This is a genomic window from Psychrobacter sp. CMS30, assembly GCF_904846565.1.
GTDB classification, from domain to species: Bacteria; Pseudomonadota; Gammaproteobacteria; order Pseudomonadales; family Moraxellaceae; genus Psychrobacter; species Psychrobacter maritimus.
Map to the genome: position 1 here is coordinate 1 of NZ_CAJHBF010000013.1, position 57671 is coordinate 57671.

General features: G+C 43.5%; 38 protein-coding genes and 1 pseudogene (1 of these 39 running past the window's edge). 18 read left to right on the forward strand and 21 right to left on the reverse strand.

Annotated features, from left to right (window positions below):
- Positions 1-1514, forward strand: a 1514-nt coding sequence (gene ilvD, locus JMX94_RS08190; protein ID WP_201564894.1) for a dihydroxy-acid dehydratase, incomplete at its 5' end; no start/stop codon positions are given.
- A gap of 232 nt (positions 1515-1746) precedes the next feature.
- A complete protein-coding gene (locus JMX94_RS08195) occupies positions 1747-2997 on the forward strand; it encodes a sodium:proton antiporter (protein WP_201564895.1) in 1251 nt (416 codons plus the stop codon).
- Between the two features lie 45 nt (positions 2998-3042).
- Here JMX94_RS08195 and JMX94_RS08200 read toward each other — a convergent pair whose 3' ends face one another.
- From JMX94_RS08200 to JMX94_RS08215, 4 genes are all read right to left on the reverse strand, one after another.
- The gene (locus JMX94_RS08200) at positions 3043-4545 is read right to left on the reverse strand and encodes a serine hydrolase (RefSeq protein WP_201564896.1); all 1503 of its coding nucleotides are present in this window, start codon (positions 4543-4545) and stop codon (positions 3043-3045) included.
- 153 nt (positions 4546-4698) lie between these two features.
- Positions 4699-5268, reverse strand: coding sequence for a beta-lactamase hydrolase domain-containing protein (locus tag JMX94_RS08205; RefSeq protein WP_201564897.1), 570 nt, complete (start codon positions 5266-5268; stop codon positions 4699-4701).
- Positions 5269-5317: 49 nt separating this feature from the next.
- Positions 5318-6232: a MaoC/PaaZ C-terminal domain-containing protein gene (locus tag JMX94_RS08210; RefSeq protein ID WP_201564898.1), complete on the reverse strand. Its 915-nt coding sequence runs from the start codon at positions 6230-6232 to the stop codon at positions 5318-5320.
- Between the two features lie 458 nt (positions 6233-6690).
- Positions 6691-8091, reverse strand: a complete 1401-nt coding sequence (locus JMX94_RS08215) for a 3-oxoacyl-ACP reductase (protein WP_201564899.1) — start codon at positions 8089-8091, stop codon at positions 6691-6693.
- A gap of 663 nt (positions 8092-8754) precedes the next feature.
- Here JMX94_RS08215 and JMX94_RS08220 point away from each other — a divergent pair.
- Together JMX94_RS08220 and ppk2 are read left to right on the forward strand one after the other, a co-directional pair.
- Entirely contained in the window at positions 8755-10323 is a 1569-nt protein-coding gene (locus JMX94_RS08220; protein WP_201564900.1) for an acetyl-CoA C-acetyltransferase, read from the forward strand.
- A gap of 253 nt (positions 10324-10576) precedes the next feature.
- Complete coding sequence (gene ppk2, locus JMX94_RS08225; protein WP_265088408.1) at positions 10577-11590, forward strand: polyphosphate kinase 2; 1014 nt, start codon at positions 10577-10579, stop codon at positions 11588-11590.
- Positions 11591-11734: 144 nt separating this feature from the next.
- Here ppk2 and JMX94_RS08230 read toward each other — a convergent pair whose 3' ends face one another.
- The 10 genes from JMX94_RS08230 to rsmG form a co-directional block, all read right to left on the reverse strand.
- The gene (locus JMX94_RS08230; protein WP_183617741.1) at positions 11735-12082 is read right to left on the reverse strand and encodes a PilZ domain-containing protein; all 348 of its coding nucleotides are present in this window, start codon (positions 12080-12082) and stop codon (positions 11735-11737) included.
- A 40-nt stretch (positions 12083-12122) separates the two neighbouring features.
- Entirely contained in the window at positions 12123-13241 is a 1119-nt protein-coding gene (locus JMX94_RS08235; RefSeq protein WP_227673569.1) for a DNA polymerase III subunit delta', read from the reverse strand.
- A 182-nt stretch (positions 13242-13423) separates the two neighbouring features.
- Positions 13424-14242, reverse strand: a complete 819-nt coding sequence (kdsB, locus tag JMX94_RS08240; RefSeq protein WP_201564902.1) for a 3-deoxy-manno-octulosonate cytidylyltransferase — start codon at positions 14240-14242, stop codon at positions 13424-13426.
- Positions 14243-14304: 62 nt separating this feature from the next.
- Positions 14305-15417 carry a tetraacyldisaccharide 4'-kinase gene (gene lpxK / locus JMX94_RS08245; protein WP_201564903.1) on the reverse strand — a complete coding sequence of 371 codons (1113 nt, stop codon included), beginning with the start codon at positions 15415-15417 and terminating at the stop codon, positions 14305-14307.
- A 48-nt stretch (positions 15418-15465) separates the two neighbouring features.
- Positions 15466-17253 (reverse strand): lipid A export permease/ATP-binding protein MsbA, encoded by a 1788-nt coding sequence (msbA, locus tag JMX94_RS08250; RefSeq protein WP_201564904.1) that lies wholly within the window; start codon positions 17251-17253, stop codon positions 15466-15468.
- Between the two features lie 144 nt (positions 17254-17397).
- Positions 17398-17841 carry a biopolymer transporter ExbD gene (locus tag JMX94_RS08255; RefSeq protein WP_201564905.1) on the reverse strand — a complete coding sequence of 148 codons (444 nt, stop codon included), beginning with the start codon at positions 17839-17841 and terminating at the stop codon, positions 17398-17400.
- A 144-nt stretch (positions 17842-17985) separates the two neighbouring features.
- Entirely contained in the window at positions 17986-18726 is a 741-nt protein-coding gene (locus tag JMX94_RS08260) for a MotA/TolQ/ExbB proton channel family protein (RefSeq protein WP_201564906.1), read from the reverse strand.
- 80 nt (positions 18727-18806) lie between these two features.
- The gene (locus JMX94_RS08265; RefSeq protein WP_201564907.1) at positions 18807-19967 is read right to left on the reverse strand and encodes a ParB/RepB/Spo0J family partition protein; all 1161 of its coding nucleotides are present in this window, start codon (positions 19965-19967) and stop codon (positions 18807-18809) included.
- A 140-nt stretch (positions 19968-20107) separates the two neighbouring features.
- The gene (locus JMX94_RS08270) at positions 20108-20887 is read right to left on the reverse strand and encodes a ParA family protein (RefSeq protein WP_201564908.1); all 780 of its coding nucleotides are present in this window, start codon (positions 20885-20887) and stop codon (positions 20108-20110) included.
- A gap of 192 nt (positions 20888-21079) precedes the next feature.
- Positions 21080-21796 carry a 16S rRNA (guanine(527)-N(7))-methyltransferase RsmG gene (gene rsmG / locus JMX94_RS08275; RefSeq protein ID WP_201564909.1) on the reverse strand — a complete coding sequence of 239 codons (717 nt, stop codon included), beginning with the start codon at positions 21794-21796 and terminating at the stop codon, positions 21080-21082.
- Between the two features lie 404 nt (positions 21797-22200).
- On the opposite strand from rsmG, the gene JMX94_RS08280 reads away from it, so the two are divergent.
- The 3 genes from JMX94_RS08280 (at position 22201) to JMX94_RS08290 (ending at position 27198) form a co-directional block, all read left to right on the forward strand.
- Positions 22201-25146, forward strand: a complete 2946-nt coding sequence (locus JMX94_RS08280) for an ATP-binding protein (protein ID WP_201564910.1) — start codon at positions 22201-22203, stop codon at positions 25144-25146.
- A 113-nt stretch (positions 25147-25259) separates the two neighbouring features.
- The gene (locus JMX94_RS08285) at positions 25260-26414 is read left to right on the forward strand and encodes a YafY family protein (RefSeq protein WP_201564911.1); all 1155 of its coding nucleotides are present in this window, start codon (positions 25260-25262) and stop codon (positions 26412-26414) included.
- A gap of 124 nt (positions 26415-26538) precedes the next feature.
- Complete coding sequence (locus tag JMX94_RS08290; protein WP_201564912.1) at positions 26539-27198, forward strand: TerD family protein; 660 nt, start codon at positions 26539-26541, stop codon at positions 27196-27198.
- A gap of 171 nt (positions 27199-27369) precedes the next feature.
- Here the strand turns inward: JMX94_RS08290 and JMX94_RS08295 are convergent, their stop codons facing one another.
- Positions 27370-28350, reverse strand: a complete 981-nt coding sequence (locus JMX94_RS08295; RefSeq protein WP_201564913.1) for an ion transporter — start codon at positions 28348-28350, stop codon at positions 27370-27372.
- 659 nt (positions 28351-29009) lie between these two features.
- Here JMX94_RS08295 and JMX94_RS08300 point away from each other — a divergent pair.
- On the forward strand, positions 29010-29645 hold the full coding sequence (locus JMX94_RS08300) for an OmpW family protein (protein ID WP_201564914.1): 636 nt from the start codon (positions 29010-29012) through the stop codon (positions 29643-29645).
- Positions 29646-29808: 163 nt separating this feature from the next.
- Here JMX94_RS08300 and JMX94_RS08305 read toward each other — a convergent pair.
- Together JMX94_RS08305 and aceE are read right to left on the reverse strand one after the other, a co-directional pair.
- A pseudogene (locus JMX94_RS08305) lies at positions 29809-31568 on the reverse strand (2-oxo acid dehydrogenase subunit E2).
- A gap of 39 nt (positions 31569-31607) precedes the next feature.
- Positions 31608-34421: a pyruvate dehydrogenase (acetyl-transferring), homodimeric type gene (gene aceE / locus JMX94_RS08310; protein ID WP_201564915.1), complete on the reverse strand. Its 2814-nt coding sequence runs from the start codon at positions 34419-34421 to the stop codon at positions 31608-31610.
- A gap of 668 nt (positions 34422-35089) precedes the next feature.
- Between aceE and JMX94_RS08315 the strand changes: the two genes are divergently transcribed.
- The 6 genes from JMX94_RS08315 (at position 35090) to JMX94_RS08340 (ending at position 47376) form a co-directional block, all read left to right on the forward strand.
- Positions 35090-35482: a hypothetical protein gene (locus JMX94_RS08315; RefSeq protein ID WP_201564916.1), complete on the forward strand. Its 393-nt coding sequence runs from the start codon at positions 35090-35092 to the stop codon at positions 35480-35482.
- Entirely contained in the window at positions 35479-38136 is a 2658-nt protein-coding gene (locus JMX94_RS08320; RefSeq protein WP_201564917.1) for a hypothetical protein, read from the forward strand. The genes JMX94_RS08315 and JMX94_RS08320 overlap by 4 nt, the downstream gene beginning before the upstream one ends.
- A gap of 261 nt (positions 38137-38397) precedes the next feature.
- Positions 38398-38862, forward strand: coding sequence for a hypothetical protein (locus JMX94_RS08325; protein WP_201564918.1), 465 nt, complete (start codon positions 38398-38400; stop codon positions 38860-38862).
- 82 nt (positions 38863-38944) lie between these two features.
- Positions 38945-41008 (forward strand): hypothetical protein, encoded by a 2064-nt coding sequence (locus JMX94_RS08330; RefSeq protein WP_201564919.1) that lies wholly within the window; start codon positions 38945-38947, stop codon positions 41006-41008.
- Between the two features lie 150 nt (positions 41009-41158).
- Positions 41159-46432 (forward strand): SdrD B-like domain-containing protein, encoded by a 5274-nt coding sequence (locus JMX94_RS08335; RefSeq protein WP_201564920.1) that lies wholly within the window; start codon positions 41159-41161, stop codon positions 46430-46432.
- A 152-nt stretch (positions 46433-46584) separates the two neighbouring features.
- Entirely contained in the window at positions 46585-47376 is a 792-nt protein-coding gene (locus JMX94_RS08340; protein ID WP_201564921.1) for a hypothetical protein, read from the forward strand.
- 171 nt (positions 47377-47547) lie between these two features.
- On the opposite strand, the gene JMX94_RS08345 is transcribed toward JMX94_RS08340, so the two are convergent.
- The 4 genes from JMX94_RS08345 to glpK form a co-directional block, all read right to left on the reverse strand.
- On the reverse strand, positions 47548-48240 hold the full coding sequence (locus JMX94_RS08345) for a TetR/AcrR family transcriptional regulator (RefSeq protein ID WP_201564922.1): 693 nt from the start codon (positions 48238-48240) through the stop codon (positions 47548-47550).
- A 213-nt stretch (positions 48241-48453) separates the two neighbouring features.
- Positions 48454-49482 (reverse strand): endonuclease/exonuclease/phosphatase family protein, encoded by a 1029-nt coding sequence (locus JMX94_RS08350; protein WP_201564923.1) that lies wholly within the window; start codon positions 49480-49482, stop codon positions 48454-48456.
- Positions 49483-49844: 362 nt separating this feature from the next.
- On the reverse strand, positions 49845-50315 hold the full coding sequence (locus JMX94_RS08355; protein ID WP_201564951.1) for a hypothetical protein: 471 nt from the start codon (positions 50313-50315) through the stop codon (positions 49845-49847).
- A gap of 599 nt (positions 50316-50914) precedes the next feature.
- Entirely contained in the window at positions 50915-52507 is a 1593-nt protein-coding gene (gene glpK / locus JMX94_RS08360; protein WP_201564924.1) for a glycerol kinase GlpK, read from the reverse strand.
- A 330-nt stretch (positions 52508-52837) separates the two neighbouring features.
- Between glpK and JMX94_RS08365 the strand changes: the two genes are divergently transcribed.
- The 4 genes from JMX94_RS08365 to JMX94_RS08380 form a co-directional block, all read left to right on the forward strand.
- Complete coding sequence (locus JMX94_RS08365; RefSeq protein ID WP_201564925.1) at positions 52838-54508, forward strand: TolC family protein; 1671 nt, start codon at positions 52838-52840, stop codon at positions 54506-54508.
- Positions 54509-54614: 106 nt separating this feature from the next.
- Positions 54615-55895 (forward strand): HlyD family secretion protein, encoded by a 1281-nt coding sequence (locus JMX94_RS08370; RefSeq protein WP_201564926.1) that lies wholly within the window; start codon positions 54615-54617, stop codon positions 55893-55895.
- Between the two features lie 3 nt (positions 55896-55898).
- A complete protein-coding gene (locus JMX94_RS08375) occupies positions 55899-57248 on the forward strand; it encodes an ABC transporter permease (RefSeq protein ID WP_201564927.1) in 1350 nt (449 codons plus the stop codon).
- Positions 57248-57671 carry the start of an ABC transporter permease gene (locus JMX94_RS08380; protein WP_201564928.1) on the forward strand. 803 nt of this gene lie beyond the right edge of the window, so only the first 424 of its 1227 coding nucleotides appear in the window; its start codon is at positions 57248-57250; its stop codon lies beyond the right edge, outside the window. Before JMX94_RS08375 ends, JMX94_RS08380 begins: the two co-directional genes overlap by 1 nt.

The following is a 57671-nucleotide window of genomic DNA, read 5'->3' on the forward strand; positions in this document are numbered from 1 at the left end:
TGCGCCTTAATATTCCAGTGGTGTTTATTTCAGGCGGCCCGATGGAAGCGGGTAAAGTGATTGCCAGCACCGTAGCTCACAGCCATAACAACGATGGCGGTAGCGACGTCCATACCACTGACAGTAAAGGCAATGCGATTCGTAAGCTTGATTTAGTCGATGCGATGATGGATGCCGCTGATGATAGCATCAGTGATGAAGACGTCTTAGCCATTGAAAGCTCAGCGTGTCCGACCTGTGGTTCGTGCTCCGGCATGTTTACTGCCAACTCTATGAACTGCTTGACCGAAGCTTTAGGTTTGGCATTACCGGGTAATGGCTCTCTATTAGCCACTCATTCGCTGCGCCGCGAGTTATTTTTAGAAGCTGGGCGCACGATTGTGTCATTGGCCAAGCGCCGCTACGAGCAAGATGATGATTCTGTATTGCCGCGCTCTATCGCCACCAAAGCCGCCTTTGAAAACGCGATGACTCTAGATATCGCCATGGGCGGCTCAACCAATACTATTTTGCATCTGCTAGCTGCCGCCAATGAAGCCGAAGTCGATTTTAAAATGCATGATATCGATCGTTTAAGTCGCGGTGTGCCTTGCCTAGCAAAAGTTGCTCCTGCATCGCAAAAATACCATATGGAAGATGTGCACCGTGCTGGTGGTGTATTTGCGCTGTTGGCCGAGCTTGATCGTGCGGGCTTGCTCCATACTGACTTGCCAACCATTCATAGCGCCACGATGAAAGAAGCCATCGATAAATGGGACATCATGAACCCTGACAATCTTGAGGCGCGTGCACGTTATATCGCTGCTCCTGGTGGCGTCCGTACCACTGAGGCCTTTTCGCAGTCAAAAGAATGGCCGAACCTCGACGTCAACCGTGAGTCAGGCTGTATTCGTAGTGCTCAGCATGCTTATTCAACCGATGGCGGCTTAGCAGTACTATACGGCAACATCGCTGAACGTGGCTGCGTGGTCAAAACCGCTGGCGTCGATGAAAGCATCTTAGTCTTTACCGGACGCGCACGCATTTTTGAATCACAAGACGATGCCGTAGCAGCTGTGCTTGCTGATCAAATCGTAGCCGGTGATGTGGTCATCATTCGCTATGAGGGTCCAAAGGGTGGCCCTGGCATGCAAGAGATGCTGTATCCAACGACTTACCTAAAGTCTAAAGGTCTAGGCAAAGAGTGTGCGCTGTTAACTGACGGTCGTTTCTCTGGTGGTACTTCAGGTTTATCAATTGGTCATGCCAGCCCTGAAGCGGCTGAAGGCGGCGCGATTGGCTTGGTAGAAGAAGGCGATACCATTCATATCGACATCCCTAACCGCACCATCAATATGCAGGTCAGTGATGAAGAGTTGGCAGCTCGCCGTGAAGCCATGGAAGCCCGCGGTCGCGATGCATGGAAGCCTGTGAGTCGTGAGCGTCACGTCTCTCCTGCTCTACGTGCTTATGCGGCTATGACGACCAGTGCCGATACTGGTGCCGTCCGTGATGTGAGCCAAGTTGAGCGTTAAGCAAAAAACTTTGCTTATAAGTTTTTAAAACTACAGTCTTAAAGCAATACTCTTATAGAATTATCCAAAGCCTGCGCTATGCAGGCTTTTTTTTCACCAAAAAACAACGTAGCCGCCATTCTGATAACGTTTTTTTGCGGTATTAAAAAGCGTTTAGCCTCATTATTAAGAGCTAATAAACACCATCTAATATCGCATCTCTAAATCCTATAAAACAGCGTGCGGCAAACTTATGATTGAAAATTATAATTTATTCTTATTGGTCTGCGGCATTGCCTTTTTATTTGGGGCGCTGTTTCCTATTATTTTTAAGCGCACGCCCATTTCATTACCCATGTTACAGGTGAGCTTTGGTTTACTGATGGGTTATTGGTGGACGAGTTTATCTTTTTTAAACCCGATTGATAATGGTCTTATTATCGAAAAACTGACCGAGATTGTGGTATTAGTTTCATTAGTCGGTGCGGGTATTAAGATTGATACTGAGCTATCGTGGCACTTATGGCGACCGACTGTGCGCTTATTGCTTATCACCATGCCGATTGGTATTTTTGCAATGGCCGTCTTAGGCTATTATGCTTTTGGTTTGACGCTGGGCGCTGCCATCTTGCTCGGCGCTGTACTGGCCCCGACCGACCCCGTACTAGCCTCTAGCATTCAAGTAGGCCCGCCTAACACCGGCGGCGAAGATGCACCGCGCTTTACTTTAACCTCAGAAGCGGGGCTAAATGACGGTCTCGCATTTCCTTTTGTCTATCTCGCGATTAAGATAGCGGAAGCTTATAGCGGAGGTCAGCAGTTCACGGGTGAGATGCTGTGGTCTTGGTTCACCCATGATGTGCTGTGGAAAATTGGCGCAGGCCTGATAGTTGGCATTGTGGTTGGTAAAGTTTTGGCAAAGCTGGTGTTTTCAAAATACAGCCACAACACCACTATTTCACAAGGGTATGTGGTGATTGCCATCACATTGCTCGCCTATGGACTGGCAGAATATGTACATAGCTATGGGTTTATTGCCGTATTTGTTGCAGCCTTTGCCTTTCGGCGCTCAGAACGTGAACACAGCTATCATCACAAATTGCACGATTTTGCTGAGCAATCAGAAGGTTTGCTGATGTCTTTAGTGCTTGTCATCTTTGGTATGTTCTTAGGTCAAGGCTTGCAAGCGGGGGTTGAGCTGACGTGGCGCGTCTATATCGTCAGCTTTACCTTTTTATTACTGATTCGTCCTATTGGTGGCTTTATCGCTTTATCAGGATTAAACCTTCCGCGTACCGAAAAATACGCTATTTCTGCCCTCGGTATTCGCGGTATTGGGACTTTATATTATTTATCTTATGCCCTCAATCAAGGATTCTTTAATAATGAAGATGCCCTTAAACTTTGGATAGTGTGCTCCATTGTGATTTTAACTTCTATCTTTATCCATGGTTTAAGTGCCACAAGGCTGCTTAAAATGACGCCGAATAAAACGTACGAATAGCATTTTTCATCCATAAAACAGATATTCATAAAGCATTAATGCTCATTAAATCTCAGCATCTATCAGACCCAATAGCGCTTCCGTCAACGCAAACTGACGAATATCATTGAGCATCGTTACATCAAAATTATGGATAAAGGCCAATGACAGTTGCCGCGTAGGGTCACACCAAGCAACCGAGCCGTTATAACCCATATGACCAAAGCCTTGCACCCTATCATTACTCGCTTTGCTGTCACAAAGACTAAAACGGCGATGATAGCCCAAACGCCAATTCATTTTTGCAGGCATCACCGCATCCATGCCGGTAACTTGCGGGGTTGATAGCTGCTGAAAGGTTTGCTCATCAATGAGTGTCTGCCCCTGCCATGTACCGCCATTGGCTAGCATGGCATAAATAGTCGCTAATGCTTGCGCTGAAGCCACGCCATTGGCAGCAGGGATAACAGCCTGTAATGTGCGTTTATCATAATAATCAATAGCTTGCTTATTGGCTAACATAAGAGCGGATTTATAATTTTTTAAATTAAGCTGGCTATTATTAAAGTATAAACGATTAATTTTTGCCGTATCTAGACTGGGTAGCTCACCTACCGTTGTACTTTCGTTTATACTTCCATTTTTACCATCACTTGCGCTTGCTTGATTGGTTAGCGCTCTTTTTTGCCAACAAGCATAGCTTGGTAGACTGGTGTAAATATGCAAAGTATTGGCAGAGTCCGCCCTTAACACTGGTTTACTACGGCGAGGACGCGCTTGCCCGCTTTGTTGACTGCTTTCTTGGTTTGTTCCTAAATCGTCTTTTTGCTCTGCTACCTGCTCTGCTGTCTCAAAATACTTAACTAGATGCGCAACGTCATTCACCTTGTTCTCTGGTACGCCAAAATAACAGCTATCTGCAATTCCAAGAGGCTCGGTCAAATAATGAAGCAATGCCTCAGCTAATGGCATATCAGTAACGGCTTCTATCACGCCGCCTAACACCCAGCCATAAACCAGCGCGCTATAAGCGCTATCATATAACTCACTCTGTTCGGGAGCGGTTATCGGCATGGCAGCAACTTTCTCTAGCATCATATTCCAATCAAGCACGGTTTCATTATCGACATCGATACTTTGAATGGAAAATAAATTGCCCTGATGCGACATCACGCGACGTAGCGTAATCTGCTCTTTGCCCTGCGCCGCAAAAGCTGGCCAATAATCTGCAATCGGTTGGTCATAATCAAGTAATTGCTGCGATACCAATACATGTACTAAGGTCGCCAAAATACCCTTACCCGTCGAAAAATTAAGCGATAACGTATCAGGACTCCATGACAAATCCGCGCGTGCCATGCCCACACTGGCTTGAGCGATGCATTGTCCCGCCTGATAAACGACTAATGCCCCACCGGCTGGCGCATCATCAAGCTGTAAGTCCGTTAGCAGTTGTTGTAATCGTTGCTGAAGATCAAGGTTAATGGTTACAGTTGAATTAATCGCTTCATTAGGTCTACTTGATTCATGGACGTTGTTATTATTTGCTTGTTCATTATTTTTTATCATTATTTACTCGCTTTATTTTTAATCTGAGTTATAAAAGACCGTTATTACACTTAAAAAACTACCTGCTGATAAAATTTTCTCGTAAAAAAGGCAACCTATTGGTCGCCTTTTTATTGAGCCCTGCTAATCAGTTTAAATGACATCGACGATAGCTTAGCGTGGCACTAATAAACGATTATGAACCTCTTCTGCAAGCTTCGTCAAACCATGACTACGCCCACGTTCCATCGCCGTATCCATTTTACGCCCACGTAGCCAGCCAGCACGCAGTGCGATTGCTGCGCCAGCACGATTGCCAGAGCCACAATGCATAACGGTTTTTTTGCCATGATGCTGACGTAGGATGTTATCAAACGCCAATATCTTTAGCTGTCTTAAATCATTCGCACCGCTTATAGGTAGCTGCTCATAAGCCATGCCAGCACCCTCGACCGCCGCTCGTTCATCAAAACTTAACTCGTCATCAGGCTGCAGGTTAATCACCAACTCAACGCCAGCGGCCGCCAAAGCGGCTACTTTTGCTTCATCGAGTGCACCGCAGACAATGGTATTTGCCTCCGGACGAAAATAAGGCTCAAATATACTTGCTAAATTGATACCGTTATCTATAGCGCTTGCAGCATTTTGTTCGTTAGCATCGTTTTGCTCATTAGCAGCGCTTTGGTCTATCACCGCTGAACTATCAGGCTCAGCTGCGCTTATTGCATTTTCATGTAAAGTCATAATTAGTGATGTGTTCGTGAAATATGAATGTTAAAAAATATGGCCTATTTTACTGGTTGTCAGCTTGCAATTTAATCACACCTGCAAGATGCGGCTTGTCATTCTTAGCGCTATATAAGCCAAACTCACAGCTATCTTCTGCATTTTTAAGCTGTGCGACTGGTTCCGCGATAAGCTCTACTTCAGCGGGCAAAAAGATAGGCAGTTTAAATGACACTTCAACCGTGCAAGCATCTGGCAGCTCATCCATTAAAGCCAAACATTTGGCTTTTGACCACATACCATGAGCAATGGCTTTTGGGAAACCAAACGCGCGTGCTGATAGCGGGTGCAGATGGATAAGGTTAAAGTCACCTGAAACAAACGCATAACGACGACCGATATCTTCTGGTACTTCAAAGATGCTGTGCACACCGTCTTCATTGACTGCTGGCTTCACGGTTACTGGGCGCGGCGTGCTTTTTTTATCTTTGCTGCCTGATTTTTTGCCGCGTGATAAATAAGTAGAGGTCCCTTCCCAAATGACTTCATCGTTTGATTTTACCGTGGTGACAAAATCAAACTGCTGACCTTGGGCATGGTCACGCAAGTTATCAAATTTTACCGCCATGGCAACCGTTTCACGCTCACCGATAGGACGATACTGAGTGACGCTATTATCCACGTGTACCAAACCTAGCATGGCAAATGGAAACGGCTCTTTGACCATCATATTCATCTGCAACGTCTGTGATAAGACCGAAAAATACGTCACAGGCACTTTGCCATTATCAGCGAAACCACAAATCTTACGATAGTCATCAAGATTGCTTTGATCGATGTGCAAGTCATCTACATAATAGGTCGCTTGTGGCAATTGATCGCGACTGATTTTACCGCTATTACCAATAGGCAATAAGCTCTTAACAATATTAGCATAAGTGGTATGCGCTTTTGGCAACGCATCATAATGTTTGTCTGACATAATAAATCCTAAGTGGGGCTTGAGCAAATTTTCTAGCTAGATGTAAAATGCGATGCATTCGTTTATTAGTAAGTGCTTTGACTGATACTTACTTTGATTAATATTTACTTTGATTAATACTTGCTTTAAGTAATATTGACACTTATTCTGATTAATATAGGTTTTGATTAAAAGGTAATTTCGCCCAACAAAGAGGGTCACTCCCTTTACCCAATCCAGCTATTTATCATTATAGTAATAACCCGCCGCCAACATAAAAAACCTGGCAAGTTATTATTACTGTGTTTTTATCATAAAAAAGCCACCCTAGGGCAGCTTTATTACAATTTATCAGCAATTTTTTCGTAAGCATATGTGAGGTAAATCTAAAACCTTACTGGATATCATATACTTAGTGCAAGCTTAATTGAGATTAATCATCTATGTTATTAAGCAAAATTTTGCCTGCATTATATTTACTAAGCACCTAATAAGCTTTGACCACACACACGTACGATGTTGCCATTTAGGCCGCCAGAAGCTGGTGAAGCAAACCATGCAATGGTTTCAGCTACGTCTACTGGCAAGCCGCCTTGGCTCATTGAGTTCATACGGCGACCGGCTTCACGAATGGCAAATGGAATCGCTTCTGTCATTTGCGTTTCGATAAATCCTGGGGCAACAGCGTTAATCGTCATACCTTTCGCATTGTCTTCTAACTGTTTAGCAGTGGCATTGACCAAACCAATGACGCCTGCTTTCGAGGTTGCATAGTTACTTTGACCTAAGTTACCGGCGATACCTGAGATTGATGAGACGCAAACAATACGCGCATTTTCTTTTAGCACATCATTATCAAGCAAATAGCGGTTTAGCTTGGCAATACTGCCCAAGTTGATATTGATGACCATATCCCATTTTTGCTCGTCCATGTTGGCAAGCGTTTTATCACGCGTGATACCAGCATTATGAATCACCGAATCTAAACCGCCACGTTTTTGCGCGGCTTCAGCGATTTCTTTGCCCGCATCTTCACTGGTGATGTCGACTGTTAAGACTGAACCACTGATTTCGCTTGCCACTTTTTGTAAGTCAGCTTGCTGCTGTGGTACATCAAGACAAATAACGTGAGCGCCTTCGCGTGCTAAAACACGAGCAATGGCTTCACCAATACCGCGACTTGCGCCAGTCACTAGCATGGTTTTGCCGCCCAAAGGCTGTGCCCAATCAACGTCAACGTTAGCGCCGTTACTGACACGTACCACTTGTCCTGAAACATAGGCTGAACGTGCTGAGGTGAAAAAGCGTAATGTTGAGTCTAAGTTTTGCTCAGCGCCTTCGGCAACATAGATAAGCTGGGCTGTGATACCACGCTTAAACTCTTTACCGACCGACTTCACAAAACCTTCAAGCGCGCGCTGAGCCAATGCCGCTTCAATATCCGTGATGTCTTCTGGTGGACGACCGATAACAATAACGCGACCTGACTTTTCGACGCGGCGCGCAACGGCATGAAAGAATTCATACACTTGCTTTAGCTCATCAGCATTACTGATATTACCGGCATCAAATAATAGGACTTTAAATTTATCATCGCTGCCCGTATTGGCCTTGGCTTTAACGCCGGCATCAGACAGCGCATCTTTCACATTATCACTGCTATTTACAAACACGTCAGCGTGCAGCTCTGACAAAATACGGGCTACTGACTCACTGATGGCGGTATTATCACCATTAGCACGACCAACCAATACGCTACCACGTACCGCAGGCTGGCCACTATCAAAACGATCAAGCTCTACTGGCATAGGCAAGCCTAAGTTTTTTGCTACTTTTTTACCAATAGAAGACTGAACAAAATCACCATAACGGTCTGACATAATATAATCCTATAATTAACGAGTAAGATAAAAATTAACGGGTAAATAATAGTAAACAAAAATGCAATGCGCCTATTATAAAGACTCACCAGCACTATCATTGATAAAAATTATTAGCATTTAGTAAATGAGCTTAAAACTGCCTCAACTATACACTTCCATGCGAAACAAGTCCAAAAGCCACTAATGTCTATAACAATCTGTAGACAAGCCAGTATACAAGATGGCCACTTTTTCTCGGGTCAAAAACACCAAACTTATGCTAAAATCTAACGTATAAGTTATGGCAAACGCATTTATAGATAACAATATATTATCAAAAGCTCTGTTATGCAATGCAAATAATCAACACTAGCCAGTCGAAATGGCTGTTGTTAACTGACGTGAAGCGTTATTAACCCTTGCGATAGCTTAAACATAGTGTCACATCATTTGCCAAAGGCATACAGTAAGGCCGTAAAAAACGCCTTATGATAAGCCACTGCATTTTACCATTGTTATGTAATATAATCGCTGTCATTAGACAGCAATCATTCAGTAATAGTATCTGTATACGATTTTTTCAACGTTTTAAGACTTTTTATTAAGCACTTTTTTACTGCTTTTTTTCATTAATACGTTCTTCCCTTTTTTCTTCTACCCATACTTTTTAAGGATAATATTATGAGTAATAAAAACAATCACCCTGATAGCCCTGTTGTTGAAAGCACCGTTGTAAAAGCTAGCGATACAAAAAATACCGAATCAGCTGCAAAAGCGACTGAGTCGAAAAAAGCAGATACTAAAGCCAACGACACTAAAGCTACTGATACAAAAACAGCCAGCCCTAAAAAAGACAGCGCTGCTAAAGATGACAACAAAGCCAAAGAAGCTGATAAAAAAGCGGATACGACTAGCGCTAACAAAACCACTACTACTGCTAAAAAAGCCAGCCCAACCAAGCTTAGCTCAGGTCAACATCGTGTGGCTATCTTAGGCGGCAACCGTATTCCTTTTGCTCGCTCAAACGGTACTTATGCAGATGTCAGCAACAGTGACATGTTAACCGCAGCGTTAGATGGTTTGGTTGAGCGTTTTAACTTACAAGACAAAAAAGTCGGTGAAGTGGTTGCTGGTGCAGTCATGAAACTGAGCCGCGATATCAACTTAACGCGTGAAGCAACACTAAGCACGGCATTGAACCCACATACCCCAACCTATGATATCTCACAAGCTTGTGGTACTGGCTTGCAAGCAACGTTTGCTTCTGCCAATAAAATCGCCCTTGGTATTATCGATTCGGCCATTACTGGCGGTGTTGATACGACTTCTGACGCGCCTATCGCAGTTGGCGATGGCTTACGTAAAGTGTTAATTAAATTGGGCGCTGCTAAAGACAACAAACAACGTCTAAAAGCGCTAATGGGTTTAAATCCAAAAGACTTGCTTGATACCCCGCAAAATGGCGAGCCCCGTACTGGTTTATCAATGGGCGACCATCAAGCGATTACCACACTTGAGTGGAACATCAGCCGTGAAGCACAAGATGAGCTTGCTTTTACTAGCCATCAAAACCTAGCGCGCGCTTATGATGAAGGTTTCTTTGATGACCTAATCACCCCATATAAAGGCCTGACGCGCGACAACAACTTGCGCCCAGATACTACTTTAGAGAAATTAGCTAAATTAAAGCCTGTATTTGGTAAAAAGAACGCCAACCCAACCATGACAGCGGCTAACTCTACACCGCTAACTGATGGTGCTTCTTGTATACTACTAGGTACTGATGAGTGGGCTGCAGCAAATGGCCTGAAGCCATTGGCTTATATCGTTCATCAAGAAACCGCTGCTGTTGACTTCATCGGTAAGTCTGGCGATAAAGAAGGCTTACTGATGGCGCCAGCTTATGCCGTACCGCGTATGCTTGAGCGTGCTGGTCTGACCTTGCAAGATTTTGATTTTTATGAGATTCATGAAGCATTTGCCTCACAAGTACTATCAACCCTTGCGGCTTGGGAAGATGAGAAGTTCTGTTCAGAGCGTCTAGGTCTTGATGCGCCATTAGGTTCTATCGATCGTAGCAAGCTAAACGTTAATGGTTCATCACTTGCCGCCGGTCACCCATTTGCTGCAACGGGTGGTCGTATCCTAGCTACTGCTGCTAAATTACTGGATCAAAAAGGTTCAGGTCGCGCGCTTATCTCTATCTGCGCCGCTGGTGGTCAAGGCGTAACTTGCATCTTAGAAAAATAATTACTCTAAGATGTCCTTAGACAGTCAATAGCGTTAAGCTTTTAAAACACCCTTTAATCCAATGATTAGAGGGTGTTTTTTTGTCTAAATAAAAGTGTTATAAAGCGAATGCAACAAGCAAACACTGCTCACTCATAGCTGCATCATTAGATATGTTAAAATAGCTTTATAAAGGGCATTCATATAAAAGGTTGTCATATAAAGAGCTGTCATCATAAAAGGCAGTCATAAAAATAGGTATTAGGAGCTTACTATGAGCAAGGATCCCTCGTCGATTGATCAGCAAACCTTAACCACGACCAAGCGGCGTGAGCTATCAGCGCTTGAACAAGGCAGCTTCATTACCCGAATGGATAAAGAGGTGTTTGGCGATGAGCTGCGCCGAAAAATGCATCAAGACTTGATAGATAGCTATGATGAAGAGCTTGAAAATGAGATAGACGATTACGTACGCGACTTTCGTTTTGATGGGCGCGAGATGAGTGAGCAAGAAAAGCTTGATCGCCGTACCTATTTTCAAGAATTACTGCGGCTGCAACGAGAGCTTATTAAGCTGCAAGATTGGGTGGTTGAATATGGTGAGCGTATCGTCGTGATATTTGAAGGGCGTGATTCTGCTGGTAAAGGCGGCGCTATCAAGCGTATTACTCAGCGCTTAAACCCACGTGTTTGCCGAGTGGCTGCCCTACCGGCTCCAACAGAACGTGAGCAATCGCAGTGGTATTTCCAGCGCTATGTGGCGCATCTGCCTGCTGCTGGTGAAATTGTCTTATTTGATCGCAGCTGGTATAACCGTGTGGGCGTCGAGCGCGTCATGGGATTTTGTACCGATGCCCAGTACGAAGAGTTTTTCCAATCAGTACCTGAATTTGAGCGCATGCTGGTACGTTCAGGTATTCGCTTGGTCAAGTATTGGTTTTCGATTACCGATGATGAGCAACATTCACGTTTTATGAGCCGTATTCATGACCCTCTTAAACAGTGGAAACTGTCGGCGATGGATTTGCAATCACGCCGCCGCTGGGAGGATTATACCAAGGCTAAAGAGACCATGTTTGAGCGCACGCATATTCCTGAAGCGCCGTGGTGGGTGGTCGAAGGTAATAATAAAAAACGCGCACGGCTAAACTGTATTGCCCATTTACTTGAGCAAATCCCTTATCAAGAAGTACCGCGTGATGAGGTCGAGCTGCCTGAACGCAAGCGCGATGACGAATATTACCGCGAGCCGATTCCTGATGATATGTATGTGCCACCACGTTATTAAATAAACAAATTTATACACGTATTATTCAATAAAATATGACGCATGAAAAAGCAGCCTTATATATTTATAAGGCTGCTTTTTTTATATTATTTCGCTAGTATTTATATTAATCATAGCGAATACGATTTCTGATCTGTAGGAACACTACATGGTATAAGTCGACTGTAAACTATCAATCTTACCGGCCAATAAACGCTCGACCTCATTTTTAATTCTTAGCCCAGCGATATCTGTACCTATCTGCACCGCAAAGCCTGCTGGACGGCCACTTTGGCTTTTAGAATTAATCCAAACCACCTTACCGTTCATAGGCAAGCGTTCGCTAGAATTGGGCAAAGTCACGGCAATAAACACCTCATCGCCCAGTTTTTGTATTCTATCAGACGGCACAAACAACGCGCCATTGGTCACAAAGGATAAATAGCTTGCGTATAACGTTTCCATATCTTCAATATGACAGGTTAAAATCCCGCCACGTCCTGGCATTGCCATAGTTAGCTTCCTTTATGAGTGAGGTTTACTTTATTTTAATTTATAAATACGCCAATTCTTGCATCAGCTTATCATAAGCGAATTTTTCTTGCACATTTTGTTGTAGGGCGATTTTTGTTTGTTGTAGACTGTTTATAAACGCCTCAAAGCTACTTTCAGCAGGTTTATAATTGCTGAAAGAGGCGGATAAATCAATGTCCTTTTGCAGCGCATCGAGACCCAAACATACGCGGCGCATATCGACCAGCATCAGCTCCGACAGTTGAATAAACTCGCTCATACTCAGCTGAGTTTGCCAATAATCGCTTGCCGCAATGCTACTGCGTTTACCACTACGTAACGCTTGCCACGTTGTCAGCCATAACGCGCGCTTACTATACCAAGGCGCTTGTGCAAGGGCCACCGCTGCTAAAGGTGCGCCATTTGCCAATTGTATCAGCTGCTCAATGGCCGCCGTGCCGACCGCCTCACGGTTGACCGTACTGCCTAAAGCATGAGTGACATAATCGACTGAAACAGCAGGATCAATCGTTTGCAATGCCAGCTGCTGAACGCGGCTTTTTATGGTTGGCAGTAACTGCGCCGGAGTATCGCTGATGAGGAATAAATGCACTTGCGCTTGTGGCTCTTCCAAAGTTTTAAGCAGCGCATTAGCCGCAGCAATGGTCATTTGCTCTGCATAATCTAGCACACAAATCCGCATACCCTGCCCGCCTTGATAAATAAATGGCTGTAGAGCACGGATATCATCGACTTTTATTTTCAATGCGGCGTTACTAGCAGCTTTGGCAGATTTTTTGTCTTTTGCGGTGCTAGTTGCTGCTTCTTTAGCATGAGCATTATCGGCACTGACTGGCATACTAATCATTGGCAAGACTTGTAAGCTTGGATGCGTCCCTGATCTAAGCCATTGACAGCTCTCACAAACGCCGCAAGCGCCGAGCGGATGGCTATCGCGCTCGCGGCATAATAACCATGCTACCAAGCGCCAGACAAAAGCACGCTTACCCATCCCTTGCATACCGGCCGCTAAGAGCGCGTGCGGTAAGGATTGCTGCGGCATTAACACCCGCTTGGTCAGCTGCGACCATAACTCATTTTGCCACGGTAGTAACGGTGCAAAATAAATACTATCTGTCAAAGGCACTGTGCTGGTCATTGCAGTTATCTCACTTATGGTCATCGCTCAATGCTTTTAATGCGTTCACTACCTTTAACACGCTGAACACCTTTAATATGTTCAATCTGCTAATACACTTAAAACCTTTAAAGACCGAATAAACCAATTATTTTTAATCAAAAATATTAGTTTTTTACTTAGGCTATTATTAATTATCTACATTAGCAGTTTTGAAAATCTATTAAACTCATGGCATTTAGACGATCCAAATCTTCTTGGGTATCGACGCCTGCTGGCAGATGACAGGCGGCTGGGGCAATAGCAATATGGCCACCATTTTCTAATACCCGTAACTGCTCTAAGCTTTCCAGTGTTTCGAGTGGCGTTTGCGGCCAGTGTACAAACTGCTGTAACAAGCTGACGCGGTAGGCGTATAACCCTAAGTGGCGATAAGCATTTTTTGGCGCTTGCTGCTGTGTAGCGCTGTCCTTTGCCAACACAACATCACGGTCGCACGGAATCGGCGCACGGCTAAAATACAGTGCGCGGTGTCGATGGTTCGAGGTCTGGCTGACGACTTTAACGACCGATGGACGCATAAACGTCTCATAATCTTCGATAGGTTCACATAAAGTCGCCATCACGCTATCTGCATCTTGTACTAACAACGCTTTAACTTGCTCTAATAATAACGGTGGTACTAAAGGCTCATCACCTTGCATATTGACCACGATATCATGCTCAGCCCAGCCTTTAATAGCAGCGACCTCAGCCAAGCGGTCAGTGCCTGAGGCATGCGCGCTACTCGTCATCACCACATCAAAGCCTGCCTCTCTACAAACTTTGGCAATTGCTTCGTCATCCGTGGCAATACACATATCATCAGCAAAATCAGCCAACTGTGCCTTTTCAGCTACCCACAGTATCATCGGTTTGCCATGGATAGTTAATAATGGCTTGCCGGGTAAACGGGTACTTTTAAAGCGCGCAGGAATAACAATATGCGTTTTGGCTGGCATTGTTTTAGTTGCTGAGGACATGATTTATTCCTATAAAAATTATTTAAGCTTTTAGGCTTTTAGGCTTTTAGGCTTTTAGGCTTTTAGCCATTATTGATATCAATATTTAAAGCTTTTAATTGCTGCTGTAAGCTGTCATAACAACTGTTCGATAACACCGCAGTCACTGGCAATACCCATAGTCGACTCACAAGCTCTTGATACTCTTTACTAAGTGGCTGGTGGCTAATCGCATCCAATAGCAGCGCCTTGATTTTGACCGCGTCTTTACTGGTGACAATGATAGGCTGCTCGGTATATTGTAAAAGCTCATGCAGGCTAAAATCATAATGATCCGGATAAGCATGGCCAATGACATCGAAACCGAGCGATAGTAAGGTATCAAAAAAACGCTGTGGATAGCCGATACCGCTTACCGCATGTACCCGACTGTTTGGCATAGGTGGCATAGGCATTTTTTCTTCTGTGACATTTGAGTCATCTATCTCAGCAGAAGAAGACCACAAAAGCTGTAATTTATCAGCTTGTAGATGCATGGTTAAACGCTTAGCTTGAGCTTGATTATTATCCGTCGCTACCATCTCTGCTTTTTCATGGTAGACCACATTTGCACCTTGTAAGCGCGACATAGGCTCACGTAAAAAACCGGTTGGTAGCAGCTGCTGATTACCAAAGCCGCGTAACGCATCAACCACTATCCATTCGATATCACGTTGCAGCGCATAATGCTGCAAGCCATCATCAGCAATAATCAGTTGTAAATCAGGGTAAGCGTTTAATAAGGTTGTAATCGCTTGTTTACGATTGGGGCATACTGCCATAGCAGCGCCTGTCGTATTAACAATTAAAGAGGGCTCATCACCTACGATGCTTGGCAAACTATCAGCATGCACCAAAGCTGGCATCTGGCTACTATCACCGCCATAACCACGGCTGATAACACCTACCTTTATGCCTTGCTTTTGTAGGTAAGTGACTAATTCAATAATTAACGGTGTCTTACCGCTGCCACCTACCGTAATATTACCGATAACCATTACTGGAATAGGCGCACGATAACTTGAAAGCAGGCCTATTTTATAAGCCTGCCGACGTAGCATCGTAATGAATCCATACAACCAGCTCACAGGCAACAGTAGCCAGAGCCAAGCGGCCTGACGTTGCCATGCACGCGTCATTGTGGTTTCAATACTCATGATGATTTGTTACTTATCCTATTTATACAGCAAGTTTATTCAGTACATTTACTCAAAGTCACGCGCATACATTTGCGCATAATGACCCTGCAATTGCATCAGCTCAGCATGCGTGCCTAGCTCAACAATCTGACCACCATCTAAAACAGCAATACGGTCAGCGGACTCAATCGTCGTTAAACGATGCGCAATCACTAGCGTGGTACGGTCTTTCATAACATTATCAAGTGCTTGCTGAATGTAATATTCTGACTCATTATCTAAAGCACTGGTGGCTTCATCTAAAATCAAAATCGGCGCATCTTTTAGTAATGCTCGAGCAATAGAGAGGCGCTGGCGTTGACCACCAGACAGCTGCAAACCTTCAGCGCCAATTTCACTTTGATAGCCATTTGGCATTTTCATAATAAAATCATGGGCAAAAGCGTCTTTTGCAGCCCGCTCGACCTCAGCTTGAGTTTTATCAGCCAAACTTCCATAGGCAATATTATTAAACACCGTAGTATTAAACAGCACTACTTGCTGATTGACCATCGCAATCTGCGCACGCAAGCTTTCAAGTTTTATATCTTCAATCGGCATACCATCAAGGGTAATTTGCCCAGAAGAAGTATTTAAGGTACGGGTAAGCAAGTTGACTAAAGAAGATTTACCAGCGCCGCTACGTCCAACCAATGCCACGGTCTCGCCTGCACGCACATCCAAAGTAAAGTCACGCAGCGCCACAGTTGAATCAGGATAAACCAAACTGACATTATCCAGTTTAATTTCACCTGCCAAAGTAGGACTAAGTACACCGGTATCTGCTTCTTCTGGCTCATCTAGTAAAGCAAATATTGACTCACCGGCCGCGAGCCCTCTTTGCAACTGTTGATTGACATCTGTCAATGAACGCACAGGCTTACTTAGTAATCCTGCGGCAGCAATATAGGAGATAAACTCACCTGCTGAGATATTATCTATCACCGCAGGGCGCAGGGCGAGCCATACCACCACCGCCATGGCTATCGCCATCAACAGCTGTACAGCAGGAGTATTAATGCTATTGGTGACAACGACCTTCATCCCTTGGCGCAGGTTTTTCTTCGACGTTGTATCAAAGCGCTTAGATTCATAGGCTTGTCCGCCATAATTTTTCACCACTTGATAGCCATTAATCACTTCATTAGTAATATGGCTGACATCGCCCATGGTTTCTTGAATACCCTTTGAAAGCTTTAAATAACGCTTTGAGGCTACCCTTATGAGCCATAAAATCGGTGGCAGCACGACAAACAAAATCAAGGTCAAACGCCAGTTGCTATAAAGCAAGAAACCTATCAAAGCCACGACTGTCAAGCCATCGCGTAATAGAGTCTTCATCGAATCGGTGCTGGCTGCAGTTACCTGCTCAACATCAAAAATAAGCTTGGATGAAATCGTCCCTGCTGGATTCGCTAAATAAAACGAGCTTGGCAAACGCAGTAACTTATTAAAAACCTGCACACGTAGCTCATACACAAGATTGCGCGAGACTAACGCCGTATAGTAGTTACCTAAAAAGCTTCCTACGCCGCGAACGAAAAACAACAGGACAATAATAAACGGAAATAAATCTTGCTTGCTTTGATCATTTTGATTGATGGCATCAGTGATATATTGTAATAATTTGGCAATCCAAATCTCTGTCGCCGCATTAATAGCAAAGCCTATTATGACTAATATTAGCGCCCACCAATACGGTTTAAGGTAGCTTAATAGACGTAATAAGGTCTTATGTTTAGGCGTACTTGATGGCGCTGCTGATAGCTTTTTAGCAGAAGTTTTTTTAGAGTCAGGTTGATTAGCTTGGCTCATAAAAGCCTCAATTTAGGTATAAAGAAGGAATAAATGACACGGATGCAGCAGTAGCGCTTGGTTATAAGATAAAGCATTAAAGGCTTTTAGAATAATAGTGGTAATGCTTAATACGCTTTACCACCTTATCAAATATCATAAAAATTATTGTGCTGATGATTGCGGTAAAGGCTGACCAAGTGGCACAACCGTACTGATATTTAAATTTAAAAAACCCAATTTACCAGCGATATCCATAACGCGTACCACGGATTGATGCGTGGCATTCGCATCGGCAGCAATTACAAATAGCATATCACGATTACTTCCCGTCTCTTGCTGTAGCATGCTGGTCAATTCAGCCTCGTTACTACTAGCAAGGGTAATTCCGTTGACTAAATAACTGCCATCTTCTTGCACGGCAACTTCAATACTGTTTTTCTCTTCTGTCAGCGCCACACCTTCAGCTTCGGGAAGAATGATATTTAAACGACTGAAATGATTAAAAGAGGTCGCCAAAAGTAAAAATACAATTAAAAATAATAAGCAATCAATCATGGGCGTGAGATTGATTTCAAGCGGCTCAACGGTTGGTTTTCTAAAGCGCATATCAGTCTCTTTAATGTGCTTAAAGGTATATATTTAATAAGCAGTGATTCATACTATTATTTTTATCATTAATTAGGGCGTGTCCTCATTTTTATCACCATTTTTAAAATGAGGACACGCCCTACCATAATACAAACAATAGAGTTAAGTCGCTGCCGCCGTATGATTTAAATCTGAGGTGTCAATCGAAAGCTCATTACTTACATGACTCGATTTATCATCTACTGCTGCATGAGTAATCGACTGAGACATAGCAGAACTGTTGATATTATCTAACAATTGATAGTCATATAACTCTTGAATCATCAGTCCCGCTTGCGTTTCAAACTGCGCATTGATATCGATAATACGGCGCTGAAAATAACGATAAGCAACCAAAGCTGGGATAGCCACAATCATACCAGCAGCAGTGGTAATCAAAGCCTGTGACACGCCAGCCGCCAACATCGTTGGGTCTTGCATCGCGCCATCCGTAATCGCCAAAAACGACGAGATAATACCTAATACCGTACCCAACAAACCAAGCAATGGCGCAATCGCCCCAATGGTGCCAAGCATATTGATATTTTTCTCTAATTGATGCACTTGCACACTGGCACGGTTTTGCATATGCATTGTCATCGAGTCTAAGCCGTATTGGCGGTAAAGCAGACCGGTCGCTAGAATATCACCCAAAGGGGTTTTTTCTTTGACATTCATCAACTGCGTACGACCGATATCACCGTTTTCACGTAGGCGGTTTATCAGCTGTTCGCGCAATCTATTGGGCGCAATCTTATTAAATTGTAAAGTATGACTACGCTCGATAATAATAACCAATGCCAATATTGAGCACACCACGATAGGTGTCATCAGCCAACCACCTGCTTTTACCAGCTCCCACATACGGACTCTCTTCTATATTTTTATTAATTATTAAAAGATGTTTTAATATTTGTATGGTTAGTACAAAACACTCAAATAAGCTAAGCCTGAGCTTCTATATGCTTAATTAAGGCTGCTAGCTGATCTTGGCTATGGAAGAATATCTCAACACTACCCTGCCCGTCTTTTTTGTGTTTGAGCTTTACTTCCGCGCCTAACATATCGGTTAAACGCTGGGTTAAGCGCTCAACATCGCGAGACTGTACTTGCTCAGGGCGACTGGCTTTTGGCGCTGGTTGTAAAATGGATTTGACTAACTTTTCAGCTTCGCGCACCGTCATACCAGCATCGATGATTTTTTGCGCAATGATAGGCTGCTGTTCTGATGATAACGCCAATAATGTACGGGCATGCCCCATATCTAAAGCACTGTTTGCCAAATGGTCTTTGACCGTATCATGGAGCTGATTTAGACGTAACAAGTTTGAAACCGTGGTACGCGCCTTACCAACGACTTCGGCAATCATGGCATGACTCATACCAAATTCCGTATGGAAACGCTGTAAAGCAGCCGCCTGCTCAATCACCGATAAGTCTTCGCGCTGGATATTTTCAATCAAGGCCAGCGCAATTGCCAGCTCATCGGATAACGCACGCTCAATCGCTGGTATAACCGATTTACCCGCCATTTTTGCCGCACGCCAGCGGCGCTCACCAGCGATAATTTCATGCGTAACCAAGGCCTCACTTTTGTCTTCATTCGCCAGTAATGGACGAATAACAATCGGCTGCATGACGCCATGTTGTTCAATAGAAGAAGCCAATTCTGCCAGCGCCGTTTCACTCATATCACGGCGCGGTTGATATTTCCCTGCTTGCAGACGCGTAACATCGATTTGCACCAAGCTTATCTGGTCTTCAGAGGCGCTATTGTCTATCGCATTGGTACGAGTTTTATTAGCAGGGCTTTTCTTCATCGTCCGCGCTTTACGATTATGACTGTCAGTAGACTGCTCTGTCACTGGCGAGGCAGAAGGCTTTTTAGTCGCTTGTGTATCAGCAGCTGTGCCTACCACACTGGCATCCTGTTCTTGTTTTTTAGCTTCTGATATGTCAGTTTCTAGCATTGCAGCTGACGCAGTAGGCTCGCGCACCACCGTATCATCTTGTAAGGCAGAGGCGGCAATTTGTTTTTCTTTTTTGATTGACCCTAATAAGGCATCTAAGCCTCTATTGGCAGCCAACCCTCTTTTCTTTGCCATGATTACCTATCCTCTAACGCTAAAATAAAAAGCCCAATGCTTACTACTGCCGGCTTACTGATAAATATAATTTGCTGTTTTTAATGTTTACACTAAACAAGCTAAATGATGACTAACGACTTTTGACTAAGAACTTATGATTAAAGACTTTGCTTCATCACTTCAGCGGCCAGCTTTTGATACGCGCGCGCACCTTTTGACCATCTTTCATACGCGATAACTGGTAAACCATGTGCCGGCGCTTCTGCTAGACGAATATTTCTTGGAATATGAGTCTTGTACATAATCTCGCCAAAGTGCGCCTCTAATTCAGCAGACACATCACGCGCCAAGGTATTACGCGCATCAAATAAGGTTCTGACCACGCCGCGAATATACAGCTTAGGGTTAAGTTCAGTGAGACGCTCAATCGTCTGTGACAAGTCCGCCAAGCCTTCTAGCGCATAATATTCACATTGCATCGGAATGATAACGCTGTCGGTGGCAACCAAGGCATTAATCGTCAGCAAGTTTAAGCTCGGTGCACAATCGATAATCACATAATCATAAGCAGGTTTATTGGCGGCGATTTGATCATTGACCAACTGCGCCATTGCCGTTTTAAACAACTCATGGCTGTTGGTCCTACTCATTAAGGTGATGTCCAAACCTGCCAAATCACGATTGGCACCGATGACATCAAAGCCAGCTGGACTATTCACAATCGCCTCAGACAGCGACACACCATCGAGCAGTACGTCAGCGATGGTCAGCTCTAATTGGTTCTTATCCACGCCCGTGCCACTGGTGGCATTACCCTGTGGGTCTAAGTCAATCAGCAGTACGTGCTTGCGCTTGGCCGCTAAGCTGGCGGTCAAATTCACTGCCGTCGTGGTTTTACCCACGCCGCCTTTTTGATTCGCAATTGCTATGATTTCCATACACTCACTCAATTTAATTAGGATCTGTTACTGATTTTTACTGAAGCATTTTTGCTGCTTTTACTTATTATATTACTCAAATACCTGACGCTTACCTATAAGGGTGTTTAAACACCTGCGTACAAATGAGAAGACCACTTACTCATTACTATAGAACAATTGTTGCCTTATGGTGCGTTGCGTGCTCATAGCTTAGACATTTTTATAAGATAATTCAATTAAATGACGACTATCTTGTAAACGCGGCACATTTAACGGAATCGTCTTTATCTGCCAAGCGTCATTTAGCGCTTGCAGCTCTTCGTCGCTCGGCGCTTTACCCTTCATCGCGCATAAATAACCATTATCGGCCAAGCGTGGCTGAGCGACTTCGACAAAATCAATCAGACTGGCAAAAGCTCTCGACGTTACCACCTCATAGCTGGCTTCATGCGCTTCAATACGCGAGGCGATTGGGTGCATGTTACTCAAACCAAGCTCGCTACTGATTTGCTTAATAAAACGAATTTTTTTCTGATTGCTATCAAGGGCGGTACATTGGCGCTCAGGCTGACAGATAGCGATAATCACCGCTGGCAAGCCCGCTCCCGTGCCAATATCTAGCAGCGACCCTGACGGTAAATGCGTTATAATAGCCAAACAATCGATGATATGTTTGATAAGTGCTTCGATTGGATCGGTAATAGCGGTCAGATTATACGCTTTATTCCATAATAAAAGCTGGTCTAAATACAATAATAACGTGCGCTGCTGCGTCGCGCTTAATGCAAGACCCAGCTCATCTATTGATTGCGCTAAGATATTTGCAAGTGTTGGCAATTGCGCACCGAGCTTTACAAAACCTGTGGGGTCAATATGAATTTTACCCGTGCTAGCAGATGATGAAGAGGTTTTAGTAGAATCTGACATACGGGTTATCCAGTTTTGACATGTGAACCGTCTATTTTATCATGCAGGCTGCCCATTGAATAGTTGCAGATTGCGCCAATGTACGCCATCTTATACTATCTACACCTATATTGAAGGCTTATCTTCTTGGACCGTCAGCAATTTAACGTAGCAAAATGAATATTGCCTCAACCTAATTAGTAAAAACCCCCATCTCTCTATGATACAAAACTGCGCCTAATGTCTTATCTAAAACGCGCCTATATCTTGTAAGATGTCCTGATACATTATTAAAAAGATTCATTATTAAAAATGATTGATTGTTAAAAATGATTGATTGTTAGAAGCGCATCCTTACACTTAGCGCTCAAACAACAAAAGCTCAATAACCATTCCGCCCTCTTAAAACGACTTACTATATAACTATGACCGAACCGCAAAACACACCTATGAATAAAGACCCAAAAGATACCAATCCTATGGTAAGCCCTGTCAATAAAACAGCAGAGACAAAATCATTAGCAACGAATCTGCCTAAAAAAAGGCCATCTAAAACAAAGCTACCCAAAAAAGAGCTGGCACGCAAAAAGCCGTCAGAAAAAGCTCAGCCAGATAGCACAGTAGATGTGCCTAACACGCCTCATCCGGTATTTATTGATGTTAATGAGCGCTGCCTTATCGGTGCCGAGCAGCTTAAGCGTTATACTGATCTGGATGAGCTACCGAGCGATACCCGCACTGCCCCCGATTTAGATGTCGGCTTTGGACAACAGCGCGCCCTTAAAGCGTTGCATACAGCACTGGATATTCATGCCAGTGGCTATCACGTATTTGCCGCGGGCGAAAATGGCTTAGGTAAACGCACCATTATAAGTCGTTTATTGCAACGAATTGCCGCCGATGCGCCAACGCCCGATGATTGGGTTTATGTGTATAATTTTGCCGATCCACGTACACCGCAAGCATTACGTCTACCTTCTGGGCAGGCGACCATACTACAACAGCAGGTCAATCAATTATGGCAGCAAGCCAAAAAACGACTTAGCCAACGCTTTCGTAGCGACCAGTATCAAAGCAAAATCGAAGCCATCAAAAATGATACCCATCAAAAAGAAAGTCAGGCTTACGACGACCTAAATACCGAAGGCAAACAATACGATTTAGCACTGACGTTTCGCGCATTTGACAATAAAGCCGTATTTGTACATCCCAGCCAGCTACCAAAAGAAGAGAGCGATAGTGAGGTTAAAGATGACAAAATCTCTAATAGCCAGAAAAACAAGTCAATAAAAGAGGAAAGTCAAAGAGCCAGTATTCCTAATGACAATATTCCTAATGACAATATTTCTAGTTCCAGTATTTCTAGTGCTGATGATAGCGTGAGCAAAGATGCTAACCACGACTACGGCAAGAGCGAATATGAAGCTGAGCTGAATAATTTTGCACAAAAAAACCATATGCAAAAGCGCTTAAGTCAGCTGACCATCGCCTTAGAGCAATTAGAAGACGAAGCCAATGATGCCATTGAAGCCCTGCATCGCAATATTGCACGCCGAGCGCTACAGCCTTTATTTGCGCCTATTTATGAGCAGTTTACTGATCATCCATTGGTTGTCGAGTATCTAAAAACCGTATTTGCCGATATGGTTACGCATGTCGAGCGTATCGTCAATGGCGATGATGAGGAGTTTGTGACGGCAGTGCTTGCCACAACGCCGAGCCGCTATGCAGTCAATGTCATCGTCAGTCACGCGCCCGATAGTGGCGCACCGGTCATCTTTGAAGATTTGCCAACACATTTAAACCTATTGGGTCATGTCGAGCAAATCACCCAATTGGGCACAGTGACCACCGATGTCAGTATGATTCGAGCAGGCGCCCTGCACCGTGCCAATGGCGGCTATCTGTTGTTAGAAGCCAGTCATCTACTTGAGCATCCTTACGCATGGCAAGGTCTTAAGCGCGCCTTGCAATCTCGCAGAATCAAACTCTCAAGCCTTGAGCAGATGCTGACCTTAACGGGTAGCTTATCGCTCGCGCCCGCACCCATTGACCTTGATATCAAAGTCATCTTGCTTGGCGAAGCAGATTTATATTACGAACTACTAGAGCTGGAGCCGGAGTTTGATGCAGTATTTAAAGTACGTGCCGATTTTCACGACGATGTAACTCGTAGCCCTGAGCACGAATTGGCGTTGGTAGCAAAAATGGCAGATATCATTGATTATGCCAACCTTTATCCTTTTGATAGTAGCGCGCAGGCCGCTCTACTTGAGCATTTAAGCTTACAAGCAGAAGACCAAGACCGCTTGAGTTTGCATAGTGATTTATTGATTAAGCTCTTACATGAATCTAACCGCCATGCACGTTTGAGCGGTAAAAATATTGTTAGCGCCATTCACGTCACCCACGCTATTGACGATATGGACGAGCGCTCAGGATACTTGCGCGACCTTTATTGGGATGAGCTAAAAAATGGCCAACAGCTTATTCAGACCCAAGGCGATGCTGTCGGACAAGTAAATGCGCTCACCGTCGTCAGTTACGCCGATAGCGAGTTTGGTATGCCCGCTCGTCTGACCGCAGTCATTCAGCCAAATATTGGCGCGGGCGAAATCCTCGATATCGAGCGCGATGTGGATTTGGGCGGCAGCTTACACGCCAAAGGCATGCTGATTATGACCAGCTATTTGCGCGCCTTATTTAGTCAGCATCATGCGCTAAACTTTAGTGCCTCACTCGCTTTTGAGCAAAGTTACGCCCATATCGATGGTGATAGTGCGACGGTCAGTGAAGGCTGTGCGCTACTCTCCGCCCTAGCAAACGTTCCTATCAATCAATCTTTTGCGATTACCGGCTCGATGAATCAGTTAGGCGAAGTCCAAGCAGTTGGCGGTATCAATTCTAAAATCGCTGGTTTCTTTGACGCTTGCCGCGAGCAAGAGCTGACGGGACAACAAGGCGTGGTTATCCCAATGGCCAACGTCAAACAATTAATGCTACGTGACGACATCATTGCCGCCGTTCAAGCAGGGCAATTTCATATTTATGGCGTACATACCTTAAGTGAAGCTTTGACCTTAATGACCGGCTTACCTGTCGACACCATGAATAAAAAAGGTCGCTACCGTAAAGAAACCTTATTTGGCAAAGTACTAAGCCGTTTGATGCTTTGGGATGAGAATCAGAATACTGATGACGAAGTCGATGATAAAAAGTCGAAAAAGAAAGCTAAGAAGAAGCGCCAAGCCAAACGTCATAAAAAACAAGATAAACAAAAAAAAGCCAAGAAAGAGAAAGGTGACATAGATACAAGCCCAGACGTAAACCCAGATGCAAATATAGAGGTAAATACAGAAGTGCATCGCTAGACGTTGTCATGCTTTTCTGCGATGATTGGCTTTTTATGATGCGCTATGTTAATTAATAAAATGCTAATAAACAGCTAGCAACCAAACCCGTGACTGAATAAAGGTTATCTTTAATGACTGCACATTCTACTGACGCCGATAGTATTCAAGCTCAAGCAGCTGTTGATGAGTCAGCAACTGCGCTAGTGACTAAAGAAGTTACTGAGCAAAATGAAGAAGTTACTACAGATAATAAAGCGTCTGAGGAAGCAGCAGATAATCGTCATGGGGCAGCGACGACAGCGCGGCAATGGCAAGTGTTGTCGCAGTTGCAGCGAAATCGCTGGGTAGGGACAACTCATGTTTACGAGCAGCTTATATTGGCAGGCTTTGATATCAGCTTGCGTACGGTGCAACGCGATTTAAACGCCCTTGCCAAACGCTTTCCTATCGAAAAAAACAATGCCAATCCACAAGGCTGGCGCTGGAAAGATGATGCGCCGCTGCAAAGCTTACCGCATATGAACTTATCACAAGCGGTTGCATTTAATATGGTCGAAGCCAATCTAAGCCAACTGCTACCGCCGGTTATTTTAGATGAGCTATTTCCTTGGTTTGACTTAGCACGCAGGCAACTCAAAAACAGTAAAGTCACGCATTCATGGATTGACAGAGTGCGTATCGAGCCTGCAACTCAGCCCTTGATTGCGCCGCACATTGATTTAGAAAGCAAAGACAACATTTATCATGCGTTATTTTATCAATTACAAATACAAGCCAGCTATACCCGCAGTGATAAATCACAAGCTAGCGAATATACCTTAAACCCTATTGCTATCGTCCAGCGTGGGGTAATTATTTACCTATTGGCAACGCGCACTGATGATCCAGAAGTGATTATTCGTACCTTTGCTTTGCATCGCTTTACCAGCGTTGAGATATTAGAAAGCGCGGCTAAAACCCCAGACAATTTCCAACTGGATACCTATCTAGATGCAGGTGGCATGGGCTTTAGCCATCCTTTATTTAGCCAGTTACCTGATCATGGCAAACATACTGCGGTTGAGCTACAATTTACCAAACAAGCGGGCAAAAGCTTAACGGAAAGTAAGCTTAGTGACGACCAAACTGTGACCATCAATAGCGATGAAACCCTGACCATACAAGCGACCGTTAACTTAACCTCGCAGCTGGTTTGGTGGTTACGTGGTTTTGGTAGCGGTTTATTAGACGCCAAACCCGCGCTACTGTATCAAGCCGTATTAGACAAGCCAATAAATGATGAATAGCGACAATAAAGAAAAACAGCTCATTATTAATGATGATAAAAATCTAATAGCCATACTCAAACGCACCAATGCTTATACTATTTAAAATAACCATTGAAAAAATTAAAAATCCAAAAGGAATATTATGTCGACCACTATCCCATCACCACTACTTTCAGACAGTTTAAGAGGGCTGGGTTTAGATACGGGGACGTTATTCTTTGCGCTAAATTATGAATTTACCAAGATTGAGCAAAAAGGACTATTTAAAAATTTAAAGAAGCGCTTCAAAAAAAATGAAGGCGCGATTGATATCGATTTGGCCTGCGTGCTGTATGACGATAACTGTACCATCAGCGATATTGTTTGGTTTAAGCAGTTACGTGATAAAGCAGAATCGATCAAACATCAAGGCGATAGCCTCAATGGCAAAGACCGCGGTGAGCAAGCCATGTATCTTGCGCCCCTTGACCAAGAGCAAATCCGGCTTTATTTGGATAAAATCCCCGCGCACATCACGCATATCGCTTTGATTGCCAATTCTTATCATGGGCAGCCTTTTAGCAGAGTCAAAAAAGGGGAGATTCATTTAAGCGATGATGAAGGTAATCGCTCTTTTGAAGTTAATTTAAAGCAGCTGCCGCGTGACTGCGTTACACTTTGGGTCGCACACTTGCGCCGAGAGGTGGACGATTGGCATCTGACTTTACAAAATCTGCCACTGCCAGCGACAGATTTATCGACAGCGGCACAAGAAGTGGCGCATGAATTGGCACGCGCCCTGCCCGTTCCGCAAGGTATTTAACGTTAATATAGAAAGCTAAGATTGGTTTTTACCTATAAATAAAAAGGGTGAGACGCTATTTAATAACGTCTCACCCTTTTTTTACACTAAAAACTTTTGATTTAAGAGCTTCCTTTAAAAACTGCTCTTAAGAACGACCTTTAAGAATCATCTTTAAGAAAAATGCCAGCTTTACTCTAACGGCTCACCGCAATGCGGGCAAAAATTCTTTTGCCGCACTTCCCTTTCACGGCGTTCTAGCTCTTGCTCACGCAATACTTGCAGCACAATCTCTTGTGCTTGCTCCTTATCCAATCCAAGCTCGCGGCGTATTTTCTCAATCATCATCTGATTCTGTACCAAATCAAAATCGCTATCGACCAATTGCCCGCGAAAGTCTTGCTCAAGCTCTTCACGGCGCTGACTGAGCTCATTTGCCAAACCCGTCGCCAAAATACCGGCCGGTAATGCAGCCAGACCGACGCCCAATATGGTGATGATTGCCCCCAATATTTTACCGGCATTGGTGATAGGCGTTACATCACCATAACCGACCGTCGTCAGCGTAACCACCGCCCACCACATGGCTTTGGGTATCGACTCAAACTCCTCTGGCTGCGCGTGGTTTTCGACCAAATAAATACCACTTGATGCGGTGACAATCATAATAATTAAGATAAAAAGAACCGCTTGAAATGAGCCCTTCTCCTTACTGATAACCACCAATAAAATACGTAATGAGGCAAAATAACGGGTAAGTTTAAGAATGCGAAATAAACGTAAAATACGTAAGAAGCGCAAATCGATACTGACAAAGAAATTCAAAAATGCGGGCGCAATCGCAATGATATCAATCAAAGCCGACGGACTTTTTAGCCAATCCCAGCGCTGACGCCAAGTGGTATTGTCAGGCTGCGCTTCAGCGACACTCCATAATCTGAGCAAATACTCGATAGAAAATATGATAATCGAGAAATTTTCAAACCAAGTAAAATACTCTTGATACGGATAATACCAGTTATCTACAGACTCAGCGATGACCGCCGTGACGTTCGCCATGATTAGGAAAATGAGAAAGTAGTCAACACAGCGACTAAAGAGCGTATCATGCTCATCGTTTTGTAGAATGTTATAGACGAAAAGACGCAAGCGCCGTATAGATTGGAGTAGCATGGCGTCCCTATATGCGGTGCGATGTAACACCGGTCTTATATTAATAAACAGTCTTTTAAAAAGCGCTTATGCCTAAATTCAGACCAACAAAGTTGATGGGCATATTTAGTTTATGCATCAGTAATAATGATTATACAAAATTTAGGTAATAAATGTAGGTCACTGCCAATAATATCACGGCAATCGCCAAGAAAACGAAGCGTAAAAATTGCTCATCAGCCCGTAATTGATTGCTTAAGTTTTGCGCCGGTAATAAGAACAAGCCACATTTAGGGCAACAAGAATCTATTTGGTTTAAGAGCTTGATGGAACGGGCGTTTTCACAACGAAGCGGAGAATTACTACAATAACCGAGCATAATGTCTGACCGTCCCCTTTGATAAATAGCAGCAAAAACCGCTGAAAATTGCGAATTAAAATAACAAGCGTAATTAAAAAATTATTCCTAATTTAGTCTATCTATTCAAGTAGATGGGTAACTTAAGATATAAACATTACCGCTTTCTATTTAAAACCTTACTTTTATTAGGGTTTTTGTATTATAATAGAGAGATAATGTTACAAGTTAACCATAACCATAACATTGTGTAATCAGTCACTACTGTCATCCCTCATTAGCGACTGACCAATAATCATCTATTATGTTGAGGAATCAAACGATGAAACTACAATCCCTAGTTTTAGCTGCTGCCACTGCACTTACTATGACCACTGCTTTTGCTGTACCTGCTGGTACTTGGTCTGTGGCTGCTGGTGCTCACTATGTTGATCCAAAAAGTGACAACGGTAACGTCACTATAGGCAATACAAATTACGCTGTAGATGTTGATGGCGATGTACGTCCAACCATCAGTGGTGAATATTTTATCGCTAATAACGTTGGTGTTGAGCTACTTGCAGCCATTCCATTTCATCATGATTTCACTTTGACTGATGCAAATGGTGGTGAAATCACAGGTAGAACTCAACATTTACCACCTACTCTTTCTCTACAATACCACTTCGACGGCTACAACCTGCCTATGAACGTGAAACCTTTTGTTGGTGTTGGTGTGAACTACACTACTTTCTTTAAAGAGAAAGCAAATGTTGCAGGTACTGAACTAAAACTTGACGATAGCGTAGGTGTTGCTGGTCATATCGGTCTTGATATTCCATTCGCGCCTACTGAGTCTTTCCGTATCGATGCTCGTTATATGGACATCAAAACTGATGCTACGTTAAACGGTACTGATATTGGTGAAATTGATATCAGCCCTTGGGTATATGGTGTCGCTTTTGTAAAACAGTTCTAATATAGCCCATTGCTATAAACTGAACACCATAAATAAAAGAAGCCAGCTTAATAGCTGGCTTCTTTGTGTCTATGAATAGATATTTTTGTAATAAAGGATATAAAAAAGACCATCCGTAGATAGTCTTTTCTATTAACCATGCTATTTTTACTTAACCCTAAAACTATAGCAAAATACGGCGTGGATCAGCCAATAAAGTTGCGATATAACGGGTAAATACCGCGGCATCAGCGCCATTAATCACACGATGATCATAAGATAGCGATAACGGCAGCATCAAACGCGGCTCAAAGGTTTGCTTACTAGCATTCCAACGAGGCTGCATACTGGCTTCTGATACCCCTAAGATACCCACTTGTGGCCAATTTACCAGTGGCGTAAATGCGGTACCACCTAGATTGCCTTGGCTAGATATCGTAAAGCTTGCGCCTTGCAATTCTTTAGTCGTCAGCTTCTTATCACGCGCTTTAACCGCAAGCTCACCAATCTCAATAGCAATCTGCTTAAGCCCTTTATCTTGCACATTTTTGATAACAGGTACAATGAGGCCGTCATCAGTCGCTACCGCAATACCCATATTGACGCTCTTACGTAAAATAACTTGGGTATTATCGTCGCTCAAATGACTGTTAAAACGCGGATGCTGGGTTAACGCATAAGCGGTCGCTTTGACTACAAAGGCTAAAATAGTGAAGCCGATACCTTCCGCTTTCATAGCGCCTTTGAGCTCACCACGTAACTTTTCAGTTTCTGTGATGTCAGACAAGTCAAACTGCGTCACTTGCGGCAACAAGGTATTATAATTAAGCTGCGGTATTGAGACTTTTTGTAGGCGGCTTAAATCTTGTACTTCGGTCTCACCCCATATTTTTCGGTATTGCTCATATCAGGTAAGCTTGGCAAGCTTGAGCTGACCCCATTACCACTAGCAGGTGCGGCTTTTTGAGTATTCAACTTGCCTTTTACATGGGCAAATAAATCTTCTTTTAAGATACGCTCATTAAGCGCTGAACCCGTCACTTGAGAGATATCAACCCCTAGCTGACGCGCAAGCTTACGCACGGCAGGACCAGCATAGATATCGACCATTTTTTCGTTGACTTGTGCTTCGGTCAGCTTGGCATTTGTAGCCTTAGTATTAGTCGTAGAACTAGCGGCTTGTTTAGGCTCGTCTGTTGGTTGCGACTTGTCAGACTGCTCAGCTGATTCCGTTTTGCTAGTTGATTCAGCTGGCTTTGATGATTGCGATTCAGAACTATCACCCTTAGACTCACTAGCATTATTGCTGGCGCTATCTGAACCCTCACCAATAATGACAATAAAGTCTTGACCATTGGCGACCATATCGCCCGCTTGCACCAATATTTTTTCGACCTTGCCCGCTTCTGGCGCCGGCACTTCAACCGACGCTTTATCAGATTCAATCAGCAAAATAGATTGATCAGCAGTAACCATATCACCGACACTGACCATAATTTCAGACACTTGCGCTTCATCGACTCCTAGGTCTGGCAAAGCATGAGTGGTTGCTTTACCTGCTTGTTTGGCAGGCTGAGAAGTATTTTCCTCAGCTGCGTTAGTATCGCTTTGCTTCTCTGCTTGCTGATTATCCTGCGGCTCATTTTTTTTGTCAGCGCCAGGTTCTGTTTTGTTTTCTGTGTCAGCGCTTTGACTATCATTTTGACTGTCAGCATCGGCATCGCTATCAAGCTCAATAAGCACCATACCTTCGCTCACTTGGTCGCCGACTGCCACGCTTATTTTAGTTACTTTGCCGGCAGCCGAGCTTGGTACTTCTACTGACGCCTTGTCAGATTCTAATAAAATGATATTGTCGTCTTTTGCAATAACGTCGCCAACTTCGACCATAATCTCACTGACTTCGGCGCTATCGACACCCAAATCGGGGGCTTTAATGTCCATCCGTAATTCTCCTTCTATTATGATTGCCTTGTCTTTTGGCTATTCTTTGACGTCATCATCATTGAGTAAGGCGGCGTCAGCTGGGTCTTCTGCGCGACCTTCGCTACTTATTTCATCATCATCTTCATCGACAAACTCTGGTACAGGGCTCGGATTAACATTATCAGGGGCTGGCGCGTCTGGGAAATGATCATAATGAGGCTGTTGTTGCCATGCAGGCGGTTGATCCGCTTCTATACCAAAGCTTGAAATCGCATCTTTTACCAGACGCATCTCAACTTCACCTTCATCGGCTAAGCGTTTAAGCGTGGCGACCACGATGTGCGCGGCATCAACATGGAAGAAGCTACGTAGATTCTCACGGGTATCCGAGCGACCATAACCGTCGGTGCCTAAAGTCGTATAAGGACGGTTGTCCGGTAACCATGCGCGGATTTGCTCTGAGTAGTTACGCATATAATCTGTTGCAGCAACTACGATACCTTCGTGCGGAGCCAACTGCTCAGTAACCCAAGGTACTATTTCTTCTTCCATCGGATGCAGGCGGTTATAATCATCACAAGCCATACCATCGCGAGTCAGCTCGTTAAAGCTGGTCACGCTCCAGACGTTGGAGCTGATGTTAAACTCGTCGTGTAATATTTGTGCCGCTTTTTGTACTTCGCGTAAAATAACACCTGAACCCAGCAGCTGAACTTGGCTTGAGCCATTGTCTTCTAGTAAGTACATGCCGCGCTTAATGCCTTCTTCCACGCCTTCTGGCATGGCAGGTTGTTCGTAGTTTTCATTCATTAAAGTTAAGTAATAATAAACGCGCTCGCCCTCTCCATACATGCGGCGCAGACCATCATGCATAATCACTGCCAGCTCATAACCAAAGCAAGGATCATAAGTCACACAGTTAGGTACGACGTTAAATAGAATTTGTGAATGACCATCTTGATGCTGCAAGCCTTCGCCATTGAGCGTAGTACGACCCGCTGTTGCGCCAAGTAAGAAGCCTTGCGCCTGACAATCACCTGCCGCCCATGCAAGGTCACCAATACGTTGGAAACCAAACATCGAGTAGTAAATATACATCGGAATCATCGGTAACGCGTTGACAGAATAACTGGTTGCCAGTGCAATCCAAGTACTCATCGCGCCCGCTTCGTTAATCCCTTCCTCTAACATGTGACCATCGATGGCTTCTTTATAACCCATCAATGCTTCACTGTCCTCAGGCGTATATTTTTGCCCAGAAGCTGAGTAAATACCCAATTGACGGAACATACCTTCTAAACCAAAAGTACGCGATTCATCAGGAACGATAGGCACAACGCGGTCTTGAATGTCTTTATTTTTTAGCATGGCTGATAGCAGGCGTACAAACACCATGGTAGTCGATTGCTCTTTACCATTACTGCCTTTAAGCACGCGATCAAAAATAGACAAATCTGGAATATTTAATGGAATATGACCACTACGGCGATTGGGCAGATGACCACCTAAGGCTTCACGGCGACCTTTTAGGTACTTCATCTCAAGTGAATCTTCTTTTGGACGATAAAACGGTAGCGTCTGTAACTCGTCATCGGTAAATGGCAAGTCAAAGCGGTCACGGAAATACATCAAAGCTTCATGATCGAGTTTTTTGATTTGATGCGATTTATTTACCGCTTGTGCTTGGGTCGACAAGCCATAGCCTTTAACGGTTTTTACCAAGACAACGGTCGGTTGACCTTTGGTTTTCATGGCTTCACTAAAGGCAGCATAAACCTTCATCGGATCATGGCCACCACGGTTTAGGCGCGAGATATCATGGTCAGACAGCTCGTTTGCCATCTCCTCTAGCTCAGGATATTTACCAAAGAACTCTTTACGCGTAAACTCAGGGGCACGGGCTTCATATAGCTGGTACTCACCGTCAACCGCTTCTTCCATACGATGTTTGAGCACGCCTGTTACATCTTTATCAAGCAAGGTATCCCAGTTACCGCCCCAAATCACCTTAATCACGCGCCAGCCAGCCCCGCGAAACACGGATTCAAGCTCTTGAATAATCTTGCCGTTACCACGAACTGGGCCATCAAGACGCTGTAAGTTACAGTTGACCACCCAAATTAAATTGTCCAGTTTCTCACGACCGGCAAGCGAAATCGCACCCAAGCTTTCTGGCTCATCGGTTTCGCCATCACCCAAGAACGTCCAAATCTTGCGATCTTCTTTTTCTAATAAACCGCGGTTTTCCATATAGCGATGCACGTGCGCATGATAAATGGACATAATCGGACCCAAACCCATCGACACGGTTGGGAACTGCCAATAATCTGGCATTAAGTACGGATGCGGATAGCTTGAAAGACCCTTGCCGCCCACTTCACGGCGGAAGTTTTCTAACTGCTCTTCGGTCAGACGACCTTCTAAATAAGAGCGCGCATAAATACCGGGCGCTGAGTGACCTTGATAATAAATCATGTCACCGCCGAAATGATCGCTCGCCGCACGGAAGAAATGATTAAAGCCGGTTTCATAAAGGGTCGCACTTGAGGCAAAAGTTGCTAAGTGACCGCCTAAATCATCATCGTTCTTATTGGCGCGCATAACCATTGCCAACGCATTGTAGCGAATCAAAGCCCGAATTTTACGCTCAATTGTCAAGTCGCCTGGGTACATCGGCTCATCTTCAACCGCTATGGTATTGATATAAGCCGTATCGAGACGGTTAAATGGCAGTCCTTCTTGTACCGCCATGTTGTATAACGCTTTTAATAAAAACTGCGCCCGATCCTTATCGGCATGTTTGATAACGGACTCAAAGGCTTCCAGCCATTCTTGGGTTTCGGTGCTATCAGCATCCTTATAATAATTCATCTTTCTTAATCCTTTTTATCAGTCAGCCCTGCGCAATGACAGGGTGTTATTAAATCAGAGTGTGTTACGTATTTTAATGAGCAATCACTTTACTTGATGCTTTCCTTATAACGTCCTTGCTGCATCTAAGCATTGCATTGTATTTTGTGGTGATGACAGAGAGTTCTAAATAAATCGTATCACTGTAGATTAGCATAGGAGCAAATAAACATCGTTGTAAAATTAAACGATATCCGCTACGCGATTCTCACTATCAAATGATAATGACACTCTATTATAGGTACTTATTAAGGGTTTGTTTATAGCTATGAAGAAATGCCAATATGACAAGTATTTCTGAAATAAATAGTGATTAGTTTTTAAATGAATATTTGTAGATAAATACTAAGAATATCGAATTAATCTATAAAACTGATATTATATAACCCTTTGAAAATACAGTTATTTTCATAATAAAACCTGGTCTCATTATTCTACATATACATAAAGCAACTAATATAACTCTGATAGCAGATTCAACAAAACAATCAAATTCTACTTTTATAGCTATCATTCTGTTACTCATCCCCTATAAACAGACGTTCGTCTTATTTTTGTATACTAATTGTGTTTCAAACACTACAATTAATATGAAGTACTATTACTTTATTATTGCTGTCGGAGTTATCATGAATTTTTTTACTAAGCCGTTAGAACTAAAGTCCATGGTATCTCGTTGGATTACGTTAGTATCCCTATTATTACTCTTTCCAAATGTTGCCGCATTTGCTGCTAGTTGTCCAACTGGTTATGCTTCTTCAACGATCAAACCTCAAGAATATAATCAATGGCCATTAGGTTCCTTTAAATCAACGATTACGGCAGCAGGTAGCTCTACTGATCATGATGTGGTTATTACCGGATCGATGACAAAAATGGCAGCTCACAAAGTATCATTGGCGCTGCTAATACTATCTCTCCCACCGGTGGTGCATTTTTTATTAAACAAGATATGCGAAGTGAAAGTGATACCAACACCATCACCTATAAGTTTGACAAGCCTCTCCTTAAGCTCAGTATGAGTGTCTATGATATTGATAGGCAGTTAGGGTTTTTCGCTTATAACTGGAGGGATAAAGTACAGTTTATAGCTAAAGACGGGACTAACAATACAGTGTTGCCAGCATTTTCGAAAACCGGAGAATTTGTTATTACTTCGGGAGATACTGCGTCTGGAGATGGTAATATTGGATGGTTTGGAAGGTGTGAAGATAATGACTTTAGCAACTCTTGCAAGGTAACCGCTTCTTTTGATAAACCTATCACAGAACTAAGCATTGTATATGGAAATACTAGTGCCTCTAAAAGTGATCCAGATGCTCAAAATATAGAAATAACTTTTGATGATTTCTGTGTGCCGTTGCCAGACTATACTATTTCTAAAGATGACGGTTTGACTAGTATTGGAACTAACAATATTACTGATTATATAATTACTGTGACCAACACCGGTGACGTTCCTTTAAAAGATATAATACTCAAAGATCCAGCAGTCACAGGCCTTAGTAAGCAATCTAATATTACTTGTGACAGCACAGATACTAACAATATTTGTAATAATAATAACCTACCCACTATAAAGTTATTAGAAAGTGCGACAGGTTTCAATATATCGTCTATACCAGTTGGCAAGAGCTACAGCATTAAAGTACCAACGATTGTTACTGCTGATTCCGGCTCTACAGTACAAAATATAGCTACTGCCACTCTTATCTCAACACCGACGAGTAAAACCGCCTCTGATACTAATATTGTGACTTCTATATTTGATAGCGGTTCTAATAGCTCACCTGCCAGTTGTCCAAGCGGTCATCAAATGTATTATATCGGTGAAAACCCACCAAAATATACTCCTATAAAAACGCAAAAGCTAAGTTGGGCAAGTGGCTCAAGCAATTCCTATACTATTAGCGGGGTTAAGCTTACATTATCATTTCCCATCATAAAGAATATAGTTAGTGGCTATCCAAAGTATGAAACTACAAATGGGACCACAACAAGAAACTCTATTAATATGTTTCACACTAGCCAAAAACTGGATGTAAATCATCAATTAACCGCTACTATCGACAGATCTGTAACGAAATACGGATTTGTCGTTCAGGACCTCGATGCAGATCAGAATCGCAAATATACTGAAAGTATAACGATCAAAACTATTGGTGGAATTCTTAATAATTTTAGTACTTCTAATCATGAGCTATCTAATGGCAACCAAACCATCACAGGAATACCTTGGAAAAACTGTGACACGTCTAGCCTATGTAACTTCAATATAGATTGGGGCTATAGCCCAGCATTGACTCCTTTTATAGTTACTCATGGTAATACTTATAGTGGCGCTAGCACAACAGCATCGACCGGCGATCACTTGGTAGGCTATTCTGATTTCTATTTCTGTCTTGCTCCTCCAAAGCTCGTAGTCAAAAAAGCTTTAAATGGTAGCCGCGTCAACGATACTGATACTAAGCGAGATCAGTTCGAGATAAAGACTAGCGGTAATTTAATAGCAACCAATGGCTTTACCACAACTGGCAAAGGGGCGGCTATTATCAAGGGTAGTAGCACAGTACTAGAGTTAGAAGAAAATAAAAGCTATACAATTACTGAACGTGTGATGAATGGAACAACACTGGGCGATATCGGAAATTATGATGCGACCTATGTTTGTAACAACACCACGACAGGCAGCACAATAGTGACAACCCCAATTACCTATGATGCGTCTAATAAAACTCGCTCTTTCACACTCGCCAATACTAATTATGGCGATGAAATAACTTGTACGATTACCAATACCCCAAAATCTTATACTTTCTCTGGTACTGTGTTCAATGACAATGGCGGTATTACCAGTCCTGACTCGCAGCTGATAGGTAGTATTTATAATAACCCCAACTTTTTTAATGGTATTCCCGATACGAATGAGTCAGGTATAGATGGCATTAATATTGTTAAAGTGCGCTTAAGTGATTGTAGCTTTAATCTTAGCGCCAACCCCATTATAGATACTGTGGAGGTCACAAGCTTAGGAAAATATATTTTTACAGTATCAGCAAAAGATTTGGAAGGTAAAAACGACTTATGTATAGAAGAGCTAGAACCAGACAATTGGCTATATAGTGTCGATACCACACCCAATATTCGTAAGTTCAGCTATAACCCTAGTGTACTAACCTATCGTACTGGTGTAGAAGTCAATGGCAGTAGGCTCAATCTAGATTTTGGTAATGTTATTAAAGAAAATACAGCACTGGTGCTGGTAAAAAGCCAATATGTGCATGATTGCAGTTTGAAAGATCTAATGATAATTGGTGTGAACTACGATGGCTTACCCACTAACGCGTTTAGTAAGCAGTCAATTACAGGTATAGAACCAGGTCAATGTATCGCTTATCGTATCGAAGCTATCAACCGCGGCAATGTTCCTTTAACAGATATTATTATTAAAGATAACTTGCAAAAAAGGGGTGAGAATGGGGCTCTTATTACATCAACTTTGGTTATACCACCTCCTATTGGTGAAAGTAGCGAACCTACTTTTCCAACAAGCACAGTAGCGCTTGGTGATAATCGCATTGTTACTACTAATGGCTTTAACCTAGGAACGACTTCTTCTAGTAAAAGTAAAGCTATCCGCTTTAATACTAAATATGGAAATACTATGAATCCTTAATTGTTACTTTCCCTTGAATTTACAACAACCATTAAAACTCATCTATTTTAATAAAAGCCCTATCTTCTTAGATAGGGCTTTTACCGTTTAACTACCTCAATTCTCCTTTTGTCGAATTTCTAGTGACAATGTGTTATTAATCTGTAACTATGTATTATAAGAGCATAATCGATATTTGTCAGTTTACGACAATGAAGTAATTACTGAGCTTTATACAAGCGATAAACATTTCGACAGTGATGAATTAATAAAGGATTTAATATGAAAGGTCTCAATTTTTTACGTAGCGCCTTATTAGCGAGCTTAGCCTCTGTATTTTTGTTGAGTACAGCTCATGCTGACAATGCTCTAAAAATGGAGCTGACAGCGAATAAAGTTGTTAAAAATGCTGAAGGTAAACTTAGCTACTTACCAGTACGTACCGCTCCAGCTGGCACCATTATTCAGTACAAAGCGACCTATACCAATACTATTAATGAAAATATCAACGATTTAGCAGTTACCCTGCCCATTCCAGCCAATATGACCTTCACCGGAGAGGCCATCCCTTCAACCGCTCAAGGCAGTATCGATGGCAAGAACTATGCTGATATGCCTTTGATGCGTAAGGTCGATGGCAAAATGGTTAAAATCCCATTTTCCGAATACCGTACCTTACGTTGGAATATCAAGTTATTACCAGCCAATAAATCCGCTGCGGTCTCTCTTAATACAATCGTTGATTGACATCATCATTGATTAAAGCATTCCGTTTACTACTTTCAAACCTTCATTCCAATTTCGACACTTTTAAACCTTGGAGTTATACATGAAATCAAATGTTTTTAATTATAGTCTATTAGCGGTGGGTATCGCTGCTGTGATGGGTATCACTACCACGGCTAATGCTGCCACAAGTGGGGCAACGACGACTGGCGTAGAGATAACCAACAAAGCAACCGCTAGCTATAATGTCAGCGGTGAAGAGCAGCCTGATGTTGAATCAAATGAAGTCAAAATTACCGTGCAAGAGCAGGTATCATTTTCGTTAATTGCTAATAATGATGACACTGCTGCGGGCGGTACTAAAGACGATGATGTCAATATTAAAGAACCAGTGGCTCCCAATGGGTTTGTACTGTTTAGACATACATTGACCAACACGGGTAACCGAGAAGATATCTATACTGTAAATATAGTGTCGCCCGATGCAAAGTATGATCCAGCTAACTCTACTGTCTCCTACGTGATATATAACGCGGATAAAAGCGTCAATCGTTCTCAAAATGCCGTGCCTTATGCGACAGCTAATGGTCAAGAGTTTCCTTTAGAGAAAAATCAGTATATTGAGTTTACGATCAATGCCAAGACCCAGAACAATAAAGCAGCCAGTGACCAAAGCCTGACCATATCTGCTACTAGTAAATTCTTAACCGCTAGCCCTGCTGCTACAGTAAAAACCCTTACTAATACTGACAGCTCATTCACCAGACTACCGACCTTTAGTATCGTGAAGACGATTACTAACGCTTTGGATCTTAATAATCCCAATGACACCGCCACTTATCAGATAGTGATAAACAACGATGGCACCACTACCTATAGTGCTGATGCCACTAATATTGCTATCAAAGATATTTTACCCCCTGGTCTCGTACTGTCAGAAGCATTGACCGCCACAAGCGTCAGTGGTTCGAGTCAGGTAGGTACAGGTACTATCACTACTAGCAGTGCAGGTGATGCTGGCTTTGAGATTACTGGTGTTAATATCCCAGCAGGTCAAAAAGTAACCATCGTATTCAAAGTGAAAAAAGGTGGTAGCGGTACGCTCGTGCCTGCCACTGCTATCAACCATGTCAAGGTTACTGATGACTTGGATGACAATGCCGACACCATTAATAATACACTGATCGATAGTACAGACAGTACAGATGAAAACGTTTCTACCTTCTATGATACTGATGACATTGAGATTCTCGATGGTAAAACCCCAACGACTACAGGGGGTGACTCAACGTTACCGCTACTGACTATCAGCCGTGCTCTCAACTTAGCTGGTGTCACTACCAGAGAAATCGCGCCTACCTCAGGTACTCAAGGTCAAGTGACTCATGCAACGGTCATTACTAATACTGGTAAAGACGTTGAGGGCAGTAAAGCTGGCGAATTAACTTTTACTATCACTGATAATGACGGCAACACGCCAGATGCGATTAATATAGAGCCTGATAGCGCCACTATCACTTATTATCCGAATGGTGATGACACAACAACAGCAACAGTAGTAGATAGGGAAATCAAAGCTGTCGGTGGTATTTATGATATCAACAGTGCCTTACCTGGTGGCATAGCCCCTAATGGTACCGTCGCTATTAAATACAATGTGTCATCAGTCAAAGCAGATATCTTTACACCAGTAAAATCTACTACTCCCACATTTGAAGATACTATTGTTACTTTGATTCCAAGTAAAGAAGGCGCACCTCAGCCCCTTACTGTAACGGATAAAACAACGGTGCGCGGATTAGTACTGGTCAAAAAGCAAGCGATAGATGCTGATTGTACCGGCACTAGTGTAGGAACGTTCGTGACTGCAGACATTACTGTTGCTTCACCGGGTCAATGTATTATTTACCAAATCGAAGCCAAGAACACCTCTACTGCAGGAATAGGATTTGCTATTACCGACGTAATCATATCCGATCTATTGAGTAATTTTTCGAATGAAGCTGATTATGTAGTGAATAGCGCAACGACCACTGCAAGTGCTGGTGGCACCTATACGGCTACTAAAGATGCTACTCAGGTTACCACTACGGTTGCTACATTAGCCCCTCAAGGTACTGCAACCATGCAGTTTAAAGTCAAAATCAAAACTGCTCGTACCTTATAGCGTTATTTTGACATTGCTCATATCAGTTTAATTTTATTGCTTAGTTTTAAGGTCTATAAGTATCTAAGTGTACTTATAAATGTCATCTAGCCTAAATCAACTTAGGTTAGATGAATCCTCCCCCATTTTGTTTTATTGGATAAGCGACATATGACAGCTCATTTAATGACATCGTCTAAACACATGCCATTGCGCACCGCTAAGGTCTCTGCGTTGACGCTTGCTATGTTTCTTATGCAATCAAATACTGCTCTAGCGACGCCTAACCCTCTGCTACAATTCATAGAGAATACTGCTGAAGTCAGTTATATTATTAGTAACGGTACTAACTTTAATCTAAGTAGCACTTCTAACCAAGTAAGTGTTCAGTCGTCTGCTTTTCCTCAGTACGGCATCAGCTTAACCTCGCCACCAAGAAAGACGATTGCTCCTGGTTCAACCGCTAGTTGGAAAAACGTACTTAAAAACACTAGCTATAGCGATCAAACTATCGACTTGACCCTAACTGTACCTAAGAGCTTATCGGACGTAAAACTGTATCAAGACTTAAATAACAACGGACGCTTCGATGAGGGTGTCGATAAAGAAATTAAGTTAGATAACAATCTAACCGCTCAAATTACTTTAGGTAAAAGCGAGAGCATTGAGCTTACCATTCAGGCGTTATCTGGTTCCAATGCTGAAGCCGATGATACTGCTATTATTAAGCTTGGTGCTGTCGTTGTCGAAGACCCCTCTATTACCGCTTTAGTGAGTGATGAGCTTATCATCATTGAAACACGTCTCGATTTTATGCTGTATTCCTGGGATGGCTACAAAAGCAAATCTCAAATTGGCGAAGATATTTATCTTCAAGCCAACTGTGCTAAATGTAACGTTCAAGATAGCGTGCGAGATGAAGTATGGATAAACATTACTTCCTCTAAAACAGGTGATACTTATTCAGTTAAAGCCATCGAGACTGGCGACAATACTGGAAAATTTCGCATCGAAGTACCAACAGAAAATAACGCCAATGCCATTAATGACGATATCATTCAAACGCTACAAGATGCTAATTTAGTTGCTAAGTTGGATGCTTATATCGACTTAGACGGTATTAGGCAGGAGATTACAGAAAATATTAGTAGCAGTCTTGCCATTATCGATGAAGAACCAAATTTACAAGTCACTAAAGAAGGCGATGTCAAAACTGCGACTTTTGGCGATTATGTAAACTATACAATCAATATCAAAAATGACGGTGCTACAACCGCCTACGATGTGCAACTAAAAGACGCCCTCCCACGTGGCTTTGCCTATGTGGATAGCAGCGTACGTATTGATAAAGCCCAAACGACCGAATTTAAAACCGACGGTAAATACCAAGTTTTAAGTTTAGGTAGCATGAATGCAGGCGAAACCAAAGACATTACTTATCGCGTCCTTATTGGTTCATCGGCATTAGGCGGTGACGGTATTAATCGCGCGACTGCCGTTGCTACTACTGAGCAAGGTCAGAGCCTAGTATCACGAGAAGCCCAATGGAAGATTGAGGTTGAGCGCGGTGTCATGAACACTGACGGCATCATCATTGGGAAGGTTTACCACGATATCAACCGTGACGGCATTCAACAAAAAGAAGATGGCGAGCTTGGCGTTGCAGGCGTGCGCATCTATATGGAAAACGGCAACTTCGTCGTCACCGATCCTGAAGGTAAATATAACTTCTATGGCGTCAGTGCAAAAACTCATGTTCTAAAAATTGACCGCACCACCATTCCTAACGCCACCGAAATGGTTACTCAAAGCAACCGCAATGCTGGCGATGCGGGCAGCCGTTTCGTTGACTTAAAATATGGCGAGCTGCATCGTGCTGACTTTGCTATCGTTGGCGGGTTGGGCGATAGCACTGAGCGCTTAAACGCAGAGCTGATTGCGCGTAGCAAATCTGTAAGCGCTAAAAACGACAGCCTAGAGCAAGCGGTAAAAACCGAGCTGGTGTTAGAGCCTGATTATAACCGCGACAATAAAGACAATGTCGATGCAAGCGGTTGTAAATCTAACGATGTCCTAGATGCCGGCATCCAGTGCGACTCCGCCATCGTCAACGAAATGGTCAAGCCAGCTGCCAATCGTGTCGATATGACAGTGACGACTATTGCTCCTCCGCTAGAAAAAGAGCTTGAAGAATACTTAAAAGAAGTTTCTAGCAATGACGTTGCCTTTATTAATCTTAGCGAAGGTCAGCAGCTCAGCACCTACAAGCAAATGGTGCAAGTGCAAGCGCCACTAGGTTCTAACTTTACCCTATATGCTAATGGCAAAGCCGTATCAGCCGAGCAAATCGGCAAAACCGCTGAGCAAGAAAAGCAAAAGGTGACGGCGTTTGATTATTATGCCATCGATTTACAACGTGGCACTAACACCTTACGCGGTGTCGCGACTGACATTAATGGTAAAGTGATCTCTGAGCAAACTATCAAGGTTTTGACACCCGATAGCTTGCAAGCCATTGATTATCGCACGCAAAAACAATTGGTCGCCGCAGACGGCATCAGCGAATATCAAGTAGTGATTAGCCTAAAAGACCGTGACGGTCGCCCTTATATCGCCTCAACGCCTATTACAATTGACACCAATATCGGTCGTATCAATCTTAGCGATAGCAGTAAGGATCAAGCTGGCACTCAAGTCACCGTCTCTGGCGGCGAGCTACTGATACCCATCACCGCTCCAAGCGTACCGGGTAAAGGTGAGCTAGTCATTAACACGGGCAGCAGCAAACAAGTGATTCCGCTACAGTTTACCGCTCAGTTGCGCCCTCTTATCGCTGTCGGCATCGTCGAGGGTGCCATCTCGCTTAAAAACTTCGATGGCAGCAATATTACCGATGCCCAAGGTGCTTTTGAGCAAGAGCTGCGTGAAATCGCTGGCAATGATGACTATTCAGCAACGGGTCGCGCGGCGATGTTCTTAAAAGGTAAGGTACGCGGCGATTATCTACTGACACTAGCTTATGATAGCGATAAAAAAGGCGAACGCCTATTCCGTGATATCGAGCCGGGTGAATACTATCCTGTCTATGGCGATTCTTCTGCTAAAGGTTTCGACGCCCAATCGACGAGCAAGCTTTATGTGCGCGTTGATAAAGGTCGCTCATTTGCCATGTATGGCGATTTAAAAACCCAAATCGATAATGACGAAGGTATCAAACTTGGTCAATACAACCGCACCTTAACGGGTTTAAAAGCGCAGTTTGAAGATAGTAACACTCGCATCACCGCGTTTGCCGCTGAAACCAGTACTTCACAGCGCGTCAACGAGACTCGTGGACTTGGTATTTCAGGTCCCTACCCGCTTGCCAATGATTTCGACGCGGTATTAGAAAATTCAGAAACCATCGAAGTCATCACCCGTGACGCCAATAACCCGGGGCGTATCGTGCGCCGTGAGACCTTGACGCGCTTTGCTGATTATGAAATCGATCCTATTAGCCGCAGCTTATATCTAAAATCACCGATTGCCAGCCAAGATATCAATGGCAATCCCATCTACTTGCGCGTGACGGTCGAGGTCGATGAAGGCGGCGAGAAATATTGGGTTGGCGGTATCGCTGCCAAGCAGCAAGTGACCGATAAAATCGCTATCGGTGGTAGCTATATTAATAGTGATGACCCACTAAATAAAGAAGAACTTGCCAGCGTCAATACGGTGGTCAAATTTAACGATAAGCTAAAGCTGGTCGCAGAATATGCCAAAAATAAAGCAGAAAATCCAAACTCGCAGCCAAGCGATCAGATTAATGCCGAAGAGCTAGACGGTAAAGATACTGAAGGCGATGCACTGCGCATCGAGCTTGACTATGACGATAAGAAAAACACGCGTGCCAAAGCCTATTATAATGATACCGATGAAGGTTTCGTTACCGGTGCTTCGCCGCAAACCGCTGGACGCACTGAATCTGGCATCGAAGTCACCCATACGTTAAATGAGAAAAAAACCGCGCTTAAATTGGAAGGCGTGCGTACAGAAGACCATACCACTGAGGCCAGTCGCCAAGGCCTACAAGCCAGTATTGAACAGCGTTTAAGCCAAAATATCGTTGGCGAGATTGGCGTACGCTACTATAAGCAAGAGGCCACTGCCGCCTCACGCAATACTCAAGCTGCAACCGATGTCTTAGATATTACTAACGATACCATCTTTAATGACGACATCATTAACCAATCAGCGCTTAATGGTGTAAGTAGTGCTGAGAAAGACATTGAAGGCACCACTGCCCGCGCCCGTCTTACCGCGCGTTTGCCAAAGCTGAATAACTCATTGGTGTTTGCCGAATACGAGCAAGATATTGAACACAGCTCGCGCAATGCCACTTCTATCGGCGGCGAAACAGCGCTTGGCAGCCTAGGTCGTTTATACACCCGCCATGATTTAATCAATAGCTTGTCAGGCAGCTACGGTTTAGACGATTCTGAAGAGCGCCAACGTACCGTTATTGGCTTTGATGCCACTTATATGAAAGATGGTAAAGTCTATAGCGAATACCGCATGCGTGATGCGATTAGCGCCCGTGAAGCCGAAGCCGCTATCGGTCTAAAGAATAAATGGTATGTACAACAAGGCTTAACGCTCAATACTTTGTTTGAGCGTGTCGAATCTTTAGAAGGTGAAAAAGACAATACCGCGACTGCTGCTGGTGTTGGCGTTGAATATCTTGCCAACGAAAACTATAAAGCCTCAGGGCGTCTAGAAAAACGCTGGGGCGATACCAGTGAGACGCTGCTCGCTAGCGCAGGCGTTGCTTATCGTTATAGCGATGAGATTACCTTATTAGCCAAAGACATCTATTCACAAGTAGATTACGATGATGGTCATCGTACTATCAATCGCTTTCAGCTAGGCGCCGCTTACCGTGATTACGATAGCAATCAGCTCGATATGCTTGCCAAGCTTGAGTATCGCTTAGACGACAATGCAACAGGCAACGATCCGTATCAAAAAGATGCCATTGTATGGTCATTGAGCGGTAACTATCATCCGACACGCCCATTGACGCTATCAGGGCATTATGCTGGTAAATACACAGAATATGACGCCCAAGGAATTGCCAGCGACAATACTGCACACGCTGTTTATGCGCGTGGATTGTATGATATCAGCGAGCGCTGGGATATCGGTTTGCAAGCAGGCACCTATTGGAATAAGCAGGCGGATGATTTATCGTACTTGGTTGGCGCTGAAGTTGGCTATAGCCCGATGACCAACCTTTGGTTGTCGCTTGGCTATAACTTTATGGGCTTTGAAGATGAAGATATTGCCTATGACGATACGACGATAGAAGGCGCTTACTTTAGATTACGCTTCAAATTCGATGAAGACTTATTCAAACGCGAAGATTCACGCAAAAATAAGCCGCTCACCGCCCGTTCTACGCTATAATTTAGCCTTGTTATCATTTATCCTAGTTGTCGTAAGCCACGCTTACGGCATTTTTGTATTGACTGGGCGACGGTTTTTATTGAATGATAAATTAACCTGTCTATTTACATACAAATTTTTCATACTTACTACCTTACTTTCAGGTTTATCTTATGCCTCACTCTGCCCTTCAAGCGGCCCCTTATAAAAAATCTCTATATACTACGCTATCCGCTGTATTGCTTCTGTCTACCGTATCTTGTGTATCGACTACAAGTCTTACGCCAAAAGACGCTACGCTAAAGACCGCCGACTATTGCCTTAGCAGCCATAATACTGAATCTCAAGCCCAGACAGCTGATGATAAAGCCCAAAGCGTACAACAGCGCGCCATGAACTGTATGCTGAACGAATTACAAACTTATCAGCAAAAAGACATAAGCGCCCGTCAACAATACTTTGCTTACAAAGCCCAAGCTTGGCTGAACTATGCCACTCATAAAGACAGTATGAATAGTCGTTCAGACGCTGCTGTACAAGCCGCCCAAGCGGCAGAAACGATCTTGCAGGCGTTAAAAAATAATAAAGTTGAAGCGCTTGAGCTTATCGAAGATATCCCATCGACCTCGACGCTCATGCGACCTGATTTATGGGCAACTTTAAATGCCCTTAAAGATAGTGGCGGTATCGTGAATACGCCGCGCGAAATGGCCTTTAGTGAAGTGGCATTAATATGGGCAGCTACCGACCACTGTGAACGTGGCGCAAAATCATCAAACAGTCATTTTCGGATGGCAGATCGCTGGCTTGAGCAAGCACGCGAAGCTTTCGTTAACGCCCATGACTCAAAAACCAACGTTGCTTTAGAAGCGCTTATCGTGCGTTATTATGAAGAATACGCGCCTTTAGATTCAAGCGACGACAGTTGTAATGGTCAAGCGCTAACAACGATTGATAAAAAGTAGGTGTCTTATGCTTGTAGTGACTTATGCTTGTAGTAACTAGCCTTTGACCACACAATAAAATTTCAATCAATGTTTAATAAACGTTTATTAAAACGCGCAAAAAAAAGCCGACATGATGTCGGCTTTTTTACGTTTGGATTTGGCTTAAAACTCTAGCCTAACTCCATAAAATTAACGGTTTTTACGCGGTAATTTTTCTGGCAGATAGCAGCGTAGATAAGCGATAGACGCGGTATTGGCTTCTTGCAAATACTTATCAGTAATGCTCTGATGACGGCGATAAGAGACAGTAAAGATGGCGTTAATAATACTAAAGGTAATCAATAACACATCTTGGATATCTTCAAATTTTGGCACTTCATAACGCTCTGATAGGCGTTTATATACCAATTGCACCACTTGATTGTCCATATGCTCACCAAAACTGTCCCCTTCAAAATCAGGAGTATTGGTGTCATAAATCAATTTGGCTTTGGTTTGGTCTTCATCAAATATTTTTACACAGCGCTCAATCAGCGCGGTCAAATACGCTTGCCATCTATCATAATCAATTGTTTCGACAGTGGTCAGCACTTCTAAGATGTCGATCGCATTTAAAAAGCGCAATGCTAAAAATATCGCTTCGATATTTGGAAAGAAATGATAGGCAGAGGCTCTTGGAATACCCGCTTCTTCGCAGACAGCAGCCAAGGTAATATCATTAATCGCTTGAGTTTCACTCAATTTTTTCGCGCCCATCAATAGCTTTTGACGGCGTGCGCGGCCTTGCTGACTGGTGAATTTAAATTTATTAGGGACCAGCTTTTTTGCCAGCTCCGAATCTACCAGTACATCTTCAATTTTGTCGTCTTTATTTTCACTCATTATAAATCTCTTAATGTTACGCCCCATCTTTATAAATATAGTCTTCATCGGATAGCATCTGTCCTAAATCGAAGGACATTCTATCAACCAGTCATTTGGGCCAATAGCACCGCTACTATACTCAACGAAGAGGCATGATAAACGCTTGTACACAGTCAAGCAAGGGACATGAATAGGTTAAAAAATAATTCACCAATTAACCAAAAAACGAGGTTAATTATGAAGTTTTATTTTCGCTCGTATAATACCATGATCGATGACTCTATCGGCATAATCCCACTTTAAGTGGTCATTAAAATAGTCAACTCGTTCAACCTGACCAAGCGAAAACTTACTATCAGGTAAAAACTCTTCAGAAACAAATAACTGATCAATAACTTCTGGCATACCCTGATAAATATGGGTATAAGCAACATCTTTCATCCAACCATAACGGGCTTGGATACGAGCGGCATCAAACAATGCCACATCACGCATACTTTTATCGTAATTGACTTCACCGGTTTCAGTCATCAATTGGGTGGTCACGCTACCGGTGACATCATTCATATCACCCAATAAAATCAGCGGCTCGCGCGTATGATGTAAGCGCTCAATGATAGACATACGAATAGAGGCGGCTTCTGCGGCGCGCATACATAAACTACGCAGTTTGGCACGAACGCGAATATTCGGATCGTTCATATCCTCTAGCAGATTGCCGTTTTCATCACGTAAGAAAAAAGCACGTTTGCTTTTAAGGTGGGCGGTAATAATGGTTATCGGCTGCCCATAAGCATTCACTCGTAATATAAGTGGCGGACGATTAAAACGCTCATAAGGTCCTATATCAGGAATATCGATGACCGCTTTTGGCTCTATGGCTTGTAGCAATGAGCTCTCTAACTGCTCAAAGCGCGTGATAATACCGACTGTAGGTGTATTCTGCGCCCCTTTCCCTTGAGTATAAGGGCTTGCGCTGTCATTACTTGCCAGTGGAATCACCACATGCTCAGGCTTAAAACCCAACGATACTGCCAACGCTTCAAGCGCCTGACTATCCCATACTTCTTGTACAGCGATAATATCGGCATGGGCTTTTGCTAATAAGTCGGTAATGCCGCGCAGCTTATGTTCGTATTCTTTATTGGTATAAGCGGGCGCATTTTCGTAATAAATTCTATTAGGATTGGCAAAATTCAGTAAATTGGCAGTTGCTATATAAAACTGCTTTGGATCATTGCCTTCTGCATTATGAATCATAAACTACCTATTATTATTATTTTTGATAATTATGTCTTATCATTAAATATATTTATACATAACAATATTAAGTATATTCACACTTAACAATATACACTAAAAAAGCCTCCAAAGAAATCTTTGGAGGCTTTAAAGTAGCATAAAACTGGCTTATTTTGTCTGATAGCAGAGTAAAGTCTACAATCAGACTAATTCTAGTAATGAGAGAGTAAGCTTTTGTATTGTTTATTTACTTATATCAAATAAACGATTAGTTTATCTTAATGATGAAGCTTAACAAAGGAATACTCATTTACCATTAATTGAATCCTTAACACTTGTCATTATTATTCAATCATCATAGCTTAAAAATATAACGGCTATTAAGACACACGGTTCCATGCATCACGTGTTGCACGACGAGCCTCTTCCCACTCTAGACGCGATTCACCCTTCACTTCATGCCATGAACGCTCTAAATCTGATTCATGATCTTCAAAACGGGCATCGGCTGGATAGCGGGCGCGATTGGCATAACCAACAGCATACGCTGGATGTAAATCACGATCAAATTCATGACCTTCACGGTAATAATCCGCATTGGCATGTTGAGCACGCCAGTATGCTTCTTCACGAGTTGGGTCAATGGCTTCTGCGGCTGCATGACCGGCACCGCCACCAACGATAGCACCAATAGCGCCGCCGATTAAGGTTCCTAATGGACCTGCCATTGTTCCAATAGCCGCACCTGCTGCTGCGCCGCCAATACCACCAATACCTGTACCTAGTGGGTGTGAGCCTGGCTCACCTGTGATTGGATCAGCATTCAGATCTTCTCTACTCTCTTTTGACATGTGCTTCACGGCATTACGATCAATGGCGTCGTGATCATCAATGATATTGTCATTTTCATGTCTAACGACTCTATTACCATGGATATCAACATCGTTATCATTTAATCGACGCGCGTTGTCATCGATAATGCGCTCTCTATCGCCAACTTCAAGATAGTCATCAGCGATTACACGATTATTAGGGTCTGTAATGCGTCCATCGTTATTCATAATATTATCCTTAAATTATTTGTTATATATTAGAGTTATTCATTGCTAATGTACTAATCGCTCATTTTTCAGCTGTAAATCTAAGCTATTAATTTAACGCCTTAAGCTATTAATTTAACGCCTATTAATGACATAGTTATGAATTAATAGTTATAGATTAATAGAAATTAAATAAGAGTGATTAGCGCTATGATTTAATTCATCTAAAGTATAGGAATTTATGGATACCAACAAATAGACAGGTTATGTAATTTGTGTCCAAATTACGATTGCCTTGCGTTACAGCCTGTATCTTTATCACCAATTTGCATGGATTTGTATGTCAGCAGAGCGCTTTAAGTAATCTTTTACTGAGTGGTTACAGCACTTAAATATCTCAAATTAGACAATTACATGACTTTTAACGCTCTATCAACGGCTTGTTGCCATTTATTAAGATGCTGCTGCCGAATATCGGCTGACATTTCAGGCTCAAAAATCCGGTCGACTTGCCATGATGCTTGCATCGTTGCTTCATCGTATAGACCAGTTTTCAGTCCCGCTAATAAAGCCGCACCTTTGGCTGTAATTTCTGTGTCTTTAGGGCGCAGTACCGGCACTCCCAATAAGTCAGCTTGAAACTGCATAAGTAAGTCATTATTAGCCGCGCCGCCATCGACTCTGAGCTCAGTCAATGGATGAGGACTGTCTTTTTGCATAGCGATGAGCACATCATAAGTCTGATATGCCACCGCTTCCAATGCCGCGCGCGCGATATGGGCTTTGGTCGTACCGCGGCTCATACCAGTGATACTGGCACTGATGTCGGAGCGCCAATAGGGAGCTCCAAGACCTGTAAATGCGGGCAATAAGACTACCTCTTCACTACTATCTACTTGCCGCGCTAAACTCTCAACCTCAGCGCTTTGTTGAATCATACCGAGATTATCACGCAACCATTGCACGATAGCACCGGCCATAAACACACTGCCCTCCAAGGCATAAGTGACTTCCTTTTTGGGCGGCTGTAGTATACGTCTACCAGACTGCACGATTTGATCAAATGATAAATTGTCTGGACGCATTGGCGTTGATTTACGTTGCCAAGCGATGGTCGTCAGTAACTTATGCTCACTCAGTTTTGGCGTCTGACCGATATTCATCAGCATAAAACAGCCGGTGCCATAGGTATTTTTTGCCATGCCTGCATCAAGGCAGCCTTGCCCAAATAGCGCCGCCTGTTGGTCGCCCAATACCGCCTGAATAGGAATTTGTTTGGCAAATAACCCTTTTTTTGTTTTACCAAAATCTCCATCAGATGGCAATACTTTAGGCAATATATTCATGGGTATGGCAAAACAGGTACATAGCTCCTCTGACCATGCCAACTTATGGATATCGTATAACAAGGTACGACAGGCATTGGTCACATCGATGACGTGTTCGCCGCCGGTTAATTTATAGATAAGCCAGCTGTCTATGGTACCGACAGCAATCTCCCCTTTATTAGCGCGTACTCTTAATTTAGGATCGTTTTCTAACAACCACGCGATTTTACTGGCGCTAAAATATGGGTCTAAGCGTAAGCCTGTGATACGTTGTATCTCGCTTGCCATATCAACATGCTTATCATCAGTCTTACCGCTCGCGCTTTCTGCAGCAAGCGTTTTACAATAGCTTGCGGTACGGCGATCTTGCCAAATAATGGCAGGCGCTAAAGGTTTGCCCGTTTGCTTATCCCACATCACGATAGACTCACGCTGATTGGTAATCGCAATGCTAGTGACATCGGTCGCAAGCAACCCGGCCTGATTAATCACATCATGGGCACAGCTAATCTGTGTCTGCCAAATCTGCTGTGCATCTTGCTCGACAAAACCTGCTTGCGGCGTCTTTAAAGTTGTCGGCTGTTGTACCATTTTAATCGGACGGGCATGGTCATCGTACAAAATCGCGCGGCTCGATGTTGTACCTTGATCTAGCGCTAAAATATATCCTGCCATTACTCACATCCTATTTTAGATAGTGTTGTTTTTTATCTGCTGATTTTTATCTAGGGCGTGTCCTCAATGACTTTTTATCACTAACCCATAAATAATGCTATTATTTACCTTATAATGAAACACTTAACATAAAAACAGTGCGTATTCAATGTAAAATAAGCGAATAGTGAGCATTGACCCGTCACCATTGTGGCACTACAGTGTACGCTTTGTTATGAATAACCGATTTTTGCTTTCTATTAATAGTCTATAATATTGCCCTGTTCGGCTACCTTCTACACACTTTACGTTCTAAACACTTTGCATTCTAATTAATGGCTTACGTGACTTATGAAATTTGCTTTATCGACTCTGTCTACTGCTGTGATGACGGTTACGCTCATGAGCTTAGCCGCGGCTCACTCCGCAAACGCTAACGATGATACTATCACGTCACAAAATGAAGTAGCGCCAGTGGTAGTGACGCAAATTATTGATGCAGATAATCAAAGTGTCAATCGAGAAAGCAGTCTACAAAACAAGGCAGCGACGACAGAAAAACAGACAGCTAAAGCTGAGCCCAATACTGGCTTAAGCACCCTTATCGACCCCATCACCCATAAAAGCATTGATAATAGCTATCCCTTAGAAGTGTCTAGCCTGCTAAGTCTTGAGCAAGCGCAAAATATTTTATTGCAAGTTTCACCAAAAATTGCCGCCAATCAAGCCGCGATTGCTGCCAGTGAATACGAAACGGATGCGCTAAAAACCATCGACCATCCGTTAGTATTTGCGCGCGTCTCCGCCAATGCTTACAACTTGGATGCCGATGTTGACTTATCGTCGATTAAAACCGGCATTATCAACGATGTAAATAGTAGCGTTGATAGCATCGACCCGCCCATAGACATAGAAAATCTGCCGGATTTTGGTGAATTGGTCGGTGACCGTATCCCAGATAATTACGATTTAAAGCGCTCAGGTTCAACAACGGGCGCAGGTCTGGGTGTGGTATGGCCCATTTATACCGCTGGTCGCACAGCGGCATTAACAGGTGCTTCTACTGCTCGTACCCAAGAAGCTGTCGCAGATAGCATACTGGATACCAACGAGCTTTATAACACCTTAGTTGAGCGTTATTTTAAGGCACAATTGGCGATTATTGCCGCCTATTTACGCGACGATGCTTATGATACGGTGCAGCAAGTTGATCATATGGCACAGCGCCTTTTTGAAGAAGGCTTTATCTCACGTGTCGATCGCTTAGAAGCCCAATCGGCGCTTGCCGATGCAAAAAGCGAATCGGTCAACGCCAACAATGATGCGCGTCTGGCGATGATGGCGCTACAGCGTCTTTTGCGTACCGATTATCGTATCAAGCCGACCACGCCTCTATTTGTTTCTAGCCGTCCTTTACCTGATGTCAATTATTTTCAAGATTTGGCACTGAATAATCATCCAGGTCTGCAAAAAGTCGCCGCTAAACGGGCCCAAGCTCAGCAGCTACATGCGCTGTCAGATACGGGCTACAAACCTACGGTTATGCTTTATGGCTATGGACAACTTGAAAAAGACCCAAGCTGGGTCGCTGGTATTTCAGCAAGTTGGAAGCTTTGGGGCGGGCTCGATAAAACCGCTTCTCTAGCCTCTAGCAATGCCAAAATACGCCAAGCGGATTTATCTGAGATTGAAGTCAGTGACAATCTATTATTGTTGGTCGAAAAAAACTGGCACGATGTCAATAACGCCCAATCTCGCTATCAGGCACTACAAAGTAATGTAGATTTGGCAGCAGAGGTATTACGCTTGCGTCGCCTTGGGCTGCAAGAAGGCTTAAATACGCCTATCGATGTGGTACAAGCACAGACACAATACCTCAAAGCGCGTACGGAACAGGCGCAAGCGGCGAATACTTATGTACAGTCTCTTGCCGCTCTAATGCAAAGCTGCGGTACGCCTCTCGCTTTTAATGCTTACCTAAACGCCGCTGATATTCGACTACCAACCTTATATGACAAATAGCCTACCCAGTAAGACATATTAAATAATAAGATTAAATGCCAAGACTAAAGAACACCAGACCTATTCTGCTTATTACCGACTTTATCGCTTTAGGAATCTCACTGTCATGACTGAATCTACTAACGAATCAGGCGACTCACGCAAATTAAATGCTTCAGACCAAACCGCTGAGCCAAACAGCAGTCAGCATGAGCAAACGCCCGTCGATGCTATTGATGCTATTAATGGCACTAAACCGACTGAAGCTTTCGTCGATAGCGCTGATAGCATCGATAACGTTGATAGCGTCGATAGCGCTGATATGGACCAAGAGCAAGCGGTGCCGCCTTATAAACGCGAGCCTGCAAAAGCGGATAAATCTGCCGTGATTAAAAAGGCGATTTTGGTACTCCTTGTGCTGCTTGTTTTAGGGGCAATTGCTTATGGTTTGTATAAAAGCAATCAACATAATGAGCCTGAAGTCATCACCTTACAAGGGCAGATGCAAATGCAGCAAACGTCTATCGCCGCAAAAGTACCAGGACGTATTGCACAAATCATGGTCACAGAAGGCGATGCCGTGACGGTCGGTCAGCAATTGATTGAGATGGACTCACCTGAGATTAATGCCAAAATCAATCAAGCTCGTGCTGGCAAACAAATGGCCCAAAGTCAGCTTGATAAAGCAGAAAATGGCGCCCGTCCACAAGAGATTGCGCAAGCAAAAGCCGCTTGGCAAGCCAATAAAGCGGCGTCTGATTTGGCAGAAAACACCTATCAGCGCGTCAATCGTCTTTATGAAGAAGGGCTAATGGCGCGGCAAAAACGTGATGAAGCCTACGCGCAGTATTTGGCCACCCAAGATCAAACAGAAGCAGCGCGCTTACAGTATGACTTAGCAATGGAAGGCGCACGCAGTGAAGATAAATCTGCCGCGACAGCGCAAGTTGCCCAAGTCGATGCGCAATTAGAAGAAGCACTGGTCGCAAAAGAAGAAGCCAATCTAAGAAGCCCGATTGCTGGTATCGTGGATAATGTCATCGTCAATGCTGGCGAAGTGATTGGTCAAGGTGTGCCGCTCCTTACCTTGGTCAATACTAATGACCAATGGGTGGTACTCAACGTCACTGAAACCTATTTAAATCAATTTGCGATTGGTCAGCGTTTTATGGGTACGATTCCTGCTTTATCATCGCCCGAAAAGCCTTATACCAAACAGTTTACCGTTTATGCCACCTCAACATTATCTGACTTTGCCACTTGGCGTCCGACCAATAATAACGATGGTTTTGATGTGCGTACCTTTGAGGTTAAAGCGCGACCATCGGCACCTGATCGACGTATTCGCTCGGGTATGAGCGTGATTGTCAGTATCAATCCAGCCCTTGCTAATCAGACCCAAGAGTAAGCCATGCGCTTGACTAAGCAAAAGAGGCTAAGTGGGCAAAAGGGGCTAATTGGCGCTTTTGTACGCAGTGCTGGCTATGAGCGACGTTTTTTAGCCAAAAATCCATGGGATTTGAGCATGGTACTGTGGATACCGCTTGCGACCGTGCTGTTGATTTGGTGGATTTTCTCACAAATACAAATCACCGATTTACCTATCGGAGTGATGGATAAAGACCGCGGTCCTATTGCCAATACTGCCGTGCGTTATTTGGAAGCCAATCCGAACCTGACGGTCAGACAGCTGTATCATTCACCAGCAGCGGTAGAAGCAGCGCTCCTACAACGTGATATTTATGCAGTGGTCATTATTCCTGAGGATTTCTCACGCAATATCTCACCGAGTAAACCTGCACCCATCGTGCTGCAAGTAGACGCTCAATACGGTACTCACTCTGGCATTATCCAAACCAGTGTCCAATCAGTGATTGGTACGCTATCGGCAGGTGTTGAGATACAGCGTTTGGTGAAACAAGGTATGGCACCATCACAAGCGGCGATTGCTTACTCGCCCATTGGTATTCAGCGTATTAGCTTATTTAATGCGGCAACGGATTATCAGCAGTTTCTAGCATCAACCGTTATCCCAGCGCTGCTGCATATCTTAGCCATGGTCATCGGTGCCACGACCATTGGACGCGAGCTACGCGATAAGCAAATCGGTCGTTGGTATGATTTTATTGAAAGCGGTCATCCTGACTTAACCAGCATTGAAGCCAATATTAAAAACGACATTGAAAACGACAAAACCATAGCTGCTTCAACCTCTGCTGCAAACAATAAAACCTCTGTTATAGATAGTAAGCCTAGAAAAGCCAGTATTTCAGTCTTGCTCTTTGGTTTACTGGGTAAGTATTTTTGGCCAACGCTCGCTTATAGCTTATGGTCAATTCTAGCACTCTGGCTGGCTGCTCCACAGCAAGCGGTTGCTATTAGCTCTATCATGGCTACTTATGTCGGCCTTGTCTTGCTGATGATGTTGTCATTCTGGCTTGGCGCCATATTTACCCTAACCTCATTTTCATTACGTATGGGCTTATCGTCGACCGGTTTTATTTCAGCACCTTCTTATGCGTTTGCAGGGGTTACTTTTCCTTATATCGCCATCAGTGACAGCGCCAAGCATTGGTCGGATACGCTACCACTTACTCATTATCTTAAGCTGCATATTGCCCAATTACAGATGCAAGCACCCGTTGCCATCTCATTACCGATAGTTTATGGACTGACGCTAGCAACCGTTATTGCTATGTTCTTAGCCGCATTATTGAGCAAACGCGCGCTCGCCCATCCTGAACGCTGGGGAGCACGCTAATGTCTATACTACAAAAAGAGCCTGCATCAAAAGATTCTGCCGTACCAAAAGACAAGCTATCTAATACGCCATCAGGTTCAAAAGACTATTCATCACAAAGTTTTTTGCACAGTTTTGTGCAAACGATTAAAGACGTTTTTTCTGATAAAGGTGTACTGTTATTATTACTGATTGCGCCGATTATTTATGGTTTCTTTTATCCTTGGCCGTATTCGACAGAGGTGGTCAACCATGTCCCGGTCGGTATTATCGATAAAGACAATAGCAACTTATCTAAAACCATCGTTCGCTATGCCAGCGCCAGCCCGCAGCTAGATACCAAGCGTTTTTTAAATGAGCAAGATGCCATCGAGGCCATCTGGTCCGATGACATCGCCGGTTATATGATCATTCCAAGCGGGCTTGAGCAGCAAGTATTGTCTG

What these genes read in the sequence shown, in the direction of transcription:
- JMX94_RS08195 (WP_201564895.1), top strand. Translation starts at nt 1,747, where the DNA reads ATGATTGAAAATTATAATTTATTCTTATTGGTCTGCGGCATTGCCTTT.
- JMX94_RS08200 (WP_201564896.1), bottom strand. Translation starts at nt 4,545, where the DNA reads ATGATAAAAAATAATGAACAAGCAAATAATAACAACGTCCATGAATCA.
- JMX94_RS08205 (WP_201564897.1), bottom strand. Translation starts at nt 5,268, where the DNA reads ATGACTTTACATGAAAATGCAATAAGCGCAGCTGAGCCTGATAGTTCA.
- JMX94_RS08210 (WP_201564898.1), bottom strand. Translation starts at nt 6,232, where the DNA reads ATGTCAGACAAACATTATGATGCGTTGCCAAAAGCGCATACCACTTAT.
- JMX94_RS08215 (WP_201564899.1), bottom strand. Translation starts at nt 8,091, where the DNA reads ATGTCAGACCGTTATGGTGATTTTGTTCAGTCTTCTATTGGTAAAAAA.
- JMX94_RS08220 (WP_201564900.1), top strand. Translation starts at nt 8,755, where the DNA reads ATGAGTAATAAAAACAATCACCCTGATAGCCCTGTTGTTGAAAGCACC.
- ppk2 (WP_265088408.1), top strand. Translation starts at nt 10,577, where the DNA reads ATGAGCAAGGATCCCTCGTCGATTGATCAGCAAACCTTAACCACGACC.
- JMX94_RS08230 (WP_183617741.1), bottom strand. Translation starts at nt 12,082, where the DNA reads ATGGCAATGCCAGGACGTGGCGGGATTTTAACCTGTCATATTGAAGAT.
- JMX94_RS08235 (WP_227673569.1), bottom strand. Translation starts at nt 13,241, where the DNA reads ATGACCAGCACAGTGCCTTTGACAGATAGTATTTATTTTGCACCGTTA.
- kdsB (WP_201564902.1), bottom strand. Translation starts at nt 14,242, where the DNA reads ATGTCCTCAGCAACTAAAACAATGCCAGCCAAAACGCATATTGTTATT.
- lpxK (WP_201564903.1), bottom strand. Translation starts at nt 15,417, where the DNA reads ATGAGTATTGAAACCACAATGACGCGTGCATGGCAACGTCAGGCCGCT.
- msbA (WP_201564904.1), bottom strand. Translation starts at nt 17,253, where the DNA reads ATGAGCCAAGCTAATCAACCTGACTCTAAAAAAACTTCTGCTAAAAAG.
- JMX94_RS08255 (WP_201564905.1), bottom strand. Translation starts at nt 17,841, where the DNA reads ATGCGCTTTAGAAAACCAACCGTTGAGCCGCTTGAAATCAATCTCACG.
- JMX94_RS08260 (WP_201564906.1), bottom strand. Translation starts at nt 18,726, where the DNA reads ATGTGGGAGCTGGTAAAAGCAGGTGGTTGGCTGATGACACCTATCGTG.
- JMX94_RS08265 (WP_201564907.1), bottom strand. Translation starts at nt 19,967, where the DNA reads ATGGCAAAGAAAAGAGGGTTGGCTGCCAATAGAGGCTTAGATGCCTTA.
- JMX94_RS08270 (WP_201564908.1), bottom strand. Translation starts at nt 20,887, where the DNA reads ATGGAAATCATAGCAATTGCGAATCAAAAAGGCGGCGTGGGTAAAACC.
- rsmG (WP_201564909.1), bottom strand. Translation starts at nt 21,796, where the DNA reads ATGTCAGATTCTACTAAAACCTCTTCATCATCTGCTAGCACGGGTAAA.
- JMX94_RS08280 (WP_201564910.1), top strand. Translation starts at nt 22,201, where the DNA reads ATGACCGAACCGCAAAACACACCTATGAATAAAGACCCAAAAGATACC.
- JMX94_RS08285 (WP_201564911.1), top strand. Translation starts at nt 25,260, where the DNA reads ATGACTGCACATTCTACTGACGCCGATAGTATTCAAGCTCAAGCAGCT.
- JMX94_RS08290 (WP_201564912.1), top strand. Translation starts at nt 26,539, where the DNA reads ATGTCGACCACTATCCCATCACCACTACTTTCAGACAGTTTAAGAGGG.
- JMX94_RS08295 (WP_201564913.1), bottom strand. Translation starts at nt 28,350, where the DNA reads ATGCTACTCCAATCTATACGGCGCTTGCGTCTTTTCGTCTATAACATT.
- JMX94_RS08300 (WP_201564914.1), top strand. Translation starts at nt 29,010, where the DNA reads ATGAAACTACAATCCCTAGTTTTAGCTGCTGCCACTGCACTTACTATG.
- aceE (WP_201564915.1), bottom strand. Translation starts at nt 34,421, where the DNA reads ATGAATTATTATAAGGATGCTGATAGCACCGAAACCCAAGAATGGCTG.
- JMX94_RS08315 (WP_201564916.1), top strand. Translation starts at nt 35,090, where the DNA reads ATGAATTTTTTTACTAAGCCGTTAGAACTAAAGTCCATGGTATCTCGT.
- JMX94_RS08320 (WP_201564917.1), top strand. Translation starts at nt 35,479, where the DNA reads ATGAGTGTCTATGATATTGATAGGCAGTTAGGGTTTTTCGCTTATAAC.
- JMX94_RS08325 (WP_201564918.1), top strand. Translation starts at nt 38,398, where the DNA reads ATGAAAGGTCTCAATTTTTTACGTAGCGCCTTATTAGCGAGCTTAGCC.
- JMX94_RS08330 (WP_201564919.1), top strand. Translation starts at nt 38,945, where the DNA reads ATGAAATCAAATGTTTTTAATTATAGTCTATTAGCGGTGGGTATCGCT.
- JMX94_RS08335 (WP_201564920.1), top strand. Translation starts at nt 41,159, where the DNA reads ATGACAGCTCATTTAATGACATCGTCTAAACACATGCCATTGCGCACC.
- JMX94_RS08340 (WP_201564921.1), top strand. Translation starts at nt 46,585, where the DNA reads ATGCCTCACTCTGCCCTTCAAGCGGCCCCTTATAAAAAATCTCTATAT.
- JMX94_RS08345 (WP_201564922.1), bottom strand. Translation starts at nt 48,240, where the DNA reads ATGAGTGAAAATAAAGACGACAAAATTGAAGATGTACTGGTAGATTCG.
- JMX94_RS08350 (WP_201564923.1), bottom strand. Translation starts at nt 49,482, where the DNA reads ATGATTCATAATGCAGAAGGCAATGATCCAAAGCAGTTTTATATAGCA.
- JMX94_RS08355 (WP_201564951.1), bottom strand. Translation starts at nt 50,315, where the DNA reads ATGTCAAAAGAGAGTAGAGAAGATCTGAATGCTGATCCAATCACAGGT.
- glpK (WP_201564924.1), bottom strand. Translation starts at nt 52,507, where the DNA reads ATGGCAGGATATATTTTAGCGCTAGATCAAGGTACAACATCGAGCCGC.
- JMX94_RS08365 (WP_201564925.1), top strand. Translation starts at nt 52,838, where the DNA reads ATGAAATTTGCTTTATCGACTCTGTCTACTGCTGTGATGACGGTTACG.
- JMX94_RS08370 (WP_201564926.1), top strand. Translation starts at nt 54,615, where the DNA reads ATGACTGAATCTACTAACGAATCAGGCGACTCACGCAAATTAAATGCT.
- JMX94_RS08375 (WP_201564927.1), top strand. Translation starts at nt 55,899, where the DNA reads ATGCGCTTGACTAAGCAAAAGAGGCTAAGTGGGCAAAAGGGGCTAATT.